This is a genomic window from Paenisporosarcina sp. TG-14 (assembly GCF_000297555.1).
Taxonomy (GTDB): domain Bacteria; phylum Bacillota; class Bacilli; order Bacillales_A; family Planococcaceae; genus Paenisporosarcina; species Paenisporosarcina antarctica.
Window position 1 is genome coordinate 57,672 of the sequence record NZ_AMGD01000028.1, and the last position, 57,671, is coordinate 115,342.

A 57,671-nucleotide genomic window follows, 5' to 3' on the forward strand; every position below is an offset into this window, starting at 1 on the left:
TAAATAAGGTTCTTCCGTTGAGATATCAATATCATTTAATTTGATAGACCCTTCGCTCAATGGTTCAAATCCAGCAATTAATTTTAAAAGCGATGTTTTACCAGATCCGCTTGGGCCCAAGATAGTTAAGAATTCCCCTTTTTCAACAACAAGATTTACATTGTTTACAGCTTTAAAATTATTTTTATAATATTTTGTCACGTCATTAATTACCATACTCGCACCAAATGCCATAGAATCTCCCCCGATACATAGTTGTCGAAAAAAAGTCTTATCAATCACTATATCCTCATAAGTAGAATATCTTATTATTTGATAATAGTTTAAATATTATGAAAAATTATATCTTTCATAATATTGTAATTCTTTTCTAAACTATTAGCATTTTACATAATGTAAAATTTAAGAGCTAAAAAATTCCTTCTTTGTCCAACTCTAAGTTATTCTTATTTTTATTTGCTAGAACTTCAATAAACTCTCTTGTATAATCAGATAAAATCGGCGGTCTTCTACTAGAGATGAGGTGGCCATCCACAACAACAGTTTCATCCAACCATGTTGCCCCTGCATTTTCTATATCATCCTTAATCCCAGGTGTACTTATTACGGTTTTTCCTTGTAAAATTTTTGCGGATTAATACCCAACCAGCATGACAAATTTGGCCTATGGCTTTTCTTGTTCATTTATTGTTAAGCTGATCTTCAGCTAATGGAAATTTAGATGTATCTCTCTTATGGATGTCTATCGCCCATTGAAAATGTTCAATCGCAACCATTGTCTATTGTCATATTCTAAATACGCATAACGATAATGGGCTTCCGGATTATCGCGGTCAATCTGAAGAATATTTTTGTATACATAAGTCGCTGCGTTAGAATCCCGATACTCTCCAGTCTTTGCGTATAAAGCATTTTCCATCAGTTCTTCTATAAAGCCAACCTTTTCTTCGTCACTCACCATGTTCAATTTGACTTTCAATCTCATCAATTCATTTCTCAACTGCTTTTCCTTTTGATCAGAGGAAAACTGTTAGGTGTTTCTTTCAGTTCTTTTAACTTTAGCTCCAATTCATTCACTCTTTCCAAACTAGACTGGGCAGGTTTTTTTCGATTAATCATTATCTCACCTCGAGATTTTTATTAATATGTAAGGATTAGCATCTGCTTTCACTATATGAATAGCCCATTTCAGTTAGTAACATTGGAAAAATTTTTTTGGAGTTGGACTAATGATTATAGTTAAAGATATTAAATGGTGGCCGAAATTGCATCCTTGGCCTCTTCTCTCCGTGGAATAAGTGTCACATCTTTAGTCAACCAATTAGGAAAGCATCTGCCGTCTCTACCGATATTATTTCTTTAATTTATCAGAATATCTAAAAGTATGGTTGGACTTGAAGCCAGCTGAGAAAGAAACTCCTACTACGAAATAAATTCAGGAATAGTGCTAAGATTTTGCAACTCCCCTCTTCATCAATCGTTGAAAAACTTACATTATTAAAGTTTATAAGTGTGTTTAAATTGAAAAAGGCGACATTTCGTATTGCTTACTATGATTCCTTCAGCAAGGTCATAATTCGTTTGAGGTTTACTGCGACATTAACAAGTGATTGAAGTGGAAGGCGGCGACTCCGGCGGGAAAAGCGAGACAGACGAGACCCCACAGGTAGCGCTAGCGGACGAGGAGGCTTGGCGCTCGCTCCGCGGAAAGCGTCCGCCTGAAACGGAAATCACCTTTACTAGTCCATAACTAAGAAATTATAAATCAACTTTTTCAGTGCCCTTCATCAATCCTACTGATGAAGGTGGTTTTCTGCCGTCTCTTCTATATTATTTCCCTAATTTATCTAATACTAATTATATTCCCTTGCATCTACAAAGCTTTATTGGTAAAGTAGATTTAATTAAATACTTTCTTACTTCAAAATATTTGAAGTGAGGATAGAGGCGCAAACATCAATAGTAAACAATTTGAGGATAATGAGATCCTATAATGGTTGTTGAAAGGGATATTTGCCGAAGTAGAGAGAATCTCATGTTCTCAAAACTGGTTCTGTTATTGAATAAATACGGAACTGTCATATAGGCAAACTATATGGAGGGCTATCCACGCATAGGGACGACTTGGACTAATAAAGTTACGTTTCTATTGCAACAGCGGACCCTCGTTGTTGCTTTTTTGCGTTTACAAGAATACGGCCTTCACTACCTCTATATTTTATAAACTATATAAAAGGGGAGAAAAGTAATGATATTTGGCCAAGTTTTAACAGCAATGGTGACACCATTTAATCAGCAAGGTGAGATTGATTTTATCGCTACAAAGGCTTTAATTAACCATTTGATAGCTAATGGTACGGATGGTTTAGTTGTAGCAGGAACAACAGGTGAATCTCCTACACTAGACACACAAGAGAAAATTAAGTTAATTAAATTTGTTGTAGAGGTTGTTAATGGAAGAGTCCCTGTTATAGCGGGAACTGGATCAAACGATACGAGAGCATCGATCAACTTAACGAAGCGAGTAGAAGAAACAGGAGTCGACGGAATTATGCTCGTCACTCCATACTATAACAAGCCCTCTCAAGAAGGATTATATCAACATTTTAAAACCATCGCCCAGGCAACATCATTGCCGGTAATGCTATACAATATTCCTGGACGAAGTGTAGTAAACATGACCGTAGAAACGATTGTAAGACTTTCGGCAATCGACAATATTGTATCGATTAAAGAAGCAAGTGGTGACTTAAATCATATGACTCAAATCATTAGCCAAACACCTAGTAACTTCAGCTTGTATAGTGGTGACGATGGGCTAACATTACCTGTTTTAGCCATCGGTGGTGCTGGAGTTATTTCGGTTTCTTCACACATCATTGGGAATGAAATGCAAGATATGATTAAAAACTTTAAAACTGGGAATTTAGATGTTGCAGCATCTATCCATAGTACCCTCCTTCCTATTATGGAGGCATTATTCGCTGCACCAAACCCAGCACCAGTTAAAGCTGCCCTAAATATGAGAGGCATTGATGTTGGTGGAGTTCGCCTACCCATAATTCCTTTAAACAAAGAAGAAGCAAAGACACTACAAAGAGCAATTCAACCTATTCAATTAGAGTTACTTGTTAAATAGGTGAAATATGAAAGAGCAGCCGAAATTGTATCTTCGGCTGCTCTTTTTATATTCACTTTATTAAATAATTTCGTCTTCATTTACCACTGTATCCATATAATTTTTTCCCCAAGAATACATCGACTCCAGTATCGGCATTAAAGTCACTCCATTTTCTGTAAGCGAATATTCTACTTTTGGAGGAACCACAGCATAAACTTCCCGATGAACAATCTGATCAGCCTCTAGTTCTCTTAACTGATTCGTCATCATTTTAGGCGTTATATTTGGAAGGAGTGCTTTTAATTCACTAAACCTCTTCGTTCCCTCTTTACCCAAATACCAAATGATGATCATTTTCCATTTACCACCAATTATTGACAACGTTAATTCTTTTTCACAATTCAAATCATCTATATTTCGTTTCATCTACATCACCATGTCCTTCCATAGTATCTTTTTAGATACTATATCACAAATAAGTGCGTACTTCCTTATATTAATTACATGGTTTACACTAATCCTTGTAGACAAAACAGAAGGAGTGAATCTTATTATGAACCGTTTTACAATTCCAAGAGAAGTCTTTTATGGTGATGGGGCTCTCGATAGATTAAAAACACTCGAAGGTAAGAAAGCTGCACTTGTAATCGGAGGAGGATCCGTAAAGAAAAACGGAAACCTTGAAAAAATAGAAGGACTCCTACTCGAAGCAGGCGTTGAAACGAAAGTTATTGAAGGGTTTAATATAGAACCAACTGTACAAATGGTCCAAGATGGCGCAAAAGTTTTAAATGATTTTGAGCCAGACTGGGTTATCGGCATTGGTGGGGGTTCCGTGATGGATGCGGCAAAAGCTATGTGGTTATTCCATGAACATCCGGAATTAACATTTGAAGAGGCGGCAATACCTTTCACATTGCCTAAACTTCGCACAAAAGCCAAGTTTATTGGTATTCCAACAACAAGTGGTAGTGGTGCGGAAGTATCAAATTTATCCGTAATCACTGATGAAAAGACCAAAATAAAGTATCCAATAGCTGATTTTGAATTGACTCCTGATATTGCAATCATTGATCCAGTGATGGTAGAAAGTATGCCTGATAACATCACAGCGGATACAGGAATGGATGCATTTACGCATAGTATTGAAGCATATGTGGCTAAACCGCGTACTGTTTTCACTGATTCTTTAGCTATCGGAGCTGCTGAAATCGTTAAAGATAATCTTCTTGCTTCATATAATGGTGATCAAGAGGCTCGTAAAGAAATGCATAACGCACAAGCAATGGCTGGTATGGCTTTTGCCAATGCGGTACTAGGGAATGTACACAGCTTGGCTCACAAAAGTGGTCCTACTTTTGGTATTTCACACGGTCGTGCCAACGCGATTTATTTACCTTATGTCATTCAATTTAACCGTACAGTTGTAACAGAACGCTTTGCTAAGATTGCTACTAGACTTGGTTTAGAAGGCAAGACAAACGATGAACTTGTTGATTCTTTAGTTGCCTATATTCATCAGCTTAATGCTGATATGGGGATTCCAAAAACACTACAAGCATTCGGTGTGTCTGAAGAATTATTTAAAGAGCATGTAGATGTGATGGCTGCTAACGCCATGACGGATCCTTGTACTGGTACAAATCCTCGTGAAACTACAGAAGCGGAAATGAAAAATCTATTTGTAGCCGCTTATTATGGTGAGGATGTTACTTTTTAAGTTGTAGTATTAAGAATTAGATAGATTTTATTAATTAAGCCATCATGTAGTGGATTGAATGATCATCCACTACATGATGGCTTTTTATATATATATCATTGATTTTTGTTTCCATATCGTACAAATAATCCAAGATGGCGCAAAAGTTTTAAATGATTTTTGAGCCATACTGGGAAATCGGTATTGGTGGGGATTCCGTGATGGATGAGGCAAAAGCTATGTGGTTATTCCAGGAGCATCCGGAATTAACATTTGAATACTCTATGCGAATAAAATTAAAGATTGTGAGATAACTCATAAATTAAATCTTATATGCTATTCTTACACAGTATAAGTGTTATTAAAAACCTATCTATAGGGGTGTAAAGAATGAAAAGATTTTATTATCTAGACTACTTACGAATTTATGCGACTATTGCTGTAATCACTATTCATGTATCAGCTACTGCGGTCAGAGCTAATCCTTTTGAAACAGGCTTGTCAGGTTGGCTTAGCGGTAACTTTTTTGAATCATTAGCACGTGCATCAGTTCCAATTTTTATCATGATCAGTGGAGCTCTTCTTTTAAATGACAATCGTTCTCTTCCCTATAGTCAATTTTTGAAAAAGCGAATAAGTAAAATAGCGATACCTTTACTATTATGGAGTATTATCTATTATTTAGCAGGTTCTTTCAGTAATGAATACGATTATTCAACCAAAAATTTTATTTATAAATTACTGACAGATGATATCATCTATCATTTATGGTTTATGTATACAATTATTGGGTTGTATTTAATTACACCATTAGTAAAAATTCTAATGCAACATTCATCCAAAAGAGATGTCGAGTATTTTTTAGGGTTATGGATATTTGCTTCGGTTTTATTAAAATTCATGGTGTATCTTGTTGGTTTTAGTATAAAAATCGAGTTATTTTTTGTTACAAACTTTGTAGGGTATTTTGTGTTAGGTTATTATTTATTAAAATACCAATTTTCCAAGAAAAATATTTTGTATTCCCAAATTTTACTGATCCTTGGATTATTGGGTACATTCTTTTTAACTTATTATGGAACGATTAAAAACCAAGGAGTACTAGAACAGTATTGGTATGAGTATCACTCAATAACCGTATTGCTTACTTCAGTGGGATTATTTACTTTATTTAAAGATATTTTGTTTAAATCAAAACAAGATATCAATGCCTTCCTAAATTGGTTTAGTCAAGCAAGCTTTGGAATTTTCTTAGTTCATGTTTTGGTTCTCAACTATCTTTTAGCCGCTGTATTCGATAAAATAAATATTCAATTTCATTCCATTATTGCGATACCCTTGAATGTTATAATAATCCTAATTGTCAGTTCAATGATTACATATATCATTCGAAAGATACCTGTTTTAAGGAAAATGGTTCCTTAGTTCATTTGCCAAGGGATATGAGAAAAACAAATACACTTTAGGCTGGATTACTCTCAATTCTTTGGGAGTAATCCAGCCTGATTTTTGTTCACATATAAAAAGAAGTGTTATTCAATTATCATTATTAAAAAAGGAGTATTCTTCCCTTATTAATTAACCCACTTGTTGTTCATTGACTGGTTTACGACAATCTGGACGACAGCGTGTAGTAAATATACAGTAAATTGATTGTCTGTTTGGTCGCAAATAAAAAGACTTCAATGAATTATCGAAAAACCCATTGTAGTAACACAACCTACTAACATCATTTCTGAATCTAACCTATTTCTTAATCCAATTTGTTTCTACCTTAACACCTGCATCTATTAATAAATTATAAACAGGACATCTTTTTTCTACTTCTTCTTTTAATTCCTCTATCCGAGAAAGATCTTCATTCGTACTAATAATAACGTCAAAATTCACATTTTGAAAATGTGGTGAAATCCCTTTGATTCCCATTAATCCTTGTAAATCTAGTGTTCCATCATTTACAAAATCTACGCCTTGATAGGAAAAAGACTTTTCTTTCGAAATGATCCCAATCATAACGGAAGTACAGCTAGACAACCCAGCCAATACATATTCAACAGGATTTGGTCCTTCATCAGTACCACCTAGACTTTTTGGTTCATCAACAATTAATGGTGAAAAATCTCTAACCGATATTGACGTTTTCAAACCACTTTCCCATTTTCCACTTGTGTTCACCTTTAATAATTGTTGAGTTGTCATATAATCTCCCCTAATTCCTAGTTATTTGGTAGGTTTTATTTTAATCTAAATAATCAAAATTGTAAATCTATTTATCGCGTTACTAATTACCTGTTTATCATTTCTCTTACTGAGGGTGCTTTTTTACATCATCAACATCGCAGCAAATGAGCTGCTCTGAAGATGAATTTTTTTTCATATAGGAAATGACCTGTTATAAACGCCAAAAATTGTTTCGACCTGGGACGGTATAGTGAATCATCAACACCGCAGCAAATGAGCCGCTCTGAAGATGGATCAGTTTCATCTAGATGGAAATGAAACTAACATAAATAGTCTTAACTAGATCAATACTTGCAATGCCTGTTATCCCCCCTTTTAATCGACATCAACATCGCAGCAAATGAGCCCTCGTTAGATGAAATAGTTCATTTATATAGGAAATGACCTGTTATAAATGAAGCTTAACTAGATCAATACGTGCCAAGCCTGTTATTCTCCACCTTTTGTCCACAATTCGAGCGGAAGTCCTAGAAGCCCCTTGCCTACCCATTCCCTTGCAATATTATTGGATGGACCCATGGCGATTCCAGCTCGTGCATCACGGAAAAGACGTTCGATTGGACCTTTTTTGTATCCATAACCGCCGCTGACATCCATCGCCGTTCGCGTCGCTTTATTCGCTACTTCAGAAGCATGAACTTTGAATTCTGTAAGAGGCAAAGTTAACTCTCCTTGGTCTCTTCCTTCAGATTGTAAAATAATTAATTGTTCAGCGAGATCGATTTGCCAAGGTTTTGTACTCTCGATTAATATTTTAGCTTCTGCCAGTTGTTGTCTGATTACTTGATAATCGCCTATGCGATTGTCAAAGTCTCGGTGAACCGTTTTCGTCGCGTGCTCCGTTGCGAGTTGAAGTGCATTTTCAGCTACACCTAACCAGGCAGATCCAAGTCCGATCAGGTAAATAGGAGATACGCCGTGTAGCAGAATATCCTTCCCACGTCCTTCTCCACCTAGGATATCGCGTTTGGGAATTAGTACATTGTGATAAGAAATTGGGCCACTATGATTGCCATGTACACCTAGGGCATCCCATATTTGCGCTTTAATACCTGGTAGCTTGCCGTCTACGATGAAAAAGCTAATATCCGTTGCATCTAGAGCATCCGGGCTACGAGTTTGAACGACATAGAAATCGGCTTGACCTGCACTTGTTGTGAACGATTTATCTGCATGTAAAATATAATCTTCCCCGCTACGCTTGGCTTGGCTGAAATTGTACCACCAGTGTCCTCCTGATGCTTTTTCGCTAGTAGAATATGTTCCAATCCATCCTTTTTCAATCGGTTTTAACCAGCGTTCCTTCTGGTCTTCACTTCCATAAAGAGTGATGGTTTGAATCGCCCCTACATGCATGACATAAACAAGTGCTGTTGACGCACATGCTTTACCGATTTCTTCTGCCACTATGGCAAATGCCACATGATCAAGGTCCAAGCCATTATATTTCTTAGGGACAAGAATATTTCCCCATCCATTTTTAACTAAAGCCTCTAAGTTTTCTCTCGGGAAACGTCCTTCTACATCCGTAATGTCCGCGTTCGGCAATATGACTTCATTCACAATGCTTCGGATTTCTTTTCGAATCTCTTCGTAATAGTCTCTTGTACTTTTTAAATAGGTTGGTCGTTCCAATAAATCAATAGACATAATGGATGCTACCTCCTGTGTTTTATTGATAATTATTTTATAGTCAAACAGTCACGGATCATTCAATATGGTATTTCATTAATGTCTAGTACCTGTAAAGCGGCTCATTAAGCGCTTGTATCATAGACTACTAGTCTTACATATGGTAAAATATTCAGATAATTTCATTATTACATCCACTGATAGGGTGTTAGTGATTACATATCTTTATTTTGGAGGTAAAAGTATTCCCGTACTTTTACCTCCCTTTTTTATGTGTACATTTCTAGACCAGCACTTTTCTCGGAATGGCAGGTTGATCAGCTCCCTCAAAACGTTTATCGATCAAACGTGTAAGGCTCACTACATCACTTGCCAATGCTTCAAGTCGCTCAAGAATTTCGTAACTGCTTATTTCTTTGTTTGTAAAGTGTTCATTATGAATGTACACACTGCCCGGGACTACATGCGCTTTGAAGTAACCTGCAAGGGGTTTAAACTGATGTTCTAGCGCCAAATAATGATGATATGTTCCTCCTGTTGCAATGAAGCCAACTACCTTCCCTCTTAAAGCGTCATTTGGTATTAAATCAAATACATTTTTCAAAGCACCTGTATAGGTACCGCGGTAAATGGGCGAACCAATAATATAGCCATCCGCATTTGCTAGTTGATCAATCAAATATTTGGTATCTCCTTCATAAAGTGCAGGGTCCCTACCATCACAAAAGCCTACTGATAGATCCTTTAAATGGAGATGGATTGTTTCTATCTCAGGGTTATTGTACTTTGCAAAATCAAGGGCTTTGTCAACAGCATTAAATGTCTTAGATGAAGATGATAAACTTCCAGTTAGGCCGATAATTTTCATACGCTCACCACTTCCTTGTGTAATTGTGCTTCTTTTTTCTTCACTAGCGGTATCACTTTTTCACCGAAATCCTTAATATCTTTTTCATAATGAAGGAAACCTGTCAGGATAAGGTCAACGCCTAACTTCTTCAGCTCAATGATGCGATCTGCCACTTGTTCAGCAGTACCGATTAACCCCGTTTTAAAGCCGTCATTATACTGGACCAGATCTTCAAATGTGGAATTTGACCACATGCCATCTTTTTCCTTTGATGAAGCTCCCGCTTGTTTCACTGCATCCCCAAAACCTTTCACAGCTTCCACGTCAGCGTTTGACACAATATCACGCAACACTGCAATTGCTTCCTCTTCCGTATCGCGCACAATAACAAATCCATTGACGGCATACTGGAGTGTTCGGCCTTCTATTTTAGCTAACTCTTTCACTTCTTCAATTTGTTTTTTAAAGCCCTCCTTTGTGTTGCCATTCATGAAATACCAATCTGAAACTCTGGCAGCCATTTCTTTTGCTGCTCTTGAATTGCCTCCCTGAAAAATAGGTGGACTTGGCTTTTGAACGGGCTTGGGTTTTAGTGGGGCCCCATTAATTCTATAAAAATCGCCTTTAAACGTGGTTTCTTCCTCTGTCCACAGTCCTCTAAGAACTCTAATGAATTCTTCTGAACGACGATATCTCTCATCATGCTCAAGCCAAGGCTCTCCATATCCCGTAAACTCTCCTTTGAACCAGCCACTAACTACATTGACTGCCGCCCGCCCATTACTAATATGATCTAATGTCGCCATCATTTTTGCATATACACCTGGATGCCATAGCCCCGGATGCACAGCTGAGATTAGGTTAATTTTTTTCGTTACACTGGCAAGTGCCGCTGCTAATGTTGCCGCTTCAAGTTGATACTCCGCTCCATAACTTGCAAAGAATCGTGTTTGCAAAAGGGCATAGTCAAAACCCGCATCTTCTGCTGCTAGCACATATCTTTTATTGGCTTCAAATGACCAATCGGTTTCTTGGGGTAATTTAGAGACAACTAGACCTCCACTTACATTCGGAACCCAATACGCATATTTTAATTCACTCATGTTTAACTTCCTCCTCAGGGTTTTCCTGACATGGACGTAAATACGCTTAAATGTTAAAATAGTAAAGCGATCTAAGCCCTCCTCAGGGTTTATCGTATGGTTACAAGGGATGAAAGTACTGTCATACTTTCATCTCTTTTTTTATTGCCCATCACCTCCTTAAAGTACTTCATCAAGACTAAAAAAAATTGTAGAAATACAAAAAACCCCTCTTTCATAAGAAAGAGAGGCACAGTATGTATTAAATTCAAAACCCCTCTTCACAAGACAGAGAGATGCAGAATTCACTAAATACAAAGTCCTCTCTTATCTATCAAAACGTATACGTTTTGTAGGATTTGGCACCATCTTATTCGAAAATAAGTGGTTGCCGAGCTTCAACGGGCCAGTCCCTCAGCTACTCTTGATAAGAGATACTTTATTAAATTTTCAAGTTTGTTTTCGTTAATATCAAACAATACTGCATCTTCAGAATAATGTCAATTGTTTTTTGGAATTTTTTTGAACTCTTATTGCACGATAATAAGTGAATGATGGAAGTGAATTATAGTACGAATTGAGTCAATTTCATAATTAATAAAACCGGATGTAAACACGAACATTCTAAATACAAATATTCTGTCGATTTCCGTTACGGACGGACGCGTGGTAAATGCTAAGCCGTTCGGTTTTGGATCACTTATTCCTAAATAAACGATCAAATCAAACCTGTTTTATTATCAAAATAAACAGCCAAATATAACCCAAATTAGCACCTCATTTGGAGGTGCTTTTATAAAATTTTAGAGGTGAAAATGGATATTGTTGGTATAATAAATAAAAGATATTTCTTCAATGAACTAATGATGCAGGTTAGTTGAGCGCAATATATTAGAAAAATCGAAAAAAGAGGAGTGTTAAATAGTGGATGATTCAATTGGTTACGTTATGGTCGTATTTGTAATAATAGGTACAACATACGGTTTAGTTAGACAAATCCAACATATTATGACTATCCAACGACTTAGAAAAACAGATTTATCTAATTACAAAAGGACATTAATTGGATACTATCTAGAGTCTGTCTCACTTTTGGGTTTTCTCATTTCTTTTACATTAAACGTATTAGTCGGAATACAAATAATCCAGTCAAATCTAGTTACAAGCGATAAAACTGTTTTAAGTTGTTTTATATTTCTTGGTATTTTTTTAATTACTAAATTGATAGTCATTCCTAAAAACAGTAAACAACACAAATTATTAAAGGGATAACAGGATGCTTTATTAAATTATCATTTCATATTGAACTAATTCGTGCTTAAGTTTAATAAGTAGAGATGAAAACTAGGCTTACTAAAAATTAGAACTAGAAAAACACTGAGGAAATACTCAGTGTTTTCTTCTCTTTTCCAAACACAAGCATTTATTTCCCAGTTAACAGGTTTCTTGTTTATTTTTTCAGTGATATTTACGTCAATGCAATTCCATCCCTCTTTATCATACGAATTAGATACCTAAATACTTAGTTTACAATCACAATTGTAATAGCAATAATTGATCTGTCAATGAGATGATTATTTTAAGGAGAAAATCAATACAAACCTTGATATATCAATAAAAAATAGACTTCCAAATGTATAGCTAATTGGGTGTCTATTTAGGGTTATAATTCAAGAAAAGTGATTCAAAACTGAACGGCTTAGGTAATTACTCGTCTTTCTTAAGTTCTTATTATCAAACTATTCCCTAAAGCTTTTTCGATAAATAAGCTTACCAATTCCGGATCAAATAGAATACCCGCATGTAATTGCAATTCTTCTATTGCAGCTTCAGTTGACAGAGTACTGCTATACGTCCTTTCACTCGTCATCGCATCATAGGCTTCAACAATGGCTATTATTCTTGACTCAAACGGTATTTCTTTCCCTTTCAAGCCTCTCGGATAGCCTTTCCCATCCCATCTTTCATGATGGTATAAAACATAATCAGCCATATTCGGCATATCATTTAGTGTACTTAAAATTCGATGACCTATTTCTGAATGGCGCTTAATCTCTTTCCACTCACCGTCAGTAAGTTTGCCAGGCTTATTGAGTATAAGTTCATCTATAGCTATTTTACCTATATCGTGAAGTAATCCAACTGTTTTGAGTTCCTTAATTTTATACTCAGATAGTCCAAGAACTTGTCCCATGCTTTCGCATAGTTTTGACACTCTTTGGGAGTGTTGTTCCTCCCCTTTATTCTTATCATGAAAAGCCTTAATAATCATATCAACTGTATTTCCCCTAATACTTGGGCTTTCAAAAAGTTTAATCGTATACATATGTTTGTCTGCTTTTTTGAATACTTCTTGTATTTCATCTTCTTTATTCTTCTTCGTTTCATAACCAAATGAAATAGAAATATCAATTGAGCCTACTTTTTCTAGTGAAGCCAATTCCAAGATACGGTTGATAATGATCTGTGCTTCAAAACCATTCGTTTTAGGTAACAGAATAACAAATTCATCCCCGCCGATTCTGGAAACAATATCATCAGCTCTGCAACCTTGTTTAATTATTTCTGCAGATTTTTTCAACAACTCATCACCCATGGCATGTCCAAAGAAATCATTGATTAGCTTTAAACCATTTAGATCACCAATTAAGATAGTCAAAGGCAAGTTCCTCGGCGTATCCAGTCTCTTTAACTCTGCTTCATAAAATCTTCTGTTATATAAACCTGTTAATTGATCATAGTAGCTAAGATATGAAATCTCTTCGTTTTGAAAGGCTAGCTCTTTATTCATAATGATTAACTCTGCTGCTCGTTTATCTTTTTCTTTATTTTGAAAGGCTAGCTCTCTATTTGCAATGACTAACTCTGCTGCTCGTTTATCCTTCTCTTTGTTTTGAAAGGCCAGTTCTTTATTCGCAATAATTAATTCTGCTGCTCGGGCTGCCTTCTCTTCGTTCTGAAAGGCAAGTTCTTTATTTGCAATGATTAATTCTGCAGCTCGTTTATCTTTCTCTTTATTTTGAAAGGCTAGCTCCTTATTCGCAATAACTAGCTCTGCTGCAAGGTCTGCTTTTCCTTCGGTTTGAACTAGCTCTTTATCCCCAATGATTAACCCTGCTTTTTCTTCAGTTTTAAAGTATAAATCATCGTCCATATAGCACTACACTCCCTATTTTTCTCGGATTTCTTTGCTTCTCGGTATCTGTAGGTACTAGCCATAAGTTCATTAATTTTTTGCGACCTTAAAACAGCAGGACTAATTTGACTTAGCAGCAGTATCTATTATCTGCCACGTCTGATGGTGGAATGCGGAGCGAGCCCTACTGTTGAGAATTATGAACATATTAACGATTACCTCAAAAATGGATTTACCAACATGTCTTAATGACATTTTCTTCATAAGCTTAAATCTACTGTTTTTAGTATAAACTTAAATTTAATTCAGTTTCATACGAAATTACTTCCTAATTTTACTAATCACACAAAAATCCATTATATTAAATATAACATATATTAGTATATTGGCACTACTTTAATATATGGTCACAAATACCTACTTTAACATAAAAGCGCACATAGGAAAGGCTGAACCGAATTCGGTCCAGCCTTTAGTTTATTATTTTTTAAAGGGTACCTTTTTACCCGCGAGGTCTTTCTCTTCTTCAGTTACCGGTCGTTTCGGCTTTTTAATGAAGAATGTTAGTAGTAATGCAACTGCTGCAATAAACGTTGATATGAGGAAAGCGTGATTGACTCCTTCCAACATGGAGATCTTTATAATACTGGCTGGGTCTGCTCCACTTAAAGCCAAGTCGTTCGCTGTCGAAGTCGTTCGTGTATTCATGACTGTGATTAGTAGTGCAGATCCGATGGCACCTGATACTTGCTGTAGGGTGTTGTTCATCGCTGTTCCGTGCGGATAAGCTTTGATCGGCAACGTATTTAGGCCATTCGTCATGACCGGCATCATAACCATTGAAATACCTAACATCCGAATTGTGTAGATGCCCATGATCTGTAGATACGTCGTTTCCATACTTAAATCACTGAAGAGATAAGTGGAAATCACTACAATTGACATCCCTGTAATCGAGAGTACTTTGGCACCGTACTTATCGAACAATTTACCAGTGACAGGTGACATAAAGCCCATTACTAAAGCTCCTGGAAGCATGAGCAAACCTGAATCAATCGGTGATATTCCTTTAATCGTCTGGACATAGATCGGCAAAAGAATCATGGCAGAAAACATTGACATTGATACGACGATAGAAATCGCGGATGACAAAGCGAACATCGGATATTTGTAAATCCTAAATTCAAGTAATGGATCTTTTAATTTAAATTGACGGAAGATGAATGTTACTAGCGACACAACACCAATGGTAATTGTCCCTAATACAAACGGGTCACTCCATCCGTTTTGTCCAGCAGCACTAAATCCGTAGAGGATTCCTCCAAAACCAAGGCTTGAAAAGACGAGAGACATTTTATCCAATGTCAAATCTTTGTTTTGGAATGTTAAATTCTTTAATTTGAAAATCCCTAATGCTAGTGGGATCAAAGCCAGTGGCAGGATGATGAAAAACAATACTCTCCATGAATAATGTTCAACAATATAGCCCGAAAGTGTCGGACCAATTGCTGGTGCAACAATCAAGACCGAATATCCCCATTGCTGAGCCTCGGCGCTCTATAGGAAATGCTACTAGGATCACGTTCATCAAGAGTGGCATCATAAGAGCAGCACCAGATGCTTGAATCATTCTACCTGCAAGAAGCACACCGAAAGTCGGAGCTAAACCAGCAAGCAATGTACCGAGCGAAAATAACGACATCGCCAAGATGAAAATGGATCGGTTCGAATAGCGTTGAATAAAATATGCGCTGGCTGGAATTAATATTCCGTTCACGAGCATATATCCCGTTATGAGCCATTGTGCCGTTGCAGCCTCAACTTTTAAATCTGTCATAATGGAAGGCAATGCGATGTTCAATAGAGTTTGCGTAAATATAGCCACAAACGCCCCTGTAAATAAAATGGCTATAATGCCATAAGGTGGTTTCTTTTGTTCTGTCATTCTTGTATTCCTCCAACTATTTTTGTTATTCTAGTAATTTTTTTTTTTATAAATGGCTATGTTAACTACTTTCTAAGAAAAACCGAAAAAACCTACTACACAACTTGAAGAATAGGACAGCATTCTTTTAAGTCTAGTGATTTCCGTTACAGGCGGACGCTTTCCGCGGGCGGTCCGTGAGCCTCCTCGTCGCAAGCGACTGTGGGGTCTCACCTGGACTCGCTTTCCCGCTGGAAAGATAGTGGACGAACTGTCATTCGTCCACTATCTTTGCGACGAGTAACCGCAGGAGCACATGTTTTCTCGCCGCCTTTCACTACAATCATTCACGTTTTAAAAATGAACAATGGTAACAAAATAGTTAAAAAATAAAAAAAGTCCTATCTTTTAATGAAAGCACCACACCCCTATTTAGTGGACGATTTTTCATGTGCAGTCCATTACTAAACAAAGATAGATCACTGATCAAAATCCACTTCCACTGAGAGAAAAATTACGTTTCTAAAAAAGGTAATCACGACTTCACATTACTCGAATTAACGAGAGTCACATCAGAGAAATTCCGTTTTAGCATGTTAGTCTCCATATATTAAAACACCATGAACACTGGGTTCTTAGCACATCAATTTTATAAACTTTCTTATGTTTTAAAAAATAGGGAAACGACTTTCTTTCTATCCAAACACAATTTATTAGAAGCTATAGAGAAGCTATGTTAAATAATGCTGTTGATGTCACATGAAAAACAAAAGAGTACATTTGCGCCTAGCATGGCCGCAAGAGCGTGAAGAATGAGACCCACAAGTATGTGGTTTTCATGCTTGTTGACTCATACGAAACGTGCGGTAGCGCAAATGTACGATAAAGAAAATAAATCAAAACGCTCATAATTTGTTGCACAGACTTACTCTTTACTAAGTCCCTTTTTGAGCAAATTTACTTCGAGTTTATAATTTTTTACGGATTCATCGATGGACAAGTCTTTTGCAAATACTTGAATCAGATTTTGGATTGTGATGGCTTTCATGATTTTGAGAACATGAATCAGTTCCATTTCATCCTTGATATTCAATTTATTGCGATCGACCAAAGCCACAACCTCTGCCAATCGAGTATTTAATTGCTCCTCACTTACCCCAGGAGTCAATGTGTTTTCTGATTTATAATTCATATTCAAAAAGGCATTTCTGAAAAATTGACGAGATTCTATGCTTTCCAAGTTGATCAGCATCATCTCGAAGGATTCAATAAATGTTTCCATTAAATCTCCATTTTGTTTGACTAATATCGCAATAAATCTCTCATTTAGCCGCTTTGAGGAGTCATCAAGCAAAAAGTAATACAGATCCTCTTTATCTTCAAAATATTGATAAAAGCTTCCTCTAGGAATTCCCGCCTCTTTAATAATATTGGAAATGGAAGCTTCAAATAATGGAGCCCTTGAAAATTCCTTAATAGCTGCACGTATTAATGTTTCTTTTTTATCTATGGGTAATTTAATGAAGGTTGGTTTAGGCAATCTTTTCATTCCTATCTAGATTCAATGTGACACCCTGTCATATTTGGACAAGAATTCATTATATATGACAAGGTGTCACAACGCAAACAAAATGTGACACCTTGTCATACTTGATTTTTTCACCAATGAAAAAACCATACCAAGCAACGCTTAACGCTGTGCAGGGTTTGGTTTTTTAAAAATCACTTACTTATTCACTTACCATATTTCCTTCTATTCACTACTATAAAAAGTATCTTTTACATGTATTGTAACTTGCCATCACATACAATCGTCTAAAAGGAAAAAAGGAGGATTAATTTGGAAAGATCAAATTCAAAAAACCATACAGTGAAATTTATGATCTTGGTGATCTTTTTTATTTCCCTTTTAAATTATTCAGCTACTACTAGTTATGCTTGTTCATGTGTTGAGCCTAATTCTGTGAAAGATGAAGTACAGCGTAGTTCGGCCGTTTTCTCTGGAGAAGTTATTGATATTGTAGATAAAAATAAAAGTGCGTCACTGCAATCTTCTGATGACCCCATTGCTGTTCTATTTGAAGTGGATGAATCTTGGAAGGGTGTCAATCAAACACAAGTTGTTGTTTATACGGAAAGAAGTGAAGCAAGTTGTGGCTATGAATTTAGTCTAAACAATGAATATTTAGTGTATGCACAAGAAATTGATGGCACCATTAAAGCGAGTTACTGTTCAAAAACTTCCCTTTTGACATTAGCTGACCAGGATTTAATTGAATTAGGTATAGGAGAAAAACCAACTGAACAAGTATCCATCGACTTAGACGTTAATGAGGGTGACGAAGACTCAACAAATAATAATCTACTATATAGTACTTCACTAATCGTGGTATTGTTATTGGCTGTTGCTGTAGTCTATATCAAACGATTTATTAAGAAGAAACCATAAGAAATTCAACAATGCATGACAATTAGGTATAGGAGAGCTTCGATTTATTTCGTTTTCCCATTTTTAATGAAATATCGAGCTAGTTAACACTACTTTCATTTAAACCTAAATAAACCATCCCCACATAGCTCAACGCTGTGCTGGGGATGGTTTATTATATTCGCAAAGATTTATATAATATATGTACCAATAGACCGTTTCTGAGCAACCAAATTTACATATTCACCTGCAAGCTGAATCGTAAAGGAAACGTCGTCTTCTGTCTCGTTTAGTGCCACTAATACTAGAGTTCCGTCCTCATTTTTAAATGCGGTGACTGAAAGTTTTTTAATAGCAGATTCAAGTCCAATTCGCTTAGCGCCAGGCTTGATATATTTACTAAAATGTCCAATGGAAAAGTAGGAACTGTTATAGTGAACTTCGTCTTGCTTAGTATCAACAATAATTGGAGCATCGCAGTAGTTTCCTACATGATTGGGACCTCCATTTTCATCCAACACCAGATTCCAATCAATAAAGCCTTCTAACCAATTATTCATATCGCCAATAATATTTCTAGCATATCGTTCCCCAGTATGCCATGAACCTAATTGCACACCACCTTCTATGCATCCTTCTGTAAAGATAAGATGGTGATCCGGGAACTGTTCATGAACGATTGAAAGATTCTCAAATTCTTCTGAAACATACCAATGGTTTCCAGTACCCCAAACATACTTAGCTGCTTCTGAATCTGACATGATAGTTTTAGTACGTTCTACAATTTGATCCCGGTTATGATCCCAAATAATAATTTTTTTATTGGCAAGTCCATTTTTTTGTAAAGTAGGTCCTAAGTGGTACTTTATAAAATCACGTTCTTGTTCCCCTGTATAGCGACACGAGTCCCATGTTTGTGTTGCATCTGGCTCATTTTGTACAGTAATTCCCCAAATAGATATACCTTCTTTTTCCATAGCCTCAATATACTTTACATAGTACAAAGCCCATAAATTTCGATACTCTTCTTTTAACATTCCACCATGGTTCATTTCCCCATTTGTTTTCATCCAAGCCGGCGGACTCCATGGTGATGATAAGATGGTCAACTGAACTTCTGCCACTGCCATAGCTTCTTTAATCAATGGAACAACATACTTTAGTTCTCTTTCGATTGTAAATGAGTCGAGTGATGTATCTCCGTCGTCTACATATGTATAATTTTCAAGTGAGAAATCACAGCTATTAATATGTGTCCTTCCGAGGGTATATCCTAAACCAATATCCTTATTAAAGTATGCTTGTATGATGTCATTTCTATAACCGGGAGAAACTTTCGATAAACTGTATGCCGCCGCCTCTGTAAAAGCACCCCCAAAGCCCATCCATTGTTGATATTCAAGTTCGGGATTTAGATTTATCACGTTACCACTAGTAGAACTTCCTTGTTGAAATAATACGCTACCTTCTTCATTCCATTGTTCTTTTTTATACTTAGATGATTGTATGATACGAATTTTTTTACTCATCATTTGACCTCCAACACGTCAGTATATGAAGCGAGAATTAACATGATAATAATTTCAACTAAGGCACTTGAATGGAGAAAAAATTCATCTACGATTTAAATAATAGATACTAAAATAGTAGACAGTTAAACAGTCCTCGTTCTTACAATCTCTTTATAACGCTTTGCACTATCCTTCCAAAATCTCTGTTGTGTTTCAAAATCCACATAAAAGATACCAAAACGTTTTTCATAGCCAAACGACCACTCAAAATTGTCAAACAATGACCACAGGAAATAGCCTGCAACATTCATTCCTTCGTCATTTAGTTCCCTTACCGCTGTAATATGTTCTTCAAGATACTCCGTTCTTTCTTGATCGTGTATACTTCCATCTACTTCTAACACGTCATTGTAAGCAGAACCGTTTTCAGTAATATATATAGGTAAATTTGTATAGTCTTGTCTTATACGGTAGATTAGCTCTTTAAACTCTCGTGGTGATACATCCCATCCCATTGCTGTTTTTTTATAGTCTGAGTAGGCACCATTATATAGTAAATTTGTATTTCCAGCGTATTCTACGATTGCTCGAGAATAATAATTAATTCCAAAAAAATCACAGTCTACTGAAATAGTTTTCAAATCTTCTGGTTTAATAAAATCAAAATCATGAACATAGTTTGAAAACAAATTAACCATGTCTAGTGGATAACTCCCCTTGAAAATCGGGTCTAGAAACCAGCGATTCGTATATCCATCAGCATTATTTACAGCAATACGATCATTATAAGAATCCGTCGCTGCGTAAGCCGGTGTTAAATTCAACGTAATACCAATCGGGGTAGTAGATTGTAATTTTTCTTTTAATAGCTTTACTGCTTCTCCATGAGATAACAGAATATGATGTGCGGCTTTTAATCCTTCTTCCATATTTGTATGTCCTGGCGCATGAACTCCTTGATGGTAGCTTAGAAAACTTGAACACCAAGGTTCATTATGAGTAATCCATGAATCGACATATTCATCTAATTCAATAAAACACTTTTCTGAGAATTCTAGAAACCATTTTACAGAATCCCGATTAATCCAACCGCCTTTTTCATAAGCCCACATTGGCAAATCCCAATGATACAACGTAACCATGGGTTTAATTCCTGCTTCTAGCAATTCAACAAGTAAGGACTTATAAAAATTCATTCCTTCTTCGTTATAGACACCTTCTTGAGGGAAAATCCGTGGCCATGCGATGGAGAACCTATATGAGTCTACACCTAGTTCTTTAATAAGTTGGACATCGTCTTTATAGCGATTATAGTGATCAATTGCAACATCCCCAGTATCTCCATTAAAAACTTTTCCTGGTATTCTTGAAAATGTATCCCAAATAGAAAGGGAACGACCGCCTTCGTTAAACCCACCCTCGACTTGGTAGGATGATGTTGCTGTGCCAAAAATAAATTCTTTATTAAATTGCGACAACTAAAACACCTCTTCCTTATTCTTTAACTGCTCCTGCTGAAATACTGCTAATAATATATTTAGAAAAGAATAAAAATGCAATCATAATGGGAACTACTGAAATGGCAATCCCGAGATACATTGAACCCAGATTCTGAGCTACTTGTGACCCTCTTAATGCACCCATCATTACTGGTAAGGTATACTTTTCAGGACTGAATATCACAACAAGTGGCAAAATATAGTTATTCCATGAACCGATAAACGTAAATATTGCCATCGTTGCAACCGCAGGCATCATTATTGGAAATCCAATTATATGGAAGATTTTAAATTCACTTGCACCATCAATTCTAGCTGCTTCCAATATTGCTATAGGCATTGCTGTAATAAGAAACTGTCGTAAAAAAAATACAACAAACGGTGATGCTAATGACGGGATAATTAAAGGGATATACGAGTCAAGTAGTCCCATTGTTTGTACTAAATCGAAAAACCCAATCAAACCTAGTTGTCCAGGCACCATCATTAGAACTAGTACTGCAACAAATAAGAAGTTGCTTCCTTTGAACTTATAAATACAAAAACCATAAGCAGTTAATGCCGAAAAGTAGGAACTCACGAAAGTTACACTCAATGCAATAATTAAGCTATTTAAAAAACCTCTCCATAAATTCATATAACTCATTAATATTTCATAGTTTTCCTTGATCGCCCCGCCCGGAAATAAGGTGAAACCATTTTGTAATATGTCCGAGTTAGATCGTGTTGCATTAATAATCATCATATAAAATGGTATAAAGCTAATAATCACCAGTAAGATTAGAAACGTGTAGATAACACCTTTTACAATGTTGCTTTTATTCAAAACGGTCACCCCTCTTTCACACTTTTGCGGTACATAGTTTTAAAGGTTATTACGGAGATAATTACGGTAATGATGAATAGACCATACGCTACCGCTGATGCATATCCATAATTATTAAAGCGGAATGCTTGATTGTACAAATATAAAACCATTGTATTTAAAGCGCCTTCAGGAGCTCCCATCCCATCTGTAATTAACATTGGCAAATCAAAAATCTGTAATCCTCCAATGAGAGAAGTAATTAAAACATAAAGTAAAATTGGCTTTAATAACGGTAAAGTGATGTGCGTAAAAGTCTGAATACGATTTGCTCCATCTATCAGTGCAGCCTCGAAATATTCTTTTGAAATCCCAGAAATACCAGCCATTAAAATGATGAATGTATGCCCAAACCACATCCAGGCACCGATTAACCCGACTGACCATCGTGCCGTCGTAGGACTATTTAGCCAATTTACAGGTTCTGATATTATTCCAATATCTAAGAGTAGATGATTAATTGTTCCATGATGCCACCCTAACAATATGCCAAATAACAAAGCTACTGAAGCAATTGTTATTAAATTTGGTAAATAGAATAATGCTCTAAAAAAACCTAAACCTTTCATATTAAGACGAATATCAGAAAATAGTACAGCTAATAACAGGGCTATTGAAATTTGAAAGGTAAAGTTAATGCCCCAAATATATATGGTATTTAAAAAAGCATCAAAAAAGTAAGTATCTGTTACCAGTCTTGTATAGTTGGCTATCCCTATAAACTCAGGACTCCCCATACCAGAATAACTTGTAAAACTGTAATAGAACGTTAACAGAATCGGATAGATGGTAAACGTAATGAACACTATAAAAAAAGGTAAAATAAACAAGTATCCATAATTATTTATTTTTTTCATATAAACACCATCCTTAGCCTTGTTAAAATAAAGGTGGAGGAGAAAGCGCTAGCTTCCCACCCCACTTATTAGTACTAGTTATTCTTTTTGCTTCTCTGGCGTCTGAATTTGAGGATAGGCATTTTTAACTAAATCATAAAAATCGTTAATTGCTTTTCCTTTGGTTTTTACACCATTTACATATTCTTCAACCGCGGTACCAAACATTGTATCGATTTGTTGGTCATATTTCGTTACTAGTCCTGGATTAATCGATTCTGCTTCTTCTAAGAAGAATGCATAGTTGTTTTGACCACCTAGGAATTCATCACTAAAATCACCTTTAATTTCTTCCGTTACAGGAAGGTATGATAGTACATCTCCTGTTTCTTTAGCCCAATCTGTTAAAAATTCTTTATCATGTGTCATCATTTTTATAAACTCCCAAGCTAACTCTTTTTTATCTGAATCACTGTAGATACCTAACCATGTCCCGCCCCAGAAGTATGGGTTAGGACCACTTGTCACAGCCCAATCCCCTACTGTCTTTTCCGTGTTTAATTTCAAAACACTGTGAAGACCCCAGGTTGGTAAAGAATAAGCAAAAACTTCTACTTCGCTTGGTGCATCTTTATCTTTATCTTTATCTTTATCTTTATCTTTATCTATCTCATCCCAACCTGCATTGTAATTAATTGGACCGTCCATTGCTGCGAACCAAGCCGGAGACCATTCAGGTGCAAATGCTGTTAAATCTTTATCTCGAAGTTCTTTTGCATAATCGAAGTGATTCATACGACCTTCAGACATGATTAGTTCGTCATTTTCATTTACCCATGGTTGTGGATCTGCACCTTGGGCAAACCAACGGACAGCTCCCTCATCAGGGAACAAACGATAACCTGCCTCTTTCATCTTGTCACCTACATCATATAACCCTTCCATGGATGAAATTAGTTTACCAATCTCTTCAGGATCATCTGTGCCTAATACTTCTTTAGCAATACTTCTTCTATAAAAAATTCCACCAGGTGTAGTTTGCCACGATAATGCCTTTACATCACCATCTGAGTTTCTTCCTAATTCAAACACGTAATCCACAAAATCCCCTTTAATTTCCTCAACATTATAAGGTTCTTGTGAAAGCGTTTCCCAATATCCTTGTTCAATCCACTCTTTAATGAATACTAGCTCTCCAGCAAAGATATCTGGTGCTCCTTTTCCACTTTCTAAGACAGGTTTCAAACGTGTTGGATAGTCTTCAATTGGAATAATTGTCAACTCTATCTTCACATCATGCCTTTCTTCAAACACTTTGATCGGTTCTTCAAGCTCATCCGTAAAGGACCAAATAGTTAATGTTTCTTTTGATCCTGACTTTTTACCGTCCGAACCATTTTCGTCACTACAAGCTACCATAAACCCAAGACTAAATACTGAAACTAACATGAATAAAAAAATCCTCTTCATTTCTAAACCCCCATCTTTTTTTTGATAAAAGCAGTTTCATTTAAGAAACTATATATCGAAAGCGCTTTCGGTCACAAGCATAATACTACGCTTGCTGATTCCATAAGTGCTTCTGATTTCATATACTAAATTTGAGCAAGATGAAGAATATAACCCCATGTCCGAAAGCGCTTTCGAATTTCTTGATAGAAGAAACCGAATCCTAAAAGTCTAACTCCATATAATAAATTTAGTAAGAAGAATGACTGAAAGCGCTTTCGGTTTACCTATAGGAAAAACCAAATACCAAGTTTCCTTGATACATCTACTGAACATACATATATGCTGGTTTTCCCATTAATTAAATTGAAGCTGTAGATTCCCTCACAATTAACTCGACTGGAATTGTAACAGCTACATTTACTTTGTTTTTATTATTTATTTTTTTTAATAGTAATTCGGAAGCGTTCTCACCGATTAAGTCAGTATTTTGTCTTATGGTAGTTAATCCGGGAGTTATGCATTTAGCCAATTCAATATCATCGAATCCAACAATAGAAATATCTTCTGGCACCTTTAAACCGGCTTCTTTAATAGCATTCATTGCACCAAATGCCATATTATCACCGGCAATATAAACAGCTGTAGGTCGATCACTTAATTTGAGCAAGCTTCTCATAGCCTCATAGCCTCCATCAAAGGAAAAGAATCCACCATCAACTACATATGTTTCAGGGATATCTAATTTAAGTTTCTCAATGGTACTCATGAATCCCTTTAATCTTTCAGAACCAGCAAAGGTTTTTTTATGCCCACCTATGTGAGCAATCCTTTTGTGGCCAAGGGAGTACAAATGTTCAACAGCGATACCACTTCCACGAAAGTTATCACTATATACGACACAAGATTTATCGCTATGTAAATCAATGATCACACTTGGAAGTGATGATTCCATTAATTTATTCACTTCTGGATCATCAAAATTCGAGCATACAACAACGATTCCATCTACCCCTCGATGCAGAGCATGATCGATATAGCTCTTTTTTTCACCACCAACATTTCTACTCAAAAAAATTAAATCATATCCAGACTTCTCAACACTTTTCTTGAAACTTTCAATGACAGCACTAAAAAATGGGTGTTTTATTCCAATACCTAGATCTTCCACAAAAATAACACCTATAGCCCATGATTTTTTGGTAGTTAACGATCGTGCAATAGAGTTTGGATAATAACCCATCTCTTCAACAGCATCTAATATTAACTTTTTGGTCTTCTGGTTGACATCTGTATAATTGTTTAAGGCTTTCGATACAGTTGTAATAGAGAATCCAGTTTTTTTTGCAACATCATATATTGTTGTCAATTTTTTTAGCCCCTTTATCGAAAGCGCTTTCGTGAATTATATATCATCATGAAAGTGGAGTCAACCAATTTTCTGTAAATTCAAAAATATTAATTTATCATAAACTTTCGATACAAAATACCTTCTGTCTATTCTTGCTTAGAAAATTAGGGTATTATCAGGTTTGGAAAAAAGGATGTTACTAAATAGAAGAAAAGGCCTTTTAAAAGTTCTGTGTGAACTCCCGAAAGACCTTTTCTCATTTACAAATATTATAAGAATACTACTTTAAAGTTTTAGAAAGCACACTATCTTTACTCACTACCCACTTTTTCTTCCAAAACCAATACGCCATCAGTCATTTTATACACCTTGTCGCAATAACTAATTAGTCGTATATCATGTGTCACAACAATAGTAGTCGTATTTTTACTTTTTGTTTGTGTTTTTAACAGGTCCATTACTTCATATGCACGGTCCGAGTCGAGTGACGCAGTTGGCTCATCGGCAAGTAGAATGGACGGGTTGCTGTAGAGCGCTTTTGCTATAGCAGCACGTTGACGTTCCCCACCAGACAAATCGGCTGGGTATTTATGGCGAAGATCACTGATTCCCAAGTTGTCGTAAAGTTGTGCGAGTTGTTCTTTAGTCATATTGTCTTTTTTCACTTTGTCGAGCAATTTCATTTGGTTATCTACCGTCAGGAATGGCACGAGATTAGTCGCTTGCAAAATGAAACCAATTTCTTGCAGCCTGATTTTCGAGCGTTTTTTCTCACTTAACTTCGTGATATTTTGGTTATTAATGATGACCTCCCCATCAGTTGGGGTTTGTAGACCGCCCGCAATCGTTAGAAATGTACTTTTCCCTGAACCAGATGGACCGATAACTGCAATTAATTCGCCTTTTTCAGCTTGAAATTGTGTTTCTTTCATTGCATCTACTTTTTTGTGGCCAGTACCAAATGACTTCGAGACTTGATTCAATTCTAAAATAGCCATGATTTATCCCCCAATCGCTTTCAACGGATCGATTTTCACTATGGTCCATACAGAAAACACAGCGCCCATTATGGCAACCGCAATCAACACAAGGCCATAAATTATTAAGGCGATAATATCAAAGGATACCGGAACCGCTGCTGGTAGGAATGCGCCTGTAATGAGTGCCAATGCAAACCCTACTGATACACCAATGACTGCCAAAATAAAGGTTTGGGCAATGACTGATCGTGATAAGTAGCCGTTCGAGATTCCCTGTGCTTTCATGACACCAAACATGCTGATTTTTTGTACGGTTAATACATATAAGAATATAGCTACGATGACAGATGAAATAACAAATAAGAAATAGATCATGAATGACAAGGTTAAACTTTGCTCCGTGTAACCAGGCAAGCTAGTAATGAACTCTTCCATTTCTACCACTTCAAGTGATTCACTATTTGTTACATTCGATAGATTATCTGTACGTAACACGACACCATTAATCTGATTTTCATTCTCTCCTGCTGCTTCACCAAACTTCACTCGTTGAAACGACGCTAAGTCTCCATATAGCACTGGAGCCGCATTAAATCGTGCACCTTCTGTAAATCCAACGATTGTCAGCGTTTCCTCTGTTGAAGACAATTTCAACTCGTCTCCAAGTTTAAAGCCGTCTTCTTTCAAGGCATCACTTGCAATGACTTCATTGTCAGCTGCGAACTCTTCACCTTCCGATACTTCCGGCATAATGAATTCTTCTTTTTCAATACCGAAAATGGATACATTGGCTTTCTTATCTCCATTTGTAGCAATGGCATTCAATTGCCCTATGACTGCGAAATCCTCTGCTTCAATATCGTCTAAATCTCCTAGTGTCATAGACGACTGAGGCATACTCTTATCGGCTTCTTCCGTTACTACGATAGCTGTCGCATCCCATTTGTCTACGGCTTCTCGGTTGAGGTTCTCAAGGCCACTTGCAAGACCCGACAGGAAAAATACCAAATACGAAACGAGCATCAGGACCCCCGTAATCAAGATAAATCGTAATTTATTTTTTATAATTTCATTCCACGCCAAAAACATCGTTTCACATCCCAGTCATATATTATTGGAAATAATAGTATTTCTATTAGTATGTTAATAAATGATTAGAATTTCAACTGATTTGCCTGACGGATGTGTCGGAAATGAATTTACATCGTGTAAGAATATTTAATTTTCCTCTTTTTTACAATATATGAAACCATTTATTGATTTTCGTAGTATATATAGTAGATGAACATAGTAAACCCCTAATCGAAAATGTATAAGGTGGTGAAATTTGATGGGGTTTTGGAAGCTGTTTTTCTCTTTTATGATCACCTATTTAATTAGTAAGTTTACGTTTCTACAATTGGCGTTCTTCCATTATAAAATTTTTAGTGATTTCACTGCGGTAAACTTAACTAAATTAGGTATTGAATTAATTCTATTTGCATGTATTTACATGACTGTACATTTCTTAATTGAACATGTACCTAAATGGTTCATGCGTTCTAAATATGAGTCAGCTGAAAAAGAGCGTTTAAAACAACAGAAATAGATTTTGATCACGACGGTTTGTGAGTTTGAAAAGAGATAATTAGGAGGATTTCGATGATAGTGCGTAACTTAAAAAGACTTTATATAGCTATTGGGTTTTTCATTTTGGTGATGATATTGAACTTTCCCTTTCCGCATGTGAAACCTTTTGCTGAAGCTAACTTTATGATCATGAATATTTCAATCAGTTCTTCAAGTGGTTTGCACTATTTAGGCATTTTTTCGCTTGTGTTATTGATTATCGGCATTTATTTCTTATCTACTTCGTTAGAGAAGTATCGAGCTCGCCTCGTGATTCTTGCGTTAGTCGTCTATAGTTTATTGCCTCTTGTGATTGTCGAATCTTATCAAACTACCTTTGCTTCGGGCATATATGCCGTTAAATATGAGCAGGATTCTAGTAATTGTCAAATTGATACGTTAGATGACAAGAAGATTGAGGGTGTTTGTGAATTAACATTTAAAAATTATAGTAATGAAGATGTACATTTTGATGTTACGTTCTATGATAATGCACATTTGATTTCACTCATGATTGAAGGCTCTCCATATAAGGTTTCATTATCAGGAAAAGAAACAAGAACAGTACATTTCAAAACTGAAATTGACAATTCCAACTTGAATGCATATACAAGCGGAATCTTTTCGCTCGTAAATATTCAAATTAGACAAGGGAAGGAGGTTAGATACTTATAGAAAGATATCTTCTTGTAATTCATCAAAATGGTCTTGCCTAGGTTGTTTCTATGTGAGCGAACTCAATAACCGCCACTTAGTGGTACTCTCTTAATAAGATCTAGACAGGAGTGATCTATTGTTTGAAGAAATGAAAATACGCCACTTATTTGGGTTAACGCTATTATTACTGATTATATTTGGTATTGGAGGAATCTTTCTTCCATATACAGAGGATTTCGTTGGCGCAGCCTTTTCATTGATTTTGTATATAGCGGCACCTGTTATATTCTTTCGTTATCATTTTCGCAAACAAGGTCGGTCGGTGCGTGAAGTAGTATTCACACACAGGTCAAAGGCATGGCTTCCCTGGTTATTAGGAATTGTCGGGATATCAATCGCTTTTTCACTTAGTGTATTCTGGTTACAATTGATAGCCTTATACCCGATCTTTCCTGGGTTTGTTGATTTTCTCTTAGAGCTGACTCCGATGCCTGAAAACCCAATATACTTAATAATATCCATACTTATTATTGCTATTATAGGTCCTATTTCAGAAGAATTTATTTTTCGTGGAGTTTTATTAAAACGTTTAATGAAGAAGACGTCTATGTGGGGCGGGATCGTCATTTCCAGTTTACTTTTCGGCATTTTACACGCAGATATTATCGGTGCTTTCGTATTCGGTGTCGTCGCTTCCCTCTTATATTTGAAGACTAGTAATTTATTGATTCCGATCATCATGCATATCCTTAATAATTCAACTGCTGTGATATGGATGTATGTAGCACCAACTTGGCCACAGTGGGTCGTTTACCAAAGCTCCGAACTATACGCAAATGCATGGCCAAATATGATTATGCTCGTGATTAGTTCCATTTTAATGACATGGGTAATCGTGCGCTTAGCTAGGGGTTTGAGACGTAAGATAGGTGAAGATGAAATTAGTTCTAATTACGTAGATTCAGAAGAGGATACAATGATAAATTAAAAAAGAAAAGCCCGAACTAAAAGGTTGAATGATGAACTAGGTGCTCTGGGCTCAGAAGTATTCTGTACTTGAAGAATATACAATTGAACAAAGGAAGAAGTCTTTCAAACATTTTCTAAGATTAAATAATACTAAAATGCGAAATTAATAAGACGATCTATATAAGTTGTAGCACTTATCTTGAAAAAGCTGTATTTCTTGGTATTTATTTAATAAGATATCTAGTTCTTGACTGCAATTTACTACATGAGGATTTGTTAAGCCATATTGTTTGGCTTTACTGTACATTACCCTCTTCTTTACATTTATTTTCCCTAGCAATACAAGTTTAATTAACACTATTTTCATTGTTTTACTTTCCCCCAATATTAAGATTAGTTTGATTTTTCTATAGTTTATTAACTACTTTTACATCATATAATAGATGTGATGTGAAAAATGTCGAAGCTTGACTCAAAGCGAAATGTTAATAAAATTGTCACATTCACGAGATATAATTGTAAAATATGCAGGAACTTAACCTATCCCAGAACACATAAAGTTATTGATTCAATTCGAAATGCGAATGCTTAGAATGGATGAAATAAAATCTCTCTTAGTATTACGACAAAGCAAAACAAGTGTGCTTTACAGGTTTTTATATAAACGGCATGCGTCATGGAGATCTTCCATCAACTTGGCCACTATTAATCCAAAAAGATAAAAACTTACGCTTTATTATAGAAGAAAAAAATCACAAAGACCCTCATGCTATACGAATTGAAAATGAAAGTGCCCTTCACCTAGGCGTTTATGCAGAGGCAATTAAATCTTTAATTCAACACAATTCAATTACAGACATTCGTCATGAATCTAGTCCTCAGTGGTGGTTAGCTTATCAATTAAGGCAGATTTACAAGATGATCAAATTGATTTTGTTAAAAAAACACAATTGAACGGATTGATACAGAAATCTGCATAATGTAAATTTTAATAATCCCACTATATAAATTTAGATAGTGGGATTATTTTTCTTATTCAATGAAGTATCTAACAACTCTACTATTATCTATAAATTTCGTGTCTCAAAGGACTTGTTTTCTTTTTTAACAAGTATATAATTCAAAGCGTATCATCAATATGTAGAATTAACGTGGAGAATAATATGCGACCATATAATGAAAAAATAAGTATTTATAATGGCATGGCATCAACCATTGCAATGAACTTTTCAAATAATTTCTTTCCCATTTTTGCGATTACGATTTTAAGTGCCACTAATTATCAGGTGGGATTAATAAGCTCCCTTCCCCCTCTTATGGCGTTGCTTATGACCATTCCAGCTGCAATCCTACTGAACCGAGCTCATGAACACAAGAAACTCGTAGCCATGGCCATCCTGTTATCACGTTTGATGTTCATGCTCATTGTCGTGCTCGTGTATTTGCCTTCTGAATCGATGCAAGCATGGGTTTTCCTGGTCATCATTGCCCTCATGAGTATACCGAATACTGTCGCAACCATCGGCTGGCAAACCCTTATTAGCGGGATGATCAGTGAATCTAGGCGTGGACAGTTTTTCAGTGACCGTAACCGCTTGCTGACGATTGTTGGACTTGTTTCTACACTGACAGTTGGTATTGTGATGAGAGACTCTTCAGATAGTGTAACTGCGTATCAAATTTTATTTGCCATCGCATTTGGTTTTGGTCTCCTAGAAGCTTTTTTGTTGATGAAGCATAAAGAAGATCCTGCTCATATAGAAGGACCTTTGTTAAGAAAGAAATTGATGGATTGGTCCATTTTCCAAAATTCCGGCTATGTGTGGTTTTTAGTTGCTGCCGTTTTCTTCAATTTCACATGGCAAATGGCGTGGGGGATTTTTAATATTTACCATGTGCGCATCGTTGGGGCGACCATCTTTTGGATTAGCATGTTTTCGGTTGGCAATATGTTGATGCAAATTTTAACGTTCCCTCTTTGGAAAAAATGGGCTGAACGAAAATCGAATATACGCGTTTTTGTATGGGCAGCACTCGGTATGGCTAGTACCCCATTTTTAACGGTATTGTCGACGAACTTGTATTATTTAACTCTCGTACAAACGATGTCCGGCTTTTTCTTATCCGGGGTATTGTTAATCTTGTTTAATTTATTGCTCGAGAAATCACCTGAAGCTACACGTACTTATTGTATTACGACCTACAATGTACTACTCGCGTTTGCGGCTTTCCTGGCTCCGCAAATTGGCATCTGGTTATTGAATTCGTGGGGAGTAGAATTGGCTATGTATTTCAACTCTAGTTTACGCTTACTCAGCGCCGCTTTATTTTTCATCGTGTACGTTCGACATGCACGTGTTTCTAAGGCTGCCTTGTAACCTATTTGCATAAAAAATAACCGTCTGGAAATGCCTAGGCGGTTATTCTTGTTTACTTGCATTGCTATAAGAGATTTAAACAGCAGTCATTTTTTTTAGCACTGTAAAATAATCTGAATCCCTAATTTTATTGGTAGCTTGGAATATTAAGTGATTTAGAAATTCTTCTTCTTCAAAAAACTCTTCATCTACCATAATCCTACCCAATTCAATATTTACCATTTCATTAATGTCAGACTCGATTTCGATTAATTCAGAGAATATGAATCCCCACTTTTTTTCTTCATATAATTTTCCGGATACTTCAACAATACTGGAACTCACCATTGAAGAAGGCACAGAGTAATTATTTTTTATCCGAATTTTCGTTTCATCATTGTTCGCTGAAAATACAATTTCTTCATACCCAATATCAAAACTCTTTTTAAACTCTACTTTATTCACGAATACTCCTCCTCAATCAAAGTTGTTGATATTCCAAGTATGTAAATAGAAACCTCAGATTATACCTATCAACCATAATTAAAAAAAGAACGTGACAGTCTGCCCTATTACAGATACTTTATAGAAGGGAAAATGCTCTAAGTTGCTTGCTTCTGTATTCTTTTATGTATTTAGCGTACATTCTTTCCTGAATTAAACTCAAAGCGCTGTGTAATCGAAGACTTTTTTGATGCAATTTTATCCGATTTCACGAAATGATTTGCAATCATCGAGCCTACAGATAGATTAATAATCATGTTAACCATTGGACCAATCGCTGCAAGTTCCCCGATAAATTCAAATGCTAATATAGCAGCAAGCGCAGAGTTACATAACCCTACTTGAAAAAGAAGAGCACGAGCATCCTCCTCCCCAATTGATAGCTTTTTTGCGATAAAATATGCAGCTACCATTGGGAACACCACTTGAATAAAGGTGACAACCACTATAAGAGGTAAGATATCAAGCTCGAGGCTGATTGCTTTTGAACCATGACCTACTATTGTATGGATGATTAATAATAAGGCAAGAGAAGATCCGAATCTTGTAATTAATCTAGAATGAGATGCTAATTGTGGGAGTAGACGCTGAATAACAAGTCCTATCCCTAAAGGTAGAAAAACAATGAAGAAAAAAGATTGTAGTAACTTAAAGAACGATAACGTTATTTGACTTCCAGAAAGTCCGAGCATTGCAAGAGGTGTGACAATTGGACTGATGGCAATATCTAGTAATGATGCAGCGATTACTAGCGATGCGTTACCTCCTGCCAAAAATGTATACAATGTTGCTGCTGTACCACTCGGAACTGTTCCTGCTAAGATAATACCAGCTGCAATTTCTGGCTTAGAAGAAAAGAATCCATAAGCTAACCCAATCGATACGAAAACGGTTAGTGTCCATTTTAATAGAACAGCTAAAAATAGTTCTTTCTTTTTTGCACGAATTCCTTTAATTGCAGAAATATTCATTGAGAGACCCGCGAAAAATATGACTACCCCTAAGAGCAGACTTGGAACCCATGGTGCAACCTTCCAATAAACAGGTGAAAGAAATGTAAAAATTGCCACTAAAACTATGAGTAGTGGCAGTCTTCTAGAAATCATATCAACTAAAATTCTCATGCCTCTATCCCCTTCTGAGATCAATAACCAGAATTTGTTGTAAAACTTCCATCAACTACAGACAGTTTGCCGTTGAAGATAGAGTTATTCCTCAAAATCATCTTCGGTCACTTCTTCTGAGATTAGAATAATAAAATCTTTCAAATTAGGTGCATATTCTTCAAGCTCTGCTTCTTCGTGATACCATAGATAAATTTCATTCTCCATTATTCCGTTATTGACTTTATAACATAATTTATCTCCCGAACTATCATCACCGATTACAATAAGATCTTTCGACATATCTTCTTCTCTGACTTCAGTGTTTTGTCTAACAATATCATCCCAAGTCTTTTTAGGATTTCTATGATCTTTGATAGGATGAAGTATCCATTCACCTATTTCGGCATTATTAACTAACATGAATAGTTCTTTATATTGTTCTGGGAAAACTGCACCTAGCTTATCTTCTGCTGCCTTTATGTCTAATTCATCAACACCTGTTTTCCTTGTATGAATTAGTTTTCTTACATCTTTCATTTAACAACACCCACCCTATTAGTTTATAACAGATAACTTTCAAATAGCATTGCCATCCTCAACTAACCTGGTCTCTTAGTTGAAGTGAGAACTTCACAACCTTATATTTATTTTAACATAAATATCCATAGTCATTATTTACATAGGGCAAGTTATGCTCTAACGATTAAGTGTCCACATCTTCAGCCAAACTTTTCCTACAAACTTAAAAACCCTGCATTTAAAGCTTTCAAGAGAGCGGCGGACGCGCAGCCGCCGCTTGATTAACTGTTGGAAAGATAGAGTAATAGCTATTCGAAAGCCTTAGTTGATAAAGTGTGCAGTTCGAAGAGTAATTGAAGAGTTTTGTTTTCGCTACGCTCCTGTGTGAATTTACTTGCCGATGAAATCACCAATATAAGAACATTGGTGTCTCCCCCTGGAACGGGATAGTATGTGAGACCCACCATATGAATTAGGGTATGGGATTGCAGATAGTATAAAGAATGCAAATAAAGGCCGAAATTTTATCTTCGGCCGATTGTCTTTTTGCAGTGAGTGTCTATTCTCTAGTAACCCAAAATCAAAGACCTGTGCACGTTAAGGTTGTAGGAGAGCGACGAACGCTCACCCGCCGCAGGATTGCCTATAAAAACGAGCGAAGATCGAAGTGACATCGTCACTTCGATCTTCTTTCTCATTCACTAGGTTATGGTTGCAGCGGATGTGCAGTCCAAAGCGATCCGGAAACCATAGTGGATACGCTCAAACTGATGCTATGAAATCACCAATATTAGAACATCAGTGTCTCACCCTAGAACGGGATAGCATGTGAGAACGCACCATATAACTGTGGGTTTATGGGATCGCGAATAGTATAAAGAATGCAAATAGAGGCCGAAATTGTATCTTCGGCCGATTGTCTTTTTGCAGTAAGTATCTATTCTCTAATAACCCAAAACCAAAGACCTGTGCACGTTAAGGTTGTAGGAGAGCGACGGACTCACACACGCCGCAGGATTTCCTATAAGAACGAGCGAAGATAGAAGTGACAACGTCACTTCTATCTTCTTTCTCATTCACTAGGTTATGATTGCAGCGGGTGTGCAGTCCAAAGCGTTCCGAAAACCCTAGTGGATACAGCTCTAATCTAAAGACTCGCCAAGCTAAAGGATCTGTGCACGTAAAGGTTGTAGGAGAGCGGCGGACGCTCACCCGCGGGAAGATTGCCTAATAAGAACGAGTAAATCCTATACCGCCACTCCGCTGAATCTTTCATCTTGACCTTATAGCTCAGAAGCATTGTTTATATTGATGAAACATTAAACGACATGATCATATTGATGAATCCCTTGATACTTATTCAATAACCTATCCAACTCTTGACTGCATGCCACAACAGAGGGATGTACCAGGCCATAATGTTTTGCCATATTATACATTTCTCGTTTTTTACTATTAATTTGCTTCAATGTCAGCATTTTTTTACCCATTGTTTTGACTTTCATTATTGCCTTCCCCCATCCATATCCATTTCTAGTTGCATGCTCTTAGTAAAAAGTTAAAATAAGCTTCAGTAACAATAGGAACATCAGATAGAATATTCAAAATTTATATACAAGTTTTTACAAGGTCTTTATTACCATATATACCACTTTTTTAAGTATATAATATCAATTCATTTAAATCAATATATAGTATGCAAATATTTTTAAAACACAATATATAGTGTCTTAAAAATTATAAAGGATTATAGTGTAAAAGTTGTTAAATATACTATATATCATTTCAAGAGCAACAACTCTCACAATTTCTTCCTCAACAAAAAAACAATCTCATTAATCAGCTTTACGCTGACTAACAAGATTGCTTTCATAACACACTTATTTATGGCAATACCGTCGCGCCCATTAAGTAACGATCACATTCTCTCGCTACCTCACGTCCTTCGTTGATTGCCCATACGATTAAACTTTGTCCACGGCGCATGTCCCCTGCTGTAAAGATACTTTCAACATTCGTTGCATACTTGCCGTATTCAGCTTTAACCGTTGAATTTTCGTTTGTTTCCACGTTTAGCTGCTGAAGAAGTCCTTGTTCTGGTCCACTAAATCCAATAGCTAGCAACACAAGGTCTGCTGGCCATACTTTCTCTGTACCAGGAATTTCTTCACGGATACGATTGCCTTCTTCATCAATTCGAAGTTTAACATTAACCGTGTGCACTTCTTTTACTTGACCATTGTCATCACCAACAAATTTTGTTGTTTGAACAGCATAAGCTCGTGGGTCTTCACCAAACTTACTCGCCGCTTCTTTTTGACCATATTCAATACGATGTACCACAGGATATTGTGGCCAAGGGTTGCCTCGCTCATCACGAATTGCTCCTTTTTTATCGTAAATATCAAACTGAGTTAAGCTCTTACAGTTATGTCTTACAGCGGTAGCTAAACAGTCTGTTCCAGTGTCACCACCGCCAATAACAATGACATCTTTCCCTTTAGCAGGGAGGAACATGCCATCCTTAAGGTTTGAATCAAGCAAACTTTTCGTGTTGGCATGAAGGAAATCCATAGCGTAATGGACGCCCGTTAATTCGCGACCTTCCACTTGAACATCCCGATGAACCGTTGCACCACCACATAAAATAGTTGCATCAAACTCTGTTTTAAGTTTTCCAACAGAGTAGTTCTTTCCAACTTCTGTGTTTGTAACGAACGTAATTCCTTCTTGTTCAAGTATGTTCACGCGGCGCATCACCATCTCGTATGGTAGCTTCATTTCAGGAATACCGTACGTCAGAAGCCCACCAACACGATCGCTGCGCTCAAATACCGTCACTAAGTGCCCTGCTTTATTGAGCTGAGCTGCTGCTGCGAGTCCTGCTGGTCCTGACCCAATCACCGCAACTTTTTTACCTGTACGTTTCTCGGGAGGCTCAGGTACAACCCAGCCTTCTTCAAAGCCTTTTTCAATAATTGCCCGTTCAACCGTACGGATAGCAACAGGAGGCTCGTTAATACCAAGTACACATGCACCTTCACATGGTGCAGGACAAGCTACACCTGTAAATTCAGGGAAGTTATTCATTTCATGTTCTCGATTTAATGCTTCTTTCCATTGACCTTGATAAACGAGGTCATTCCACTCAGGTATCAGATGATAAACTGGGCAACCTGTTGTCACACCTTCAAGTTCGATTCCTGTATGGCAAGTCGGAACGCCGCAATCCATGCAGCGCGCCCCTTGTTGTTGGATTTCTTCTTCTGACATCTTTTCCGTGTACTCGTTCCAATCTTTTGTTCGATCAAGTGGATCGCGTTCACGCTGCGCTTGACGTTCATACTCCATAAACCCGGTCGGCTTGCCCATCAGATCCCTCCTTTTCGCTTCATTATTTTGCAGTCTCGTATGCTTTATTGCTTTCATCAAAGGCAGCCATTTGAGCATCGAAACTAGATAGGCCATCTTCTTCAAGTACTTTAATACGATCATTTATCTTTAAGTAAGATTTAGGTATTACACGCACAAATTGTGGTGCATACTTTTCCCAATACGTTAAAATTCGTTTTCCAAGTGCACTACCCGTGTACTCCACATGCTTTTCAATCATGCTGTATACTTCGTCCAACTCTTCTTGGTTTTCCAAAGGAAGCATATGAACTAGTTCGGCATTGCATTTTGATACAAATGTTTCATCCTCATTAAATACATAAGCAATACCGCCTGACATTCCTGCTGCAAAGTTTCGTCCCGTTGAACCTAGAACGACTACTTTTCCACCAGTCATGTATTCACAGCCGTGGTCTCCCACGCCTTCAACAACCACTTTGGCTCCACTATTACGGACACAGAAACGTTCTCCAGCGATTCCTTGAATATACGCTTCACCTGCAGACGCACCATAGAAAGCAACATTACCGATGATGATATTTTTCTCTGGTGTGAATGTGACAATTGGATCTGGATGAACAATAATTTTCCCTCCAGATAGCCCTTTCCCAACAAAGTCATTGGAATCACCGACTAGTCTAAGTGTCATTCCACGTGGAATAAATGCGCCAAAACTTTGCCCAGCTGATCCTTTAAGTGTTAATTGAATCGTATCCTCAGGTAATCCTTTTTCACCGTAACGTCGCGTGATTTCACTACCGAGCATCGTTCCTGTTACACGGTTTATATTACGAATAGCCGTTGTAAATACAACTGGCTCTTGGTTTTCAATTGCTTTTTTACAGATTGGAATCAACTCTTGGAAATCGAGTGTCTTCTCTAATTCATGATCTTGATCAACTGAATGATAGCGACCAACTTTGGCAGGAAGATCTGGTGAATAAAGGAGTGCCGAAAGATCGATGTCTTTCGCTTTCCAATGATCAATTGCTTCGTTCACTTCCAAAGCATCTGTGCGGCCAACCATTTCGTTGATTGTTCTAAAGCCAAGTTCAGCCATAATTTCTCTTGTTTGTGTGGCAATAAAACGCATGAAGTTTGCTACATGCTCTGGATCCCCTGCGAATTTCTTACGTAACTCAGGGTTCTGAGTCGCGATACCTACTGGACAAGTATCTAAATGACAAACGCGCATCATGACACAACCAAGTACGACAAGTGGTGCCGTTGAAAAGCCATACTCTTCTGCTCCAAGTAATGTTGCTACTACAATGTCTCTTCCCGTCATCATTTTGCCATCCGTTTCAACGACAATTCGATCACGAAGTCCATTCAAAAGAAGAGTTTGGTGAGTTTCAGCTAACCCTATTTCCCATGGTAAACCTGTATGCTTCAAACTTGAACGAGGTGCAGCACCTGTTCCGCCATCATAGCCACTAATTAATACAAGGTCTGCTCTACCTTTAGCAACACCTGCTGCGATGGTTCCAACACCCACCGAGGATACTAACTTAACGCTAATACGCGCACGTGGATTGGCATTTTTCAAATTATAAATTAACTCCGCAAGATCTTCTATCGAGTAAATATCATGATGCGGCGGTGGTGAAATTAGTTCAACACCTGGCGTAGAGCCACGTACTTCCGCAATCCATGGGTATACTTTCTTCCCAGGCAAGTGTCCACCTTCACCAGGTTTCGCGCCTTGGGCAACTTTAATTTGGATCTCATCTGCATTAACCAGATAGTGACTCGTTACACCAAATCGACCAGATGCTACTTGCTTAATAGAACTGCGTCTAGAATCTCCATTTGCATCAGGTGTAAAACGATCAATTCCTTCTCCACCTTCACCAGAATTACTTCTTCCGCCAACACGGTTCATCGCAATCGCTAAAGCTTCATGCGCTTCTAGACTAATAGCTCCATAAGACATTGCGCCCGTTTTGAATCGTTTGCAAATTTCTTCTACAGATTCTACTTCTTCAATTGGCACTGATTGTCTATCTTTAAATTTCAAAAGACCACGTAATGACTGCAAGTTTGTTGTTTCATCTGTCAGCATTTTCGTGTATTTATTAAAAACTTCATAGTTATTTGTTCGACAAGCGTGTTGGAGTGTGTGAATTGTGCTTGGGTTGTACTGATGATCTTCTCCGTTTGAACGGTATTGGAATTCATCTCCAGCATCTAAGGTTTTATTGCTCCCTCTATTTTCACCAAATGCTATTTCATGACGCATTAGCACTTCTTTTTCAATCATATCAATGCCTATTCCACCTAAACGTGAAGATGTTCGTGTGAAATATTTTTCGATGACATCCATATGAATACCAACCGCTTCAAAAATTTGAGCCCCTCGATAACTTTGAATCGTTGAAATCCCTATTTTAGAGAGTATTTTAATGATTCCATCTGTTACTGAGTTAATATAGTTCGTTACCGCTTGATCAAATGAATCAATGATGATATCACCTTTATCTACCAGATCACGTACGGTATCAAATGCAAGATACGGATTTATTCCTTCTGCACCATAACCGATAAGAGTAGCAAAGTGATGCACTTCTCTTGGTTCAGCCGACTCAATCAAAATGCTCACTTTTGTACGTGACCCATTGCGAATTAGATGATGCTGCAGTCCAGAAACAGCAAGGAGTGCAGGGATTGCCGCTTGATTTTCTGTCACTCCTCGGTCAGATAGAATTAGAAGTGTAGTTCCTTCTTCTACTGCCTGATCGACTTTCTCAAAAATGGCTTGGAGTGCCTTTTCCATATTCCCTTGACCCTCTGTTGCATCAAACAGCGTCGAGAACGTTGACGCTTTAAATCCATCAAGCTGTTGTTGACGAAGTTTTTCTAGTTGTTGATTCGTTAGCACAGGCGTTTTTAAACGAATATGATTACAGCTGTCGGCATCCGGGTTCACCAAATTACCTTCAGCACCTATTGTTGTTTCAACCATCGTAATAATTTGCTCACGAATCGCATCTAGTGGCGGATTCGTGACTTGCGCAAACAACTGTTTAAAATAGTTATAAAGCAGTTGTGGCTTTTTCGATAACACAGCGAGCGGTGAATCATAACCCATGGAACCAACTGGATCTTTACCGTCTAAAACAAGTGGCTTAATGATCTTATTTAGCTCTTCTCTTGTGTAACCAAATGCAAGCTGTTGCTCTAACAGTTGCTCACCTAAATGAACGGGTGGTTGTTCAGACGCTTCGGGTATATCATCTAACTCTTTTAGATTTTTCAGCCACTCTTTATAAGGCTTCTCTGAAGCAACTTGAAGTTTGACTTCTTCATCAGGAACAATAGTCCCTTTCTCCAAATCTACTAAAAGAATTTTACCTGGAGCAAGTCTTTCTTTATATTCAATATCATCTGCAAAAATATCCAATGCCCCTACTTCCGAACCAAGGACAATCATGCCATCTTTTGTTACATAATAACGCGCTGGTCTTAGTCCATTACGGTCTAGACATGCAACAATTTGTTTGCCATCTGTAAATACAAGTGCAGCCGGTCCATCCCATGGCTCCATTAAAGTACTATTATATTCGTAAAAATCACGTTTTTCTTCTTTGATTGTCTTATCATTTGCCCAAGGTTCTGGCACCATCATCATGGCTGTATGAGCAAGTGAACGCCCAGAAAGGTGTAAAAACTCAAATGTATTATCAAACATCGAAGAATCACTTCCGTCAGCATCGATAACAGGTAAAACTTTTTTCAAATTTTCATCCTTAAAAAATTCCGTCTCACACAGATGCTCACGTGCACGCATCCAGTTAACATTGCCTCGTAATGTATTAAACTCTCCATTGTGAATTGAATAGCGATTTGGATGTGATCGCTTCCAGCTAGGGAAAGTATTCGTACTAAAACGTGAATGCACGAGTGCTAGTGCGGATTTGAATTCTGGATGATTTAGATCGATGTAAAATGAATCAAGTTGTTCGGGGATTAGCATTCCTTTGTAGACAATGGTTCGAGTAGATAAACTACTGATGTAGACATCTTCATAACCTTTTACACTTGCTAATTCCTTTTCAATTCGTTTACGAATAATGTAAAGCTTTCGTTCAAACTCCAATTGATCTTTTATATCATCTGACACTTGAATAAATACTTGTCTAATAGTTGGCTTTGTTTTTGCCGCTACTTTCCCAACAAAAGAATCATTGATTGGAACTGGACGCCAGCCTAAAAACGTTTGTCCTTCTTCTTCAATAATTCGCTCAAAAAATTCTTTGCTTTTCATTCGCATTTCGTGATCTTTAGGTAAGAACACCATTCCAATACCATATTTGCCTTCTCGCGGTAATATGATGTTTTCTTTTTCACATTGCTTTTGGAAAAAACGATGCGGAATCTGCGTTAATATGCCAGCTCCATCTCCTGTGCTTGTATCAGAGGATTGGCCACCTCTATGTTCCAAATTACAAAGGATGTTGACTGCGTTTTGTACGATACTATGTGTCTGTTTACCATTTATATTTGCAATCATTCCGATACCACATGCTTCGTGCTCTTGCTGTGGATCGTATAAACCTTGAGATACAGGATACCCATTCTTTGTCATGACAACGTCCCCTCTCTAATAATATTGCTGAAAGATGTTCACTCTTTTCATGAAGGGGTTCTTCACACACTTCATTGCATGTACACTTCCAATTTTGAAAAGTATACCATGAAATTCGTTTTGACATAAAATTCAGAACAAATTTATTCTTGGATTTTTATAAATTTAAATGTATGAAAACGCTGTCATTTAGTTTCGTTGTTTTATACAATTATATAAAATACTTAGTAAAATCAACGTTTATAAGATAATTGATTGATTAATGAACAAGAATCAGTTTTTTATAAAAAAACATTTTTTATTCACAATTAACTTTACCTATAACTCTTATTATTTTCCTATTTATGGTTAATTATTTTAAAAATCGGGTTTTAGTATAGATGAAAAAATATTGCTTTCCTATGTAAACACATACATGATTGTTTTATCACCTGCATATTTTATCAAAATGATCGCGTCTTAAAATGTTCTAAGTTGGGGTTTTAAATCTTACATACAATTTCTGCGTTTTTTGAACATTTATAAATAAGAGTTATTAGTTGGTTTTATCATTACTCACGTAGTGGAAAAGATATTTTGGAGGAATCGAATGAAAAAGCTGTTGGTATTATTTATATTGTGTTTAACACTTGTTGGTTGTTCAAATTTACCTACTAGTGATTTACCAATCGAAACCGTGCCTGCCATCAATGTACCGGAAAAGATTGAACCTTCACTGATTGAACTAGAAAAACCAATTGTTACACGTGCACATCTGGTTGCTATAGGAGATATTCTTCTCCATGAAGCTGTATATTTAGACGCATCAACTCCTCAAGGATCTTATGATTTCTCTTCTATGTTTACGAAAGTTAAACCGTTCCTAGAAGGAGCTGATATTGCCGTTGCCAATCAAGAAACCATGATTGGCGGAGTAGAGTTAGGCCTTTCCAGTTATCCTACTTTTAATAGCCCTTATGAAATTGGCGATGCTTTAAAAGATTCTGGGATTGATATTGTAACGATAGCTAATAACCACACCTTAGATCGTGGTGAAAAAGCCATAGTAAATGGCATTAATCATTGGGACAGGATTGGGATGCTTTATACAGGAGCTTTCAAATCAAAGGAAGATCGTGAGGATATTCGGACTATCAAGAAAAACGATATTACTTTTTCATTCATGTCTTATAGTTATGGAACCAACGGTATACCTGTCCCTGAAGGAAAACCATATTTAATTAACCTAATTGACTTACCTTTAATAAAACAGGATGTTGAAAAAGCAAAGCTAATTTCAGATGTTGTGGTTGTCTCCATGCATTGGGGAAATGAGTATGAAAAAAAACCAAATCAAACGCAAATTGATTTAGCTACTGAACTATCAGACATGGGCGTCGATATCATTATTGGGCATCATCCGCATGTCCTGCAACCCGTCGAATGGATTGAACGAAGTGACGGCTCGAGAACATTTGTCATGTATAGTTTAGGGAATTTTTTATCTGGTCAAGTAGGTTTAGAGAAATTAATAGGTGGCATCGGAGGAATAGAAATCACCAAAACTGCCTATGAAGGTAAGTCCACTATCGCATTAGCAAATCCTAGTTTCGTGCCGACTTATGGATATTACGATAATTGGAGCAATTTCGAAGTCATTCCCTTCTATCAGTTAAATGATAGCTATTTACCAAATTATTTAATGCACTACGAAGACACACAAAATCATTTAAAAGAATTCACGAAAGAAATTACATTTAATGAACGGTAAACACTCGATTTGTATGCGAGTGTTTTTTTGTGCTTCATCCCCCATATAATTATGAAGGATTGCATTCACAGTTACCCTATTTTGAACGATCGAAATGTATCGATAAATTTTTGTGGGCTGCTTTGAATGTAAAATGCGAAGACACCTTGATTTGTATGAAGGTATAAAATTCCCGCTTGAGATGAGAAGGGTTTGTAGGAAACATCGAGTACTGTATTGAGTGCGTACTCAGCTTTTGCTGAGATCACCGCTGTAGGCGTAACAGTCAGTTCGTGGTAAGTTGTGATTTTTTGGAGCTTATAATAGAAATCAATTTTTCGTTGGACTTCCATGTAAACGAGTATCGTATGCTGGGTTTCTTTCGTCATCTAGCTGTCGCCTCCTCTTACTATAATGGTACAGGAGTTTAGCGGGGAATTGCAAAAGATTTAGGTTCTATACACCTGACATAAAATAGGAATTGAGAAGGTTTTTAAACTTCTCAATTCCTATTTTAATTATTTAGGTATTTTCCGTGTTTTGGTATAGCCATTTTATCAAAGTCCCTAGCAAGAATTGCTAAATTATTGGCTAACCATTCACCAGAAACAGGATGTCCATGCCCAGTAATCGCTAGTAATGGTTTTAGTTTCTCTAATAACTTGACTGACTCCCAAGAAGAAACCCAATCTGGCGTTAAGTATTTCGGAGGTCCATGAATGTCTAATTGTTGTGTTAACACGCTGTATAATGATTCCTGTTTTACTGTAACAAATGCATCTCCTACAATTAAAGCTCGATCAATATCTCTGAATAAAGAGATATGTCCTTCTGTATGACCAGGCGTATGAATCCAGCGCCACCCCTTCATAAAGGGTATTGAACCATCATCCGGAAGAGCTTGAATACGACTACCTAAATCAATCGCTTCTGTTGGAAACATTGGTGATAATTTAGCAATCAGCCCCGCATCCACCGAACTATCTGGAATCGGATAATTTTTTTCACCAGTCAAATACGGTAATTCTAATGTATGCGCATAAATAGGTACGTCCCATTCTTCAATTAACTCCATAATCGCTCCTATGTGATCAAAGTGGGCGTGTGTTAGAACAATTGCTCTAGGTTTTGCATGTTCTCCAAATCGTTCTTTTGCCTCTTCGATTATCTTTGGTGCAGATTTTGGCGTCCCGGCGTCAATAAGTACCCAACCCTCTTCTTGTCCAGGAGTTCCAACAAAGCAAACATTAACAAATTGAATGGTGAAACTATAAATGTCAGGAGCGACTTCTTTTCCTTGTCCACTTTTTACTGTAGTCATTGGAATATATCTTTCGGTTGATGTACTTCCATTCATACTATTACCTCTTTCTTTTATAAGTTTAAAAATAAATGAATGGCTAAGCTCAAACGCGCATAATTTACGTTATTTTCTTTACAAATTATTATGAACAACATATATTTTTTCATACTTTTTTATGTTAATTATTGAATTAAAGCATAGCGAAAAGTTAAAAACACATAATATGGAGACGAGAATCTAAAAATTGAAAGGATGAGGATAGATGAAGAAAAAGGTATTCACTTCAGAAGATCGACAGTTGGCACCTGGACCTTTTGGCGATAATCCAGATAACGTACAAACAGATAAAATGAGCATATTCGACATGCATGAGGATATGATGTTTACCGATGTTCACATCATTGGAGAGTTAAATAAACAAGTAATAAATGATCCTGCAAGAAAAGTTACAAAAGATCCATCTGCAAACGAAGAAATTCATCCAAATTAATCAATCACATACTGAAAAATTATGAGGTGAACTACTATGAAAGCAGTAACATTCCAAGGTGCAAAAGATGTAAAAGTAAAAGAAGTTCCAGATGCAAAACTCGAAAAACGGGACGATATAATAGTCCGTATCACCTCAACTGCGATTTGTGGAACTGACCTCCATATTTATAGAGGATCCATGCCCACAAAAAAAGATTATGTCATTGGTCACGAGCCAATGGGTATTGTAGAGGAAGTTGGTCCCGAAGTTACGAAAGTGAAAAAAGGAGACCGTGTCGTTCTTCCATTTAACGTCTCATGTGGTTCTTGTTTCTATTGTAAAAATGCAATGGAAAGCCAATGTGATAACTCAAATGATAATCCAGAAGTTGATTCCGGTGGTTATTTCGGATTAACAGAAAGATATGGAGATTATGCAGGGGGCCAAGCAGAATATTTGCGGGTACCTTATGGAAACTTTATGCCCTTTGTCATTCCTCCCTCGTGTGAATTGGAAGATGAATCTCTTCTTTTCCTATCCGATATCCTTCCGACTGCTTACTGGAGTGTAGAAAACTCTGGTTTGAAGCCGGGAGACACGGTAGCGGTATTAGGATCAGGTCCAGTTGGATTATTAGTTCAAAAGTTCGCTTGGATGAAAGGTGCAAAACGAGTTATCGTAGTTGATCATCTTCCTTATAGACTAAAGCATGCGATTAAAATGAATAAAGTTGAAGCATTTAACTTTGATGAATACGATGATATGGGTGCTCATATAAAAGAATTAACTAACGGTGGTGTGGACGTGGTCATCGACTGTGTTGGCATGGACGGCAAATTAAATGCACTGGAGAAAGTTGGACAAAAACTGAAACTCCAAGGCGGGACATTAAATGCGATTGACATCGGGTTAAATTCAGTTCGTAAATTTGGGACCATCCAACTGACCGGTGTATATGGTTCGATGTACAATATGTTCCCACTAGGGTATATTTTTGAGCGCAATGTGACGTTGAAAATGGGCCAAGCACCAGTTATTAACTACATGCCCTTATTATTTGATAAAATCACAAAAGGCGAATTAGATCCCACTGAAATTATTACGCATACAGTACCGTTGGACCAAGCAAGTAAAGCGTATCAAACATTTCATGACCATGAAGATGAAAGCATTAAGTTCATTTTGAAACCATAGTAAGAAAAACATCATTTCTTCGATAGTTAGTACTACTTTTCACTTGATTGAGCGGTTTTTCATTTGAATTGAAAACTTTTTCTTTGATTGCAGCAGCTTTTTTGTTTGACTGGGGCCACTTTAGTGCTGATTGAGGCAACTTTTGCTTTGACTGGGACAACTTTGGTGCTGACTGGGGCAACTTCTGCTCTGACTGGGGCAACTAACCAATTATCTCCTAATTAAAAACAACCTCTCCACCGCTGGAGGGGTTGTTTTGTTTTCACTATAAAGTAATCGGTTGTTTTGAAGGAGCACCTGACACTCGAGGTCGGGTAGCTTTGAACCATTGATAAAACAGGATAAAAATGAGCACAGCTTCAATGGCGTCTCCTCCGTAGTACATGATCATTCCACCTGTCTCAGCCTGTACAGTTGAAACCCCATTTGGCGGATGCGCATAAATGTACTTAGACAAGATCCCGTGTGTGGTTAAAGCAACTAGTAGTACGATTGCACGGAAGTAAAAGCTCGTTCGATGTGGTATCGGATCAATATAGATGATTGACATAGTGAAAAGGTAACCCGCGATGAATACATGGGCATGGATTAGTATATGTAGAAATATGTTTTGCTGCATCATCATGAATAAGTTTGTCGTATATAATAACCACAGCCCTCCAACATTAATGGTTAATGCGAAGACGGGGTGACTAAGTATACGTATTGGCCAACTTTTTAGTATACGATAAAGACGTCTTGCGTGAGTTACATGAAGCGTTCGCAGTATAAGCGTCATGGGGGCTGCAAAAACCAAAAAAAGTGGCGCAAGCATTCCAAGGAGTAAATGACTGACCATATGCGCGGTGAAATTATCGTACGCACGTTCTGCCAAGGGTCCGATGACTGCAGCGGTAGCACAAAGTATACCGAGAATCCAAAAAGCGATGCGATATATTGGCCACTGTTTTTTGTAGCGGCGTCCAGTTAATATAACAGCAAATACATAAAAACCTAATGCCATAACAAGAGGTAGAGCAAAGATAAATTGTGAAATTACTCCAGCGGTGTCATGACTGTGATTATTCATTTGTATCGGAGCCTTTCGTGCCTATTTGATAGGATGAGTTATTCACAAGAAGGAAGTAAGCAACTACAATCATCGCAAAGGCTGATAGGTTCCATATCACGTCATAGGGCATGATATTCACATTATATCGAATTTGATGTAACTCCATAAGCTTGTGCTGGATCGTTCCGTCATATAATTGAAATGTACCTCCCCCCAGAAACACGCCCCCCACCCATCTTTTAAGCCAAAAAGCATTCCGTCGATGAAGATCCGCTAACAAAAATGCAGATCCAATAGTGGCAAACCAACTGAACGCATGGAATAAACCATCAGAAACCAACCCTATATCCCTCGTGGACTTGTCATAAAAATGATGCCAATGAAGCAGTTGGTGAAACACTGTTTCATCTATAAAAGCGACAAAGCCAAGACCGAACAAAAACCCTCCTAAAAGATTGCGGCCTGACAATGCGGAACGATTAGCAAATTTTGCATCACTCTTTGATTTTTTAGGTTTGGTAGTCATAAAATTCTCCTTTGTGGCACATATGCAGTACTCTACTTCCCGCTCCAATTATCTAAAACTTAAAACGTTGAATTTAATCTAATAAACGATTATTTTCGTCCACAGACATCACTTTAGATGGTAACCCTTGATAAGAAAATATATACATTTTCAAATTCATATATTGTATAGAGTAGACAATCAGAGACAGGATTAAACGGTTAATAATCAAATAATCCTTCACTATGAAATTAAATAAGATGCTTATTTATATAAGAGGTGCTCTTGTGAGTTGCAAAAGCTTAATCTACTTTCAAGCGTATTTTGCAACTTTAAATTGGCATAGCAATAAATCATAATATTTCTTTTAAATTCCAAGAAAAGTGCTTAATTTTAATACTAACTTTGAGATTTTTATGGACTATTTTCACTATACAGAAGTAGAATGTCCCATTATGAAGCTCTAGATCAGCTCATTCAAAATGAGAATACACAGTTTGATCCAATCCTTTCATCTAAGTTTGTTAAAATTTTTACTCATGATGACTCTATTAGCGAGATTAATAACGGAGAATTTTTATCAAAGAAAATAGCTACATAAAAATAGACATCTCAAAATGAGATGTCTATTTTTATTTTTAGTTTCTAATTGTAATCTAATCCTTCTACTACACGATATTTGTTAAAAGCATTGTGGTTCATCTTATGTAAGCTAGCTAACGTTCTTATTCGAAAGAATCGGTTATGGTTATCTTGTACTCAATTAAAGGAGGAAATAACATTGACTAATATGATGAAGTTTCAAGTAACAGGAACATCAAACAAGATGAAATCAGAACTTAATATAAATAAACATGCACTTACGATTGACGAGCCAGCAAATATGGGCGGAACGGATCTAGGACCTGATCCTATATCCAATCTTCTTGCTTCACTTGCTGGTTGTGAAAATGTGATTGCAAATCTGGTCGCAAAAGAAATAAAGTTCAATCTTCAAGGAATTGAATTTGATATGAAAGGTGAATTAGATCCAAGAGGTCTAATGGGTCAAGCAGACGTACAACCTTTTTTTAATCACGTCTCTGTTTACGCAAAAGTAAAAACAGACGAAACTCAACAACGCGTTGATGAACTAAAAGAAATAGTAGATGCTAGATGCCCAGTATTCACAATGTTTAAAGCTGCTGGAATTCCAATTGAAGCCACTTGGGTAAAAGCATAATATAAAGATGGGAACTAGATTGTATTATCAGTACAAATCTTACACTATCTAATCTCTTTAAAAAGAAGTCGACTACGATCGACTTCTTTTTATTTATCGAATTGTAAGATTGATTACTTTTACTTCTTTATATCCTATATGGAAAATTCAATTTGAATCGAGACTCGTTCTTGGATGGGTCATGAAGATCAGTTGGATTTTTTGACTTACGAGACGCTTATAGTTTGAAATCACAGGATGGGACACTGGATAAAATGAAGCCTATTTTTACGCTTTTCACTCTTTTTTTCTTTTTGATTGATGTTAGTACAAAACGTTTGTTCGAGCATAAATTATCTATTAATGAAACAATTATAGTAATACCTGAATGGTTACAATGGAAATTAATTCATAATTCAGGAATGAGTTTTGGTCTTGGAGCTGGACATACTACATTCATTATTATTTTGCAGGTGCTAGTTATTGGGTTAGTAATCTACTTGAAGTGGACGTATAAACCAACTTCATTTATCGAAAAACTAAGCTTCTCGCTAATAATTGCTGGGGGTTTAGGGAATCTTTATGACCGAATTTTATTGGGTTATGTCATCGACTTCATCTCATTTCGATGGTGGCCAGCAATTTTCAATATCGCTGATATAGAAATTCGTTTAGGAATGCTTCTATTAATTGTCTCCATTATAAAAAGAAACCCGAATAAAACAAGCAAGACAATCAAAGTCGTTTAAGCATTCTTTATTCCATTGTAATATCAATGTCCGCACACAATTCTATTTTTAAAGACGATTTTCTCTTAACTTAGAGTTCATCGTCTTTTTTTGACTCTATTGTGTTGCAATATGAAAAGTTTATTACATACTGGCACATCAAGAAAACTTTATGAATAAATATAAGGTGACTATTAATCTAAAGGAGTGGGAAATCTAATGACGTTTTCATATGTCGCTTTAGGGGATTCATTGTCCGTAGGAATAGGTTCTTCGTTATTTGCACCGGGGTTTGTTCAAAGATATAAAAGATATATTGAAGGTGAGCTTGAACAACAAATTTCTTTACTTGTATTCGCTCGCCCAGGATTTGAGACAGGAGATGTATTAAAAGAACTTGAAAATGATTATATTCAGAAAAATATTAAAGAGTCAGAAATACTCACTATTACTGCCGGAGGGAATGACTTAATAAACGCCACTAGAAAATTCCAATATGAAGGCGATGAAAATGTATTTTTGGAAGCACTAGCTGCTTGTCAAACCAATTATTCAAATATGTTGAGAAAAATAAATGACATAAAAAAAGATTGTGACCATCATTTTATAATCAGAATCCCGAACCTTTACAACCCCTTCCCGGATTTTCCGTTAGCTACTAAATGGGTGTCGAAATTTAATCTTCATATCAAAAAGTCCGAAAAATATTCACGTGTAAGGGTGGCTGATATTTATAACGCTTTCTTTTCTCATGAACAGGAATACTTATCTTTTGATAGAGTCCATCCAAATGATAGGGGTTATGAGGTTATAGCGAAGTCCATTAAAAACTTGGGTATTGATAGTCTACGTAAAAATTAAATTTAATTTGGAATGTAAAAGAGCCAACTAAGGCTCTTTCTGAGATTGTCCCTCAAATATTCAATATGATAAGGTAATATTCAATTTGATTTATGGATTTTTACGTATGGATATCATTTGTGAATTTTTTTTGATAATGCGCAAGTGCAAGGAGAGGAAAAATATATCGATAGCTATGATAATGAATATAGAAACTACCAGCCATTCCCTGGCCTTTTGGATAAGCTGTTGTCCAATCAACTTTATCATTATTTTCTAAAATATAATTGATACCTCTTACTATTTCCGGAGTAACTTTTTCTTCTGCTGCAATCAACGCATCCAATGCCCAGGCGGTATGAGTTAATGTACTGGACCCTAATGGAACGTAGGTTTTCATTTTATCGCTTTTGCAAGACTCTCCCCAACCTCCATCTGGATTTTGGATATCACGTAGCCATTTGAGTGATTTTAGAATGGAAGGATGGTCCTGTGATAATCCTGCTGCAACAAGTCCTGTTATCGCAGCCCAGGAGCCATAAATGTAACATATACCCCATCTGCCATACCACGATCCATTCGGTTCTTGATGATCCAATAACCAATTTACACCTAACTTTATAGAGTCATGGCTCTTCTTTAAGTTAGTAAAGTTCCCGAAAAACTCCAATGTTCTTCCTGTTAAATCTGCACTCGATGGATCTGCAAGTAAATATTCAGCATCTTCAATTGGAATCATAGACAGAATGCTCTTATTTACACCTTTTTCGAATGATGGCCATCCTCCATCATCATTTTGCATTGAAAATACCCACTTGATTCCTCTGTCCCAAGACGTATGAACGTTGGTATTTATATTGACTGTTTTACAGATAGCCCTTAAGGATGCAGTAGTATCATCAATATCTGGGTTCATTGTATTGATATTTGAGAACCCCCATCCCCCTGGAAGACTCTGTGGACTATGTATGACCCAGTCCCCAAATTTATAATGCTGTCGTGTTAATAAAAATCGATTTGCTTTTTTAATTACAGGATCTAATTCTGAGACGCCCGCTTCTTGCATGGCATAACTAATTAAAGCTGTATTCCATATCGTTGGTGTAGTGAATTGCATATGCGTCTTGCCGTCAACTTGACATTTCATTGATTTTAATCCGTTTATCGCATGAATGACCGCGGGATCGTCTTTCTTATATCCAAGGGAAAGCAAAGAGAAAATTAGCAAAAATGTCGAACTAAAATAACTGTATAAGGTTCCATCCGGTTCAATTCGTTCCAGCATATACTGTTTTGTCTTATCTACAGCAAGTTCCTGAATTTGCTTTGGTAAACCTATTAGGTCCTCCACTTTTCTTTGAATCGATGAAAGAAAAGGGCTCCATTCTTTTAAAAGAATCCTTGTTACATATTCTTCGTCCCACTGTGTGTGTTTTGACATATATAAATCTGAAATATTTGGACTTTTATTTGTTTTTATTGTGTATTTCTTATCAGTGAGAATCATGAGTGGTGCGAGATTCGCCCTTCCAAAGACAGAGAAGTCAAAAAAGTTTAACGGAAATGACAATGGTAGTAAAACAAATTCTATGGGCATAGTGAACATTTTTGACCACGGAATTTGTCCAGTTACTGCTAGCATAATTTTTGTTAGCGAACTACTTTTGTCTATTCCGCCATTTGATAAAATAAACTGTCTTGCAGCTTGCATTCGCACTTCCTTGTCAGAACAATAGCCGGAATATAGAAGGGCGTAATATGCTTCGATCGTGGCAGAAACATTACCATCTTCATCATAAAACAATTTCCAAGCTCCACTGTCTTCTTGTTTGCTTAAAATTCGATCAACTAGCTCCTTTATTAATTCTTCTTCATCATCAATAGTTAATGAACGCAATAAAATAATCATATAGGCATCGGTTGTAATACCTGTTTCAAAAGGATAATTCCAAGTTCCTACTTCAGATTGATCTTTCTTCAAGATACTTACAATACGCTTAATTTCGTCTGACGGGGTATTGCTCACAAATTTCTTCCTTCCTATAGCATTAATTCAATATAGCTAAACATATTCGTTTAGCTTATAAAAAATGCGAGGAATCGTCTTGTGTCTGAAAATGATGCACCCGTTTTTCTAGAATTATGTATTCGGAAGCCGATAAAAAAGCATATGTAATTACTTGAGTAATCAAAAGAAATGAGCAACTTTCACAGCTATTACCATCCTTGTTTTCTGTTAATATAATTGAAATTAATATACTCATTTCACTATTTATAAAGTAAATGATAGATATTTCAAACTCCAGTTAAATAGTTATTTGATATATTTTCACATTCTGATTTTGCTAATAGCAATTAATTAGTAAAAAATGGTAGGACCATTACAGGGTCCTACCATTTTTTACTGTCTAATAACCTACACCGCCACGACCAGGGCTAACAAAAGTAGCTCCGACAATGATTAGCAGGATAAACAATACAACAATCAATGCAAAGGCTGATCCACCACCATATCCAGACATCTTATTCCCCCCTTTCCTGTTACTCATACTAGAATATGAACATTATTAGATAATGATAGGGCTATAAACCTTCCATATACATAAAAAGATAATTGTTATCTATTTTTATTCAAACAAAGTACTCATATTACTACAACTGAGCCAACTGACATAACTTATAAAATACACTTTGCTGTTACACATCTGAATTGCTAGCATATTATAGTTTTCAGAGGAAAAACACTAACAATAGGAGAATGAGAATGTTAAATAAATATTTAGATTTTTTGGCTTATTTTGGAATAGGAGGAGCACATCCTGGTGGTTTTGCTCTTACTCAATCCATCATGGAAGATGAAATCATTCAACCATTTGAATCTGTGTTAGATATTGGTTGTGGAACTGGTCAGACAGCAGCTTTCTTAGCTCAAAGGTTTGAGTGTCAAGTTACTGGGATAGATAATCACCCAATTATGTTAGAAAAAGCTAGAGAGCGATTTAAAAATATGGAATCCCGAGTCAAAATAATTGAAGGAGATGCACAAGATTTGAATCTAGCGGATAATTCCTTCGATTTTATTATTGCTGAATCTATTATCGCTTTTACTGATATTTCTAAAACGATAGCTGAACTAGCAAGAGTATTAAAAAGTGACGGAAGTTTGATCATGATTGAAATGACTGCAGAACAATTGTCCGACGAATTACAAAGAAAAGTTCTTAGACTTTACGGGATCAATGAAATTTTAAATGAAAAAGATTGGATATTGAAGCTTCAACAAGCTGGATTTACTAAAATTGAAGTAATTAATGCCCCAGTAGATCTGATTCCATCTGAAATTAACGATATTAATCAGTCCGAAAACATAAATTTTGATTTTTATGATTTATGGGATGAGCATAATAATTTTATTGATCAACATCCTCAACTCATTGGTTTTCGTGCGTTTAGGTGCTACTTAACTTAATTCACAAGTAATAGACTCTAGACAAAGTAATGTGATGTGAGAATTAATACAAACTAAAAGAAGCCAATCTAATGATTGGCTTCTTTTTTATATGCTTTCAGAATTGTTAGATAGCTAACTTTATATAATGGCAAATTGTTTTAAACTATAAAAAAAAGGAGTGATAGCAATGGTAGTTGTTAAACAAGAATTGATGTCAAGTTATTCTAAGGTTGTAAAAGCTTCATTAATCGCCAGTTCAGTAGCTGGGGTGGTATTAGGATTATTTATGCAGATGAGGGGCATGATACTGACAATTTCCTCGATGGCAGGCAGTGAAAGTATGGTAATTGGTTGGTCCATGCATATGATGATTAGCTGGATTTTTGGACTTGGATTTGGAGCAATGACTCTTCTATCTAAGCGTTATTATGTAGTTGGTGCTCTTCATGGTGTCATAATTTGGGTAATGGGTCCCCTACTTATCATGCCAATGATGATGGGCATGGGATCAATGCTAGGAGAAATGTTTGCAGGGGCTCAGCTAATGAGTTTAGTTACCCACTTAGGATTCTCACTCATTATGGCTGCCGTATTTAGTCGTCTCGTCCATAAACCTACTAAAGCCTGAGTACCAACCTTTGCAAGTCTATGGGGGGTTCTTTCCTCAATAAACTTGCAAAGGTTTTTTAATTTTTGTTAATCACTTTTTCACAATGCTGTAATTAATCAGCAATGATTTTTTTTATTTCATCTACTTTAATTGAATACCCGAGGATCGTTTTCTTTAGTAATCCTTCTTTTTTCAACTTGCTCATTAGAAGAGAAATCGACTCGCGAGAGGATCCCACCATTGTGGCAATATCTTCATGGGTGAATTTCATTTTGATGGTTTGCCATTCTTTTTCTCGTTGCCCGCTTTTTTCACTCATTTTTAATAACAGAAAAAGTGTGCGATACCGGATATCTCCGAGTGCGATTTTTTCACTAAGGTCATACGTATCCTTCAATCGATTTGATAGAATTTGAATCAGTTTAATCGAAACGTCAGGCGTTGTTCTAATAAAATCTTCAAATTTCCCTTTATCCATTGTGCATAAATAACAGTCGGTCATCGCCTCTGCATAGGTTTGCTGATCTGTTAACATAAAAGATTCAGTTTCACCAAAAACATTGCCGTCTACTAATATATCCGTAGTAAATTGCTTGCCTTGTGAATTCATACGATATAGACGAACTTGCCCTTTTTTAAGGAAAAATAGCACATCTAGAGGCTGCTCAGGAATTAGAATTTGTGTACCTTTTTTCACTGGCGTCATTGTACTGCTTTTATCAATCAATTTTATATCCTTCATTGGCAACTCTTCAAAAAGATTAATATGCGAAAGGAGTGTCAGTTTATCCATGGTTATCAGTCCCTCTTCTCTCTTGAATGAGCATTCTTCTAAACAGTTATTATTTATTGTTCCAGGATGCACAAGATGTGATCAAGTAAAAAGTAAATTAAAAGAGTCCGGCATTCCTTTTGAAACGGTTAATATTTTCGAGCATCGGCAGTTGTTAAAGCATGTACCAATAAATATAAAAAGACAAGGTTTTCCACTTTTAAAAATTCAGCAAGACTATTATACCTACAACGAAATAATAAATTTAGAGTAGTCTTAAGAATGATAATATGAACAAACAATCAAATTGAACAAGTATAACTATATAGAATCAATCTGTTAGTAAAAGTAATCCATCTTACATCTATTTTTATTTTAGTTTGTTATGTTTTTAGTATTACGGCAAAGGAGGGTTAATTATGTTTGAAAAAATTTCATCAGTCGAACAGTTTGAAAAAATAATAGGGCATGACAAACCTGTAGTAGTAAAGTTTTATGCAGACTGGTGTCCTGACTGCAAACGTATGGATGTATTTATGGGAGAAGTAATGGAAGGTTTTAATGAGATTCCATCTTATTCAATTGATAAAGATCAATTTGAAGAGATTTCAAACAAAAATGATGTGATGGGAATTCCTAGTCTCCTTGTTTATCAAAACAATCAAAAGCTTGGACATCTTCACAGTGCCAATGCTAAAACACCTGAAGAAGTAACTACATTTCTTCAACCATTTTTTTCTTAAGCTTATCGTCAAGAAAAACAATAATACTCACTAAATATACGTATAAGAGGAGATTTTTATGAATTCATTAAAATTAGGAACTCAAGCACCATTATTTAATCTACCAGAAGCAAACGGTGGAAGTTATTCACTTGAACAAGATTTGATAGATCGTAAAGGCTGGAGATTCATCTTATTTTTCCGTGGTACTTGGTGTTCAGTTTGTAAGGTTGATTTGTCGGAGATTGAAGAAAGTAAATCTTATTTTGACGGAAAAAATGTTCATTTCACAGCCATTTCAACTGATACTCAGCAAGATTCTAAGTCGTTTAAAGAGGAGCTCAATTTATCTTTTCCAATCCTTTCTGATGCGCCTATAGATTTGTTAAATCAATATGGGGTTTTCCACCATGGTGAAGATGCCCCTTATGAAGATCATGGAACACATGGTGAAGCTGCTTATTTCTTACTCGATGAAAAAGGCAATATTCTATATCAACAAAAACAGACCAGCCCATTTGGTCGACCAAATGCCAAAGAACTACGCAAAGTTGTCACTTACATTAAGAAAAACTTGAAAGATTAACAAGGTTTGAAAAGAGCTTGTAAAAAAGTGCCATCTGCAAAATATGCAGATGGCATTTTTTCATTTAACAACAAATTAATTGTGGAGCCTTTTCAAACATTTATGCATTTTAAGAATCAATTATTTTTGGCGTAATAGAAGTTTGGGTACTAGCCGAATGTAAATCAATTCCCCTGCGAGTTCAACGATGGTCTGCGTTACG

54 protein-coding genes, 2 pseudogenes and 2 riboswitches (2 of these 58 cut by a window edge) are annotated in these 57,671 nt (G+C 36.5%); of the genes and pseudogenes, 22 read left to right on the forward strand and 34 right to left on the reverse strand.

Going from position 1 to position 57,671, the window contains the following annotated elements; genetic code table 11:
• From C406_RS0110020 to C406_RS0110030, 3 genes and pseudogenes are all read right to left on the reverse strand, one after another.
• On the reverse strand, positions 1-282 hold the start of the coding sequence (locus tag C406_RS0110020) for an ABC transporter ATP-binding protein (RefSeq protein ID WP_237740538.1). 936 nt of this gene lie to the left of the window's left edge; only the first 282 of its 1,218 coding nucleotides appear in the window; the start codon lies at positions 280-282; its stop codon lies beyond the left edge, outside the window.
• 127 nt (positions 283-409) lie between these two features.
• Positions 410-677, reverse strand: a pseudogene (locus C406_RS19495) (DJ-1/PfpI family protein); the annotation flags it as partial.
• A 65-nt stretch (positions 678-742) separates the two neighbouring features.
• A complete protein-coding gene (locus tag C406_RS0110030; protein WP_155966724.1) occupies positions 743-985 on the reverse strand; it encodes a hypothetical protein in 243 nt (80 codons plus the stop codon).
• A 949-nt stretch (positions 986-1,934) separates the two neighbouring features.
• Positions 1,935-2,114: riboswitch (Lysine riboswitch) on the forward strand.
• Between the two features lie 134 nt (positions 2,115-2,248).
• Between C406_RS0110030 and dapA the strand changes: the two genes are divergently transcribed.
• Positions 2,249-3,139 carry a 4-hydroxy-tetrahydrodipicolinate synthase gene (gene dapA / locus C406_RS0110040; RefSeq protein WP_017380487.1) on the forward strand — a complete coding sequence of 297 codons (891 nt, stop codon included), beginning with the start codon at positions 2,249-2,251 and terminating at the stop codon, positions 3,137-3,139.
• Between the two features lie 60 nt (positions 3,140-3,199).
• Here the strand turns inward: dapA and C406_RS0110045 are convergent, their stop codons facing one another.
• Positions 3,200-3,547: a winged helix-turn-helix transcriptional regulator gene (locus C406_RS0110045; protein WP_017380488.1), complete on the reverse strand. Its 348-nt coding sequence runs from the start codon at positions 3,545-3,547 to the stop codon at positions 3,200-3,202.
• A 127-nt stretch (positions 3,548-3,674) separates the two neighbouring features.
• On the opposite strand from C406_RS0110045, the gene C406_RS0110050 reads away from it, so the two are divergent.
• Positions 3,675-4,841 carry an iron-containing alcohol dehydrogenase gene (locus tag C406_RS0110050; protein ID WP_017380489.1) on the forward strand — a complete coding sequence of 389 codons (1,167 nt, stop codon included), beginning with the start codon at positions 3,675-3,677 and terminating at the stop codon, positions 4,839-4,841.
• A gap of 369 nt (positions 4,842-5,210) precedes the next feature.
• Positions 5,211-6,245, forward strand: coding sequence for an acyltransferase (locus C406_RS0110060; protein ID WP_017380491.1), 1,035 nt, complete (start codon positions 5,211-5,213; stop codon positions 6,243-6,245).
• Positions 6,246-6,566: 321 nt separating this feature from the next.
• Here C406_RS0110060 and C406_RS0110065 read toward each other — a convergent pair whose 3' ends face one another.
• The 4 genes from C406_RS0110065 to sfnG all read right to left on the reverse strand — a co-directional run bounded on the left by C406_RS0110065 (position 6,567) and on the right by sfnG (position 10,646).
• Complete coding sequence (locus C406_RS0110065; RefSeq protein WP_017380492.1) at positions 6,567-7,019, reverse strand: OsmC family protein; 453 nt, start codon at positions 7,017-7,019, stop codon at positions 6,567-6,569.
• Between the two features lie 471 nt (positions 7,020-7,490).
• Complete coding sequence (locus tag C406_RS0110070) at positions 7,491-8,711, reverse strand: acyl-CoA dehydrogenase family protein (protein ID WP_017380493.1); 1,221 nt, start codon at positions 8,709-8,711, stop codon at positions 7,491-7,493.
• A gap of 265 nt (positions 8,712-8,976) precedes the next feature.
• Positions 8,977-9,561: an NADPH-dependent FMN reductase gene (locus C406_RS0110075; protein ID WP_017380494.1), complete on the reverse strand. Its 585-nt coding sequence runs from the start codon at positions 9,559-9,561 to the stop codon at positions 8,977-8,979.
• A complete protein-coding gene (sfnG, locus tag C406_RS0110080) occupies positions 9,558-10,646 on the reverse strand; it encodes a dimethylsulfone monooxygenase SfnG (protein WP_017380495.1) in 1,089 nt (362 codons plus the stop codon). Before sfnG ends, C406_RS0110075 begins: the two co-directional genes overlap by 4 nt.
• Before the next feature lie 303 nt (positions 10,647-10,949).
• Positions 10,950-11,059, reverse strand: a riboswitch (SAM riboswitch).
• A 490-nt stretch (positions 11,060-11,549) separates the two neighbouring features.
• Here sfnG and C406_RS0110085 point away from each other — a divergent pair.
• A complete protein-coding gene (locus C406_RS0110085; RefSeq protein ID WP_017380497.1) occupies positions 11,550-11,897 on the forward strand; it encodes a hypothetical protein in 348 nt (115 codons plus the stop codon).
• Positions 11,898-12,345: 448 nt separating this feature from the next.
• Here C406_RS0110085 and C406_RS19500 read toward each other — a convergent pair whose 3' ends face one another.
• The 3 genes and pseudogenes from C406_RS19500 to C406_RS0110100 form a co-directional block, all read right to left on the reverse strand.
• Positions 12,346-13,779, reverse strand: a complete 1,434-nt coding sequence (locus C406_RS19500; RefSeq protein WP_017380498.1) for an HD-GYP domain-containing protein — start codon at positions 13,777-13,779, stop codon at positions 12,346-12,348.
• A gap of 462 nt (positions 13,780-14,241) precedes the next feature.
• Positions 14,242-15,706, reverse strand: a pseudogene (locus tag C406_RS19505) (MDR family MFS transporter).
• Positions 15,707-16,610: 904 nt separating this feature from the next.
• Positions 16,611-17,225, reverse strand: coding sequence for a TetR/AcrR family transcriptional regulator (locus C406_RS0110100; protein WP_017380499.1), 615 nt, complete (start codon positions 17,223-17,225; stop codon positions 16,611-16,613).
• 300 nt (positions 17,226-17,525) lie between these two features.
• Between C406_RS0110100 and C406_RS0110105 the strand changes: the two genes are divergently transcribed.
• The gene (locus tag C406_RS0110105) at positions 17,526-18,134 is read left to right on the forward strand and encodes a hypothetical protein (RefSeq protein WP_017380500.1); all 609 of its coding nucleotides are present in this window, start codon (positions 17,526-17,528) and stop codon (positions 18,132-18,134) included.
• A 170-nt stretch (positions 18,135-18,304) separates the two neighbouring features.
• Here C406_RS0110105 and C406_RS0110110 read toward each other — a convergent pair whose 3' ends face one another.
• The 8 genes from C406_RS0110110 to C406_RS0110145 form a co-directional block, all read right to left on the reverse strand.
• The gene (locus C406_RS0110110; RefSeq protein WP_017380501.1) at positions 18,305-19,642 is read right to left on the reverse strand and encodes a glycoside hydrolase family 30 protein; all 1,338 of its coding nucleotides are present in this window, start codon (positions 19,640-19,642) and stop codon (positions 18,305-18,307) included.
• A 125-nt stretch (positions 19,643-19,767) separates the two neighbouring features.
• The gene (locus C406_RS0110115) at positions 19,768-21,102 is read right to left on the reverse strand and encodes a GH1 family beta-glucosidase (RefSeq protein WP_017380502.1); all 1,335 of its coding nucleotides are present in this window, start codon (positions 21,100-21,102) and stop codon (positions 19,768-19,770) included.
• 16 nt (positions 21,103-21,118) lie between these two features.
• A complete protein-coding gene (locus tag C406_RS0110120) occupies positions 21,119-21,949 on the reverse strand; it encodes a carbohydrate ABC transporter permease (RefSeq protein WP_017380503.1) in 831 nt (276 codons plus the stop codon).
• Between the two features lie 5 nt (positions 21,950-21,954).
• Entirely contained in the window at positions 21,955-22,845 is an 891-nt protein-coding gene (locus tag C406_RS0110125; RefSeq protein ID WP_017380504.1) for a carbohydrate ABC transporter permease, read from the reverse strand.
• Positions 22,846-22,923: 78 nt separating this feature from the next.
• Positions 22,924-24,294, reverse strand: coding sequence for an ABC transporter substrate-binding protein (locus C406_RS0110130; RefSeq protein WP_017380505.1), 1,371 nt, complete (start codon positions 24,292-24,294; stop codon positions 22,924-22,926).
• Positions 24,295-24,634: 340 nt separating this feature from the next.
• Positions 24,635-25,642, reverse strand: a complete 1,008-nt coding sequence (locus tag C406_RS0110135; protein WP_017380506.1) for a LacI family DNA-binding transcriptional regulator — start codon at positions 25,640-25,642, stop codon at positions 24,635-24,637.
• Between the two features lie 293 nt (positions 25,643-25,935).
• Positions 25,936-26,622, reverse strand: a complete 687-nt coding sequence (locus tag C406_RS0110140) for an ABC transporter ATP-binding protein (protein WP_017380507.1) — start codon at positions 26,620-26,622, stop codon at positions 25,936-25,938.
• A gap of 3 nt (positions 26,623-26,625) precedes the next feature.
• Complete coding sequence (locus C406_RS0110145; protein ID WP_017380508.1) at positions 26,626-27,693, reverse strand: ABC transporter permease; 1,068 nt, start codon at positions 27,691-27,693, stop codon at positions 26,626-26,628.
• 241 nt (positions 27,694-27,934) lie between these two features.
• Here C406_RS0110145 and C406_RS0110150 point away from each other — a divergent pair, with 241 nt between their 5' ends.
• The 3 genes from C406_RS0110150 to C406_RS0110160 all read left to right on the forward strand — a co-directional run bounded on the left by C406_RS0110150 (position 27,935) and on the right by C406_RS0110160 (position 29,857).
• Positions 27,935-28,192 (forward strand): hypothetical protein, encoded by a 258-nt coding sequence (locus C406_RS0110150; protein ID WP_017380509.1) that lies wholly within the window; start codon positions 27,935-27,937, stop codon positions 28,190-28,192.
• A gap of 53 nt (positions 28,193-28,245) precedes the next feature.
• Positions 28,246-28,887, forward strand: coding sequence for a hypothetical protein (locus tag C406_RS0110155; RefSeq protein WP_017380510.1), 642 nt, complete (start codon positions 28,246-28,248; stop codon positions 28,885-28,887).
• Between the two features lie 118 nt (positions 28,888-29,005).
• Positions 29,006-29,857, forward strand: coding sequence for a CPBP family intramembrane glutamic endopeptidase (locus C406_RS0110160; protein ID WP_017380511.1), 852 nt, complete (start codon positions 29,006-29,008; stop codon positions 29,855-29,857).
• A 144-nt stretch (positions 29,858-30,001) separates the two neighbouring features.
• On the opposite strand, the gene C406_RS0110165 is transcribed toward C406_RS0110160, so the two are convergent.
• Complete coding sequence (locus C406_RS0110165) at positions 30,002-30,205, reverse strand: aspartyl-phosphate phosphatase Spo0E family protein (RefSeq protein WP_017380512.1); 204 nt, start codon at positions 30,203-30,205, stop codon at positions 30,002-30,004.
• Between the two features lie 272 nt (positions 30,206-30,477).
• Between C406_RS0110165 and C406_RS0110170 the strand changes: the two genes are divergently transcribed.
• Together C406_RS0110170 and C406_RS0110175 are read left to right on the forward strand one after the other, a co-directional pair.
• The gene (locus tag C406_RS0110170; protein WP_237740539.1) at positions 30,478-30,792 is read left to right on the forward strand and encodes an HIRAN domain-containing protein; all 315 of its coding nucleotides are present in this window, start codon (positions 30,478-30,480) and stop codon (positions 30,790-30,792) included.
• Positions 30,793-31,001: 209 nt separating this feature from the next.
• On the forward strand, positions 31,002-32,216 hold the full coding sequence (locus tag C406_RS0110175) for an MFS transporter (protein WP_017380514.1): 1,215 nt from the start codon (positions 31,002-31,004) through the stop codon (positions 32,214-32,216).
• A 75-nt stretch (positions 32,217-32,291) separates the two neighbouring features.
• Here the strand turns inward: C406_RS0110175 and C406_RS0110180 are convergent, their stop codons facing one another.
• The 6 genes from C406_RS0110180 to gltB form a co-directional block, all read right to left on the reverse strand.
• Positions 32,292-32,660: a hypothetical protein gene (locus C406_RS0110180; protein WP_017380515.1), complete on the reverse strand. Its 369-nt coding sequence runs from the start codon at positions 32,658-32,660 to the stop codon at positions 32,292-32,294.
• Between the two features lie 170 nt (positions 32,661-32,830).
• Entirely contained in the window at positions 32,831-33,823 is a 993-nt protein-coding gene (locus C406_RS0110185) for a bile acid:sodium symporter family protein (protein ID WP_017380516.1), read from the reverse strand.
• An 84-nt stretch (positions 33,824-33,907) separates the two neighbouring features.
• Positions 33,908-34,342: an SMI1/KNR4 family protein gene (locus C406_RS0110190; protein ID WP_017380517.1), complete on the reverse strand. Its 435-nt coding sequence runs from the start codon at positions 34,340-34,342 to the stop codon at positions 33,908-33,910.
• Between the two features lie 1,301 nt (positions 34,343-35,643).
• Positions 35,644-35,829: an aspartyl-phosphate phosphatase Spo0E family protein gene (locus C406_RS0110195; protein ID WP_017380518.1), complete on the reverse strand. Its 186-nt coding sequence runs from the start codon at positions 35,827-35,829 to the stop codon at positions 35,644-35,646.
• A gap of 379 nt (positions 35,830-36,208) precedes the next feature.
• Complete coding sequence (locus C406_RS0110200; RefSeq protein ID WP_017380519.1) at positions 36,209-37,696, reverse strand: glutamate synthase subunit beta; 1,488 nt, start codon at positions 37,694-37,696, stop codon at positions 36,209-36,211.
• A 22-nt stretch (positions 37,697-37,718) separates the two neighbouring features.
• Positions 37,719-42,305 carry a glutamate synthase large subunit gene (gene gltB / locus C406_RS0110205; RefSeq protein WP_017380520.1) on the reverse strand — a complete coding sequence of 1,529 codons (4,587 nt, stop codon included), beginning with the start codon at positions 42,303-42,305 and terminating at the stop codon, positions 37,719-37,721.
• 589 nt (positions 42,306-42,894) lie between these two features.
• Between gltB and C406_RS0110210 the strand changes: the two genes are divergently transcribed.
• Positions 42,895-44,055: a CapA family protein gene (locus C406_RS0110210; RefSeq protein ID WP_017380521.1), complete on the forward strand. Its 1,161-nt coding sequence runs from the start codon at positions 42,895-42,897 to the stop codon at positions 44,053-44,055.
• A gap of 71 nt (positions 44,056-44,126) precedes the next feature.
• Here C406_RS0110210 and C406_RS0110215 read toward each other — a convergent pair whose 3' ends face one another.
• Together C406_RS0110215 and C406_RS0110220 are read right to left on the reverse strand one after the other, a co-directional pair.
• Complete coding sequence (locus C406_RS0110215) at positions 44,127-44,423, reverse strand: hypothetical protein (protein WP_017380522.1); 297 nt, start codon at positions 44,421-44,423, stop codon at positions 44,127-44,129.
• Positions 44,424-44,548: 125 nt separating this feature from the next.
• On the reverse strand, positions 44,549-45,391 hold the full coding sequence (locus C406_RS0110220) for an MBL fold metallo-hydrolase (protein ID WP_017380523.1): 843 nt from the start codon (positions 45,389-45,391) through the stop codon (positions 44,549-44,551).
• Between the two features lie 208 nt (positions 45,392-45,599).
• Here C406_RS0110220 and C406_RS0110225 point away from each other — a divergent pair, with 208 nt between their 5' ends.
• Together C406_RS0110225 and C406_RS0110230 are read left to right on the forward strand one after the other, a co-directional pair.
• The gene (locus tag C406_RS0110225; protein ID WP_017380524.1) at positions 45,600-45,827 is read left to right on the forward strand and encodes a hypothetical protein; all 228 of its coding nucleotides are present in this window, start codon (positions 45,600-45,602) and stop codon (positions 45,825-45,827) included.
• A 36-nt stretch (positions 45,828-45,863) separates the two neighbouring features.
• Positions 45,864-47,003 carry a zinc-dependent alcohol dehydrogenase gene (locus tag C406_RS0110230; RefSeq protein WP_017380525.1) on the forward strand — a complete coding sequence of 380 codons (1,140 nt, stop codon included), beginning with the start codon at positions 45,864-45,866 and terminating at the stop codon, positions 47,001-47,003.
• Positions 47,004-47,268: 265 nt separating this feature from the next.
• Here C406_RS0110230 and C406_RS0110240 read toward each other — a convergent pair whose 3' ends face one another.
• Positions 47,269-48,072, reverse strand: coding sequence for a cytochrome c oxidase assembly protein (locus C406_RS0110240; RefSeq protein ID WP_017380527.1), 804 nt, complete (start codon positions 48,070-48,072; stop codon positions 47,269-47,271).
• On the reverse strand, positions 48,065-48,580 hold the full coding sequence (locus tag C406_RS0110245) for a DUF2243 domain-containing protein (protein WP_017380528.1): 516 nt from the start codon (positions 48,578-48,580) through the stop codon (positions 48,065-48,067). Before C406_RS0110245 ends, C406_RS0110240 begins: the two co-directional genes overlap by 8 nt.
• Before the next feature lie 424 nt (positions 48,581-49,004).
• On the opposite strand from C406_RS0110245, the gene C406_RS20735 reads away from it, so the two are divergent.
• The 4 genes from C406_RS20735 to C406_RS0110260 all read left to right on the forward strand — a co-directional run bounded on the left by C406_RS20735 (position 49,005) and on the right by C406_RS0110260 (position 51,349).
• Positions 49,005-49,160, forward strand: a complete 156-nt coding sequence (locus C406_RS20735; RefSeq protein ID WP_192812597.1) for a hypothetical protein — start codon at positions 49,005-49,007, stop codon at positions 49,158-49,160.
• Positions 49,161-49,340: 180 nt separating this feature from the next.
• Positions 49,341-49,781, forward strand: a complete 441-nt coding sequence (locus C406_RS0110250) for an OsmC family protein (protein WP_017380529.1) — start codon at positions 49,341-49,343, stop codon at positions 49,779-49,781.
• Positions 49,782-50,035: 254 nt separating this feature from the next.
• Positions 50,036-50,509 (forward strand): signal peptidase II, encoded by a 474-nt coding sequence (gene lspA, locus C406_RS0110255; protein ID WP_017380530.1) that lies wholly within the window; start codon positions 50,036-50,038, stop codon positions 50,507-50,509.
• 198 nt (positions 50,510-50,707) lie between these two features.
• Positions 50,708-51,349, forward strand: coding sequence for a GDSL-type esterase/lipase family protein (locus C406_RS0110260; protein ID WP_017380531.1), 642 nt, complete (start codon positions 50,708-50,710; stop codon positions 51,347-51,349).
• Between the two features lie 100 nt (positions 51,350-51,449).
• On the opposite strand, the gene shc is transcribed toward C406_RS0110260, so the two are convergent.
• Positions 51,450-53,354: a squalene--hopene cyclase gene (shc, locus tag C406_RS0110265; RefSeq protein WP_017380532.1), complete on the reverse strand. Its 1,905-nt coding sequence runs from the start codon at positions 53,352-53,354 to the stop codon at positions 51,450-51,452.
• Between the two features lie 382 nt (positions 53,355-53,736).
• A complete protein-coding gene (locus tag C406_RS20180; protein WP_017380533.1) occupies positions 53,737-53,850 on the reverse strand; it encodes a YjcZ family sporulation protein in 114 nt (37 codons plus the stop codon).
• 242 nt (positions 53,851-54,092) lie between these two features.
• On the opposite strand from C406_RS20180, the gene C406_RS0110275 reads away from it, so the two are divergent.
• Together C406_RS0110275 and C406_RS0110280 are read left to right on the forward strand one after the other, a co-directional pair.
• Positions 54,093-54,797 (forward strand): class I SAM-dependent methyltransferase, encoded by a 705-nt coding sequence (locus C406_RS0110275; RefSeq protein ID WP_017380534.1) that lies wholly within the window; start codon positions 54,093-54,095, stop codon positions 54,795-54,797.
• Positions 54,798-54,966: 169 nt separating this feature from the next.
• Entirely contained in the window at positions 54,967-55,407 is a 441-nt protein-coding gene (locus C406_RS0110280; RefSeq protein WP_017380535.1) for a hypothetical protein, read from the forward strand.
• A gap of 94 nt (positions 55,408-55,501) precedes the next feature.
• Here the strand turns inward: C406_RS0110280 and C406_RS0110285 are convergent, their stop codons facing one another.
• Entirely contained in the window at positions 55,502-56,182 is a 681-nt protein-coding gene (locus tag C406_RS0110285) for a Crp/Fnr family transcriptional regulator (RefSeq protein ID WP_017380536.1), read from the reverse strand.
• A gap of 22 nt (positions 56,183-56,204) precedes the next feature.
• Between C406_RS0110285 and C406_RS0110290 the strand changes: the two genes are divergently transcribed.
• The 3 genes from C406_RS0110290 to C406_RS0110300 all read left to right on the forward strand — a co-directional run bounded on the left by C406_RS0110290 (position 56,205) and on the right by C406_RS0110300 (position 57,469).
• Positions 56,205-56,435, forward strand: a complete 231-nt coding sequence (locus tag C406_RS0110290; protein ID WP_237740541.1) for a glutaredoxin domain-containing protein — start codon at positions 56,205-56,207, stop codon at positions 56,433-56,435.
• A gap of 145 nt (positions 56,436-56,580) precedes the next feature.
• Complete coding sequence (locus C406_RS0110295) at positions 56,581-56,904, forward strand: thioredoxin family protein (RefSeq protein WP_017380538.1); 324 nt, start codon at positions 56,581-56,583, stop codon at positions 56,902-56,904.
• Between the two features lie 58 nt (positions 56,905-56,962).
• Positions 56,963-57,469 carry a peroxiredoxin family protein gene (locus C406_RS0110300; RefSeq protein WP_017380539.1) on the forward strand — a complete coding sequence of 169 codons (507 nt, stop codon included), beginning with the start codon at positions 56,963-56,965 and terminating at the stop codon, positions 57,467-57,469.
• Positions 57,470-57,589: 120 nt separating this feature from the next.
• Here the strand turns inward: C406_RS0110300 and C406_RS0110305 are convergent, their stop codons facing one another.
• Positions 57,590-57,671, reverse strand: partial view of an arsenic resistance protein gene (locus tag C406_RS0110305; protein WP_017380540.1) — the final stretch only. Its footprint extends 884 nt past the window's final position; only the last 82 of its 966 coding nucleotides appear in the window; its start codon lies off the right edge, out of view; it ends in the stop codon at positions 57,590-57,592.

Coding starts and splice junctions, on each gene's coding strand:
- C406_RS0110030 (WP_155966724.1), bottom strand. CDS start 985: ATGAGATTGAAAGTCAAATTGAACATGGTGAGTGACGAAGAAAAGGTT.
- dapA (WP_017380487.1), top strand. CDS start 2,249: ATGATATTTGGCCAAGTTTTAACAGCAATGGTGACACCATTTAATCAG.
- C406_RS0110045 (WP_017380488.1), bottom strand. CDS start 3,547: ATGAAACGAAATATAGATGATTTGAATTGTGAAAAAGAATTAACGTTG.
- C406_RS0110050 (WP_017380489.1), top strand. CDS start 3,675: ATGAACCGTTTTACAATTCCAAGAGAAGTCTTTTATGGTGATGGGGCT.
- C406_RS0110060 (WP_017380491.1), top strand. CDS start 5,211: ATGAAAAGATTTTATTATCTAGACTACTTACGAATTTATGCGACTATT.
- C406_RS0110065 (WP_017380492.1), bottom strand. CDS start 7,019: ATGACAACTCAACAATTATTAAAGGTGAACACAAGTGGAAAATGGGAA.
- C406_RS0110070 (WP_017380493.1), bottom strand. CDS start 8,711: ATGTCTATTGATTTATTGGAACGACCAACCTATTTAAAAAGTACAAGA.
- C406_RS0110075 (WP_017380494.1), bottom strand. CDS start 9,561: ATGAAAATTATCGGCCTAACTGGAAGTTTATCATCTTCATCTAAGACA.
- sfnG (WP_017380495.1), bottom strand. CDS start 10,646: ATGAGTGAATTAAAATATGCGTATTGGGTTCCGAATGTAAGTGGAGGT.
- C406_RS19500 (WP_017380498.1), bottom strand. CDS start 13,779: ATGGACGATGATTTATACTTTAAAACTGAAGAAAAAGCAGGGTTAATC.
- C406_RS0110110 (WP_017380501.1), bottom strand. CDS start 19,642: ATGAGTAAAAAAATTCGTATCATACAATCATCTAAGTATAAAAAAGAA.
- C406_RS0110125 (WP_017380504.1), bottom strand. CDS start 22,845: ATGAAAAAAATAAATAATTATGGATACTTGTTTATTTTACCTTTTTTT.
- C406_RS0110130 (WP_017380505.1), bottom strand. CDS start 24,294: ATGAAGAGGATTTTTTTATTCATGTTAGTTTCAGTATTTAGTCTTGGG.
- C406_RS0110140 (WP_017380507.1), bottom strand. CDS start 26,622: ATGGCTATTTTAGAATTGAATCAAGTCTCGAAGTCATTTGGTACTGGC.
- C406_RS0110145 (WP_017380508.1), bottom strand. CDS start 27,693: ATGTTTTTGGCGTGGAATGAAATTATAAAAAATAAATTACGATTTATC.
- C406_RS0110150 (WP_017380509.1), top strand. CDS start 27,935: ATGGGGTTTTGGAAGCTGTTTTTCTCTTTTATGATCACCTATTTAATT.
- C406_RS0110155 (WP_017380510.1), top strand. CDS start 28,246: ATGATAGTGCGTAACTTAAAAAGACTTTATATAGCTATTGGGTTTTTC.
- C406_RS0110165 (WP_017380512.1), bottom strand. CDS start 30,205: ATGAAAATAGTGTTAATTAAACTTGTATTGCTAGGGAAAATAAATGTA.
- C406_RS0110175 (WP_017380514.1), top strand. CDS start 31,002: ATGCGACCATATAATGAAAAAATAAGTATTTATAATGGCATGGCATCA.
- C406_RS0110185 (WP_017380516.1), bottom strand. CDS start 33,823: ATGAGAATTTTAGTTGATATGATTTCTAGAAGACTGCCACTACTCATA.
- C406_RS0110190 (WP_017380517.1), bottom strand. CDS start 34,342: ATGAAAGATGTAAGAAAACTAATTCATACAAGGAAAACAGGTGTTGAT.
- C406_RS0110195 (WP_017380518.1), bottom strand. CDS start 35,829: ATGAAAGTCAAAACAATGGGTAAAAAAATGCTGACATTGAAGCAAATT.
- C406_RS0110200 (WP_017380519.1), bottom strand. CDS start 37,696: ATGGGCAAGCCGACCGGGTTTATGGAGTATGAACGTCAAGCGCAGCGT.
- gltB (WP_017380520.1), bottom strand. CDS start 42,305: ATGACAAAGAATGGGTATCCTGTATCTCAAGGTTTATACGATCCACAG.
- C406_RS0110210 (WP_017380521.1), top strand. CDS start 42,895: ATGAAAAAGCTGTTGGTATTATTTATATTGTGTTTAACACTTGTTGGT.
- C406_RS0110215 (WP_017380522.1), bottom strand. CDS start 44,423: ATGACGAAAGAAACCCAGCATACGATACTCGTTTACATGGAAGTCCAA.
- C406_RS0110220 (WP_017380523.1), bottom strand. CDS start 45,391: ATGAATGGAAGTACATCAACCGAAAGATATATTCCAATGACTACAGTA.
- C406_RS0110225 (WP_017380524.1), top strand. CDS start 45,600: ATGAAGAAAAAGGTATTCACTTCAGAAGATCGACAGTTGGCACCTGGA.
- C406_RS0110230 (WP_017380525.1), top strand. CDS start 45,864: ATGAAAGCAGTAACATTCCAAGGTGCAAAAGATGTAAAAGTAAAAGAA.
- C406_RS0110240 (WP_017380527.1), bottom strand. CDS start 48,072: ATGAATAATCACAGTCATGACACCGCTGGAGTAATTTCACAATTTATC.
- C406_RS0110245 (WP_017380528.1), bottom strand. CDS start 48,580: ATGACTACCAAACCTAAAAAATCAAAGAGTGATGCAAAATTTGCTAAT.
- C406_RS20735 (WP_192812597.1), top strand. CDS start 49,005: ATGTCCCATTATGAAGCTCTAGATCAGCTCATTCAAAATGAGAATACA.
- lspA (WP_017380530.1), top strand. CDS start 50,036: ATGAAGCCTATTTTTACGCTTTTCACTCTTTTTTTCTTTTTGATTGAT.
- C406_RS0110260 (WP_017380531.1), top strand. CDS start 50,708: ATGACGTTTTCATATGTCGCTTTAGGGGATTCATTGTCCGTAGGAATA.
- C406_RS20180 (WP_017380533.1), bottom strand. CDS start 53,850: ATGTCTGGATATGGTGGTGGATCAGCCTTTGCATTGATTGTTGTATTG.
- C406_RS0110275 (WP_017380534.1), top strand. CDS start 54,093: ATGTTAAATAAATATTTAGATTTTTTGGCTTATTTTGGAATAGGAGGA.
- C406_RS0110280 (WP_017380535.1), top strand. CDS start 54,967: ATGGTAGTTGTTAAACAAGAATTGATGTCAAGTTATTCTAAGGTTGTA.
- C406_RS0110285 (WP_017380536.1), bottom strand. CDS start 56,182: ATGGATAAACTGACACTCCTTTCGCATATTAATCTTTTTGAAGAGTTG.
- C406_RS0110295 (WP_017380538.1), top strand. CDS start 56,581: ATGTTTGAAAAAATTTCATCAGTCGAACAGTTTGAAAAAATAATAGGG.
- C406_RS0110300 (WP_017380539.1), top strand. CDS start 56,963: ATGAATTCATTAAAATTAGGAACTCAAGCACCATTATTTAATCTACCA.